Annotated in this window: 51 protein-coding genes (1 of these 51 running past the window's edge); 19 read left to right on the forward strand and 32 right to left on the reverse strand. The window is 70.5% G+C overall.

Going from position 1 to position 55,253, the window contains the following annotated elements; genetic code table 11:
• From sucC to gloB, 4 genes are all read right to left on the reverse strand, one after another.
• Positions 1-920 (reverse strand): ADP-forming succinate--CoA ligase subunit beta (sucC, locus tag ACP56T_RS14725; RefSeq protein WP_430912884.1); only part of this gene is annotated, 920 nt, incomplete at its 3' end.
• 85 nt (positions 921-1,005) lie between these two features.
• Positions 1,006-1,968, reverse strand: a complete 963-nt coding sequence (gene mdh / locus ACP56T_RS14730; RefSeq protein ID WP_430912885.1) for a malate dehydrogenase — start codon at positions 1,966-1,968, stop codon at positions 1,006-1,008.
• Positions 1,969-2,354: 386 nt separating this feature from the next.
• On the reverse strand, positions 2,355-2,969 hold the full coding sequence (locus ACP56T_RS14735) for a TetR family transcriptional regulator (RefSeq protein WP_430912886.1): 615 nt from the start codon (positions 2,967-2,969) through the stop codon (positions 2,355-2,357).
• A 320-nt stretch (positions 2,970-3,289) separates the two neighbouring features.
• The gene (gene gloB / locus ACP56T_RS14740; protein WP_430912887.1) at positions 3,290-4,069 is read right to left on the reverse strand and encodes a hydroxyacylglutathione hydrolase; all 780 of its coding nucleotides are present in this window, start codon (positions 4,067-4,069) and stop codon (positions 3,290-3,292) included.
• A 221-nt stretch (positions 4,070-4,290) separates the two neighbouring features.
• Between gloB and ACP56T_RS14745 the strand changes: the two genes are divergently transcribed.
• The gene (locus ACP56T_RS14745) at positions 4,291-5,019 is read left to right on the forward strand and encodes a class I SAM-dependent methyltransferase (RefSeq protein WP_430912888.1); all 729 of its coding nucleotides are present in this window, start codon (positions 4,291-4,293) and stop codon (positions 5,017-5,019) included.
• A 50-nt stretch (positions 5,020-5,069) separates the two neighbouring features.
• Here ACP56T_RS14745 and ACP56T_RS14750 read toward each other — a convergent pair whose 3' ends face one another.
• Entirely contained in the window at positions 5,070-7,964 is a 2,895-nt protein-coding gene (locus ACP56T_RS14750; RefSeq protein ID WP_430912889.1) for an Rne/Rng family ribonuclease, read from the reverse strand.
• Between the two features lie 631 nt (positions 7,965-8,595).
• Positions 8,596-9,966 (reverse strand): magnesium transporter, encoded by a 1,371-nt coding sequence (gene mgtE, locus ACP56T_RS14755; protein WP_430912890.1) that lies wholly within the window; start codon positions 9,964-9,966, stop codon positions 8,596-8,598.
• A gap of 457 nt (positions 9,967-10,423) precedes the next feature.
• Here mgtE and pqqA (ACP56T_RS14760) point away from each other — a divergent pair, with 457 nt between their 5' ends.
• The 3 genes from pqqA (ACP56T_RS14760) to ACP56T_RS14770 all read left to right on the forward strand — a co-directional run bounded on the left by pqqA (ACP56T_RS14760) (position 10,424) and on the right by ACP56T_RS14770 (position 11,281).
• Complete coding sequence (pqqA, locus tag ACP56T_RS14760; protein ID WP_430912891.1) at positions 10,424-10,513, forward strand: pyrroloquinoline quinone precursor peptide PqqA; 90 nt, start codon at positions 10,424-10,426, stop codon at positions 10,511-10,513.
• 61 nt (positions 10,514-10,574) lie between these two features.
• Entirely contained in the window at positions 10,575-10,664 is a 90-nt protein-coding gene (pqqA, locus tag ACP56T_RS14765; RefSeq protein ID WP_430912891.1) for a pyrroloquinoline quinone precursor peptide PqqA, read from the forward strand.
• A gap of 290 nt (positions 10,665-10,954) precedes the next feature.
• Positions 10,955-11,281: a hypothetical protein gene (locus ACP56T_RS14770; RefSeq protein WP_430912892.1), complete on the forward strand. Its 327-nt coding sequence runs from the start codon at positions 10,955-10,957 to the stop codon at positions 11,279-11,281.
• Between the two features lie 144 nt (positions 11,282-11,425).
• Here ACP56T_RS14770 and ACP56T_RS14775 read toward each other — a convergent pair whose 3' ends face one another.
• The 3 genes from ACP56T_RS14775 to ACP56T_RS14785 form a co-directional block, all read right to left on the reverse strand.
• Complete coding sequence (locus tag ACP56T_RS14775; protein WP_430912893.1) at positions 11,426-11,926, reverse strand: hypothetical protein; 501 nt, start codon at positions 11,924-11,926, stop codon at positions 11,426-11,428.
• A gap of 192 nt (positions 11,927-12,118) precedes the next feature.
• Positions 12,119-14,164, reverse strand: a complete 2,046-nt coding sequence (pbpC, locus tag ACP56T_RS14780) for a penicillin-binding protein 1C (protein WP_430912894.1) — start codon at positions 14,162-14,164, stop codon at positions 12,119-12,121.
• A 175-nt stretch (positions 14,165-14,339) separates the two neighbouring features.
• A complete protein-coding gene (locus ACP56T_RS14785) occupies positions 14,340-19,667 on the reverse strand; it encodes an MG2 domain-containing protein (protein ID WP_430912895.1) in 5,328 nt (1,775 codons plus the stop codon).
• Positions 19,668-19,900: 233 nt separating this feature from the next.
• On the opposite strand from ACP56T_RS14785, the gene ACP56T_RS14790 reads away from it, so the two are divergent.
• Positions 19,901-21,352 carry a serine protease family protein gene (locus ACP56T_RS14790; RefSeq protein WP_430912896.1) on the forward strand — a complete coding sequence of 484 codons (1,452 nt, stop codon included), beginning with the start codon at positions 19,901-19,903 and terminating at the stop codon, positions 21,350-21,352.
• A gap of 6 nt (positions 21,353-21,358) precedes the next feature.
• On the opposite strand, the gene ACP56T_RS14795 is transcribed toward ACP56T_RS14790, so the two are convergent.
• The 7 genes from ACP56T_RS14795 to ACP56T_RS14825 all read right to left on the reverse strand — a co-directional run bounded on the left by ACP56T_RS14795 (position 21,359) and on the right by ACP56T_RS14825 (position 27,301).
• A complete protein-coding gene (locus tag ACP56T_RS14795) occupies positions 21,359-21,514 on the reverse strand; it encodes a DUF3309 domain-containing protein (protein WP_430912897.1) in 156 nt (51 codons plus the stop codon).
• Between the two features lie 116 nt (positions 21,515-21,630).
• Complete coding sequence (locus ACP56T_RS14800) at positions 21,631-22,674, reverse strand: cysteine synthase A (RefSeq protein ID WP_430912898.1); 1,044 nt, start codon at positions 22,672-22,674, stop codon at positions 21,631-21,633.
• Between the two features lie 68 nt (positions 22,675-22,742).
• Positions 22,743-23,726: a sulfate/molybdate ABC transporter ATP-binding protein gene (locus ACP56T_RS14805; protein ID WP_430912899.1), complete on the reverse strand. Its 984-nt coding sequence runs from the start codon at positions 23,724-23,726 to the stop codon at positions 22,743-22,745.
• Between the two features lie 58 nt (positions 23,727-23,784).
• Positions 23,785-24,678, reverse strand: coding sequence for a sulfate ABC transporter permease subunit CysW (gene cysW / locus ACP56T_RS14810; protein ID WP_430912900.1), 894 nt, complete (start codon positions 24,676-24,678; stop codon positions 23,785-23,787).
• Positions 24,671-25,525 (reverse strand): sulfate ABC transporter permease subunit CysT, encoded by an 855-nt coding sequence (gene cysT / locus ACP56T_RS14815; protein WP_430912901.1) that lies wholly within the window; start codon positions 25,523-25,525, stop codon positions 24,671-24,673. Before cysT ends, cysW begins: the two co-directional genes overlap by 8 nt.
• A gap of 207 nt (positions 25,526-25,732) precedes the next feature.
• The gene (locus tag ACP56T_RS14820) at positions 25,733-26,764 is read right to left on the reverse strand and encodes a sulfate ABC transporter substrate-binding protein (protein ID WP_430912902.1); all 1,032 of its coding nucleotides are present in this window, start codon (positions 26,762-26,764) and stop codon (positions 25,733-25,735) included.
• Positions 26,765-27,100: 336 nt separating this feature from the next.
• Entirely contained in the window at positions 27,101-27,301 is a 201-nt protein-coding gene (locus ACP56T_RS14825) for a hypothetical protein (RefSeq protein ID WP_430912903.1), read from the reverse strand.
• 208 nt (positions 27,302-27,509) lie between these two features.
• Here ACP56T_RS14825 and ACP56T_RS14830 point away from each other — a divergent pair, with 208 nt between their 5' ends.
• From ACP56T_RS14830 to ACP56T_RS14840, 3 genes are all read left to right on the forward strand, one after another.
• On the forward strand, positions 27,510-27,893 hold the full coding sequence (locus ACP56T_RS14830; protein WP_430912904.1) for a DUF3307 domain-containing protein: 384 nt from the start codon (positions 27,510-27,512) through the stop codon (positions 27,891-27,893).
• 129 nt (positions 27,894-28,022) lie between these two features.
• Entirely contained in the window at positions 28,023-29,618 is a 1,596-nt protein-coding gene (tsaE, locus tag ACP56T_RS14835) for a tRNA (adenosine(37)-N6)-threonylcarbamoyltransferase complex ATPase subunit type 1 TsaE (RefSeq protein ID WP_430913019.1), read from the forward strand.
• Positions 29,619-29,627: 9 nt separating this feature from the next.
• Entirely contained in the window at positions 29,628-30,053 is a 426-nt protein-coding gene (locus tag ACP56T_RS14840) for a VOC family protein (protein WP_430912905.1), read from the forward strand.
• Positions 30,054-30,078: 25 nt separating this feature from the next.
• Here the strand turns inward: ACP56T_RS14840 and ACP56T_RS14845 are convergent, their stop codons facing one another.
• The 4 genes from ACP56T_RS14845 to ACP56T_RS14860 form a co-directional block, all read right to left on the reverse strand.
• A complete protein-coding gene (locus tag ACP56T_RS14845; RefSeq protein WP_430912906.1) occupies positions 30,079-30,483 on the reverse strand; it encodes a hypothetical protein in 405 nt (134 codons plus the stop codon).
• A gap of 84 nt (positions 30,484-30,567) precedes the next feature.
• On the reverse strand, positions 30,568-31,500 hold the full coding sequence (locus tag ACP56T_RS14850) for an alpha/beta hydrolase (protein WP_430912907.1): 933 nt from the start codon (positions 31,498-31,500) through the stop codon (positions 30,568-30,570).
• Between the two features lie 9 nt (positions 31,501-31,509).
• Positions 31,510-32,442, reverse strand: a complete 933-nt coding sequence (locus ACP56T_RS14855) for an amino acid--[acyl-carrier-protein] ligase (RefSeq protein WP_430912908.1) — start codon at positions 32,440-32,442, stop codon at positions 31,510-31,512.
• Positions 32,443-32,471: 29 nt separating this feature from the next.
• The gene (locus ACP56T_RS14860; RefSeq protein WP_430912909.1) at positions 32,472-33,674 is read right to left on the reverse strand and encodes an acyl-CoA dehydrogenase family protein; all 1,203 of its coding nucleotides are present in this window, start codon (positions 33,672-33,674) and stop codon (positions 32,472-32,474) included.
• A gap of 293 nt (positions 33,675-33,967) precedes the next feature.
• Between ACP56T_RS14860 and ACP56T_RS14865 the strand changes: the two genes are divergently transcribed.
• Positions 33,968-34,240, forward strand: a complete 273-nt coding sequence (locus tag ACP56T_RS14865) for a phosphopantetheine-binding protein (RefSeq protein ID WP_430912910.1) — start codon at positions 33,968-33,970, stop codon at positions 34,238-34,240.
• Positions 34,241-34,347: 107 nt separating this feature from the next.
• Here ACP56T_RS14865 and ACP56T_RS14870 read toward each other — a convergent pair whose 3' ends face one another.
• Genes ACP56T_RS14870 through ACP56T_RS14880 form a run of 3 tightly spaced genes read right to left on the reverse strand, consistent with a single transcriptional unit; the run spans position 34,348 to position 38,481 of the window.
• Complete coding sequence (locus ACP56T_RS14870; RefSeq protein ID WP_430912911.1) at positions 34,348-36,132, reverse strand: long-chain-acyl-CoA synthetase; 1,785 nt, start codon at positions 36,130-36,132, stop codon at positions 34,348-34,350.
• Positions 36,133-36,139: 7 nt separating this feature from the next.
• Positions 36,140-37,153 (reverse strand): homoserine O-succinyltransferase MetA, encoded by a 1,014-nt coding sequence (metA, locus tag ACP56T_RS14875; RefSeq protein ID WP_430912912.1) that lies wholly within the window; start codon positions 37,151-37,153, stop codon positions 36,140-36,142.
• Between the two features lie 23 nt (positions 37,154-37,176).
• Complete coding sequence (locus ACP56T_RS14880; protein WP_430912913.1) at positions 37,177-38,481, reverse strand: O-acetylhomoserine aminocarboxypropyltransferase/cysteine synthase family protein; 1,305 nt, start codon at positions 38,479-38,481, stop codon at positions 37,177-37,179.
• Positions 38,482-38,884: 403 nt separating this feature from the next.
• Between ACP56T_RS14880 and ACP56T_RS14885 the strand changes: the two genes are divergently transcribed.
• Together ACP56T_RS14885 and ACP56T_RS14890 are read left to right on the forward strand one after the other, a co-directional pair.
• Entirely contained in the window at positions 38,885-39,337 is a 453-nt protein-coding gene (locus ACP56T_RS14885; RefSeq protein WP_430912914.1) for a cupin domain-containing protein, read from the forward strand.
• Between the two features lie 79 nt (positions 39,338-39,416).
• Positions 39,417-40,277: a branched-chain amino acid aminotransferase gene (locus ACP56T_RS14890; protein WP_430912915.1), complete on the forward strand. Its 861-nt coding sequence runs from the start codon at positions 39,417-39,419 to the stop codon at positions 40,275-40,277.
• A gap of 18 nt (positions 40,278-40,295) precedes the next feature.
• Here ACP56T_RS14890 and ACP56T_RS14895 read toward each other — a convergent pair whose 3' ends face one another.
• The 4 genes from ACP56T_RS14895 to fliL all read right to left on the reverse strand — a co-directional run bounded on the left by ACP56T_RS14895 (position 40,296) and on the right by fliL (position 43,530).
• On the reverse strand, positions 40,296-41,141 hold the full coding sequence (locus ACP56T_RS14895; protein ID WP_430912916.1) for a MotE family protein: 846 nt from the start codon (positions 41,139-41,141) through the stop codon (positions 40,296-40,298).
• Positions 41,138-41,650, reverse strand: coding sequence for a DUF6468 domain-containing protein (locus ACP56T_RS14900; RefSeq protein ID WP_430912917.1), 513 nt, complete (start codon positions 41,648-41,650; stop codon positions 41,138-41,140). The genes ACP56T_RS14895 and ACP56T_RS14900 overlap by 4 nt, the downstream gene beginning before the upstream one ends.
• Positions 41,651-41,655: 5 nt before the next feature.
• Positions 41,656-42,870 carry a flagellar motor switch protein FliM gene (gene fliM / locus ACP56T_RS14905; RefSeq protein WP_430912918.1) on the reverse strand — a complete coding sequence of 405 codons (1,215 nt, stop codon included), beginning with the start codon at positions 42,868-42,870 and terminating at the stop codon, positions 41,656-41,658.
• Positions 42,871-42,987: 117 nt separating this feature from the next.
• On the reverse strand, positions 42,988-43,530 hold the full coding sequence (gene fliL / locus ACP56T_RS14910) for a flagellar basal body-associated protein FliL (RefSeq protein WP_430912919.1): 543 nt from the start codon (positions 43,528-43,530) through the stop codon (positions 42,988-42,990).
• Between the two features lie 274 nt (positions 43,531-43,804).
• Here fliL and flgF point away from each other — a divergent pair, with 274 nt between their 5' ends.
• Genes flgF through flgH form a run of 4 tightly spaced genes read left to right on the forward strand, consistent with a single transcriptional unit; the run spans position 43,805 to position 47,224 of the window.
• Positions 43,805-44,545 carry a flagellar basal-body rod protein FlgF gene (gene flgF, locus ACP56T_RS14915; RefSeq protein ID WP_430912920.1) on the forward strand — a complete coding sequence of 247 codons (741 nt, stop codon included), beginning with the start codon at positions 43,805-43,807 and terminating at the stop codon, positions 44,543-44,545.
• A 16-nt stretch (positions 44,546-44,561) separates the two neighbouring features.
• Positions 44,562-45,353 carry a flagellar basal-body rod protein FlgG gene (flgG, locus tag ACP56T_RS14920; RefSeq protein WP_430912921.1) on the forward strand — a complete coding sequence of 264 codons (792 nt, stop codon included), beginning with the start codon at positions 44,562-44,564 and terminating at the stop codon, positions 45,351-45,353.
• 14 nt (positions 45,354-45,367) lie between these two features.
• Positions 45,368-46,447 (forward strand): flagellar basal body P-ring formation chaperone FlgA, encoded by a 1,080-nt coding sequence (gene flgA / locus ACP56T_RS14925; RefSeq protein ID WP_430912922.1) that lies wholly within the window; start codon positions 45,368-45,370, stop codon positions 46,445-46,447.
• Between the two features lie 24 nt (positions 46,448-46,471).
• Positions 46,472-47,224 carry a flagellar basal body L-ring protein FlgH gene (gene flgH, locus ACP56T_RS14930; protein WP_430912923.1) on the forward strand — a complete coding sequence of 251 codons (753 nt, stop codon included), beginning with the start codon at positions 46,472-46,474 and terminating at the stop codon, positions 47,222-47,224.
• 13 nt (positions 47,225-47,237) lie between these two features.
• Here flgH and ACP56T_RS14935 read toward each other — a convergent pair whose 3' ends face one another.
• From ACP56T_RS14935 to ACP56T_RS14955, 5 genes are all read right to left on the reverse strand, one after another.
• Positions 47,238-47,414 carry a hypothetical protein gene (locus ACP56T_RS14935; RefSeq protein ID WP_430912924.1) on the reverse strand — a complete coding sequence of 59 codons (177 nt, stop codon included), beginning with the start codon at positions 47,412-47,414 and terminating at the stop codon, positions 47,238-47,240.
• Between the two features lie 131 nt (positions 47,415-47,545).
• Complete coding sequence (dksA, locus tag ACP56T_RS14940) at positions 47,546-47,965, reverse strand: RNA polymerase-binding protein DksA (protein WP_430912925.1); 420 nt, start codon at positions 47,963-47,965, stop codon at positions 47,546-47,548.
• Between the two features lie 150 nt (positions 47,966-48,115).
• Complete coding sequence (locus ACP56T_RS14945; RefSeq protein WP_430912926.1) at positions 48,116-49,147, reverse strand: hypothetical protein; 1,032 nt, start codon at positions 49,145-49,147, stop codon at positions 48,116-48,118.
• A 2-nt stretch (positions 49,148-49,149) separates the two neighbouring features.
• Positions 49,150-50,523, reverse strand: a complete 1,374-nt coding sequence (locus tag ACP56T_RS14950; RefSeq protein ID WP_430912927.1) for an MBOAT family O-acyltransferase — start codon at positions 50,521-50,523, stop codon at positions 49,150-49,152.
• Positions 50,524-50,637: 114 nt separating this feature from the next.
• Positions 50,638-51,063 carry a flagellar assembly protein FliX gene (locus ACP56T_RS14955; protein ID WP_430912928.1) on the reverse strand — a complete coding sequence of 142 codons (426 nt, stop codon included), beginning with the start codon at positions 51,061-51,063 and terminating at the stop codon, positions 50,638-50,640.
• Between the two features lie 244 nt (positions 51,064-51,307).
• On the opposite strand from ACP56T_RS14955, the gene ACP56T_RS14960 reads away from it, so the two are divergent.
• The 4 genes from ACP56T_RS14960 to ACP56T_RS14975 all read left to right on the forward strand — a co-directional run.
• Complete coding sequence (locus ACP56T_RS14960) at positions 51,308-52,441, forward strand: flagellar basal body P-ring protein FlgI (protein ID WP_430912929.1); 1,134 nt, start codon at positions 51,308-51,310, stop codon at positions 52,439-52,441.
• A gap of 36 nt (positions 52,442-52,477) precedes the next feature.
• Positions 52,478-52,861: a rod-binding protein gene (locus tag ACP56T_RS14965; RefSeq protein WP_430912930.1), complete on the forward strand. Its 384-nt coding sequence runs from the start codon at positions 52,478-52,480 to the stop codon at positions 52,859-52,861.
• Entirely contained in the window at positions 52,845-53,330 is a 486-nt protein-coding gene (locus ACP56T_RS14970) for a hypothetical protein (protein ID WP_430912931.1), read from the forward strand. The genes ACP56T_RS14965 and ACP56T_RS14970 overlap by 17 nt, the downstream gene beginning before the upstream one ends.
• A gap of 194 nt (positions 53,331-53,524) precedes the next feature.
• Positions 53,525-55,253, forward strand: partial view of an FIST N-terminal domain-containing protein gene (locus ACP56T_RS14975; protein WP_430912932.1) — the 5' portion only. Its footprint extends 332 nt past the window's final position; the window shows 1,729 of its 2,061 coding nt (coding positions 1-1,729); the start codon lies at positions 53,525-53,527; its stop codon lies beyond the right edge, outside the window.

The raw sequence follows: 55,253 nt of genomic DNA on the forward strand, positions 1-55,253 counted from the left end.
TTCTCCTCGCTGGCGCCGCCGCCGACATCCAGGAAGTTCGCCGGCTCCTCGCCGTAGAGCTTGATGATGTCCAGCGTCGCCATGGCGAGCCCGGCGCCGTTGACCATGCAGCCGATGGTGCCGTCCAGCGCGATATAGGCGAGGTCGTGCTTGGAGGCCTCGATCTCCTTGGCGTCCTCCTCGGTCTCGTCGCGCAGTTCCATCACGTCGGGATGGCGGTAGAGCGCGTTCGAATCGAAGGCCATCTTGGCGTCGAGGCAGACGAGCCGCCCGTCGCCGGTGAGCACCAGCGGGTTGATCTCGAGGAGGCTCATGTCCTTGGAAACGAACGCCGCGTAGAGCTTCTCCGTCAGCGCGCCCGCTTCCTTGGCCTGCGCGCCCGAGAGCCCGAGGGCCTTGGCCACCGCGCGCCCGTGATGGGGCATCACGCCGGTGGCCGGATCGACGGGAATCGTGTGGATCTTCTCCGGCGTCTCGTGGGCCACCGTCTCGATGTCCATGCCGCCTTCCGTCGAGACCACGAAGGCGACGCCCCCGGTGGCGCGGTCGACCAGCATCGACAGGTAGAACTCCGCCGCGATCTGCGCGCCTTCCTCGATATACAGACGGTTGACCTGCTTGCCGGCGGGCCCGGTCTGCACCGTCACCAGCGTCGCGCCGAGCATCTCGGCGGCGTTCTTCGCCACCTCCTCCACGGACTTGACCACCCGCACGCCGCCCTTGGCATCCGGCGCCGCTCCCACGAAGGTCCCCTTGCCGCGACCGCCCGCATGGATCTGGCTCTTCACCACCCAGACCGGACCGCCAAGCTCCCGCGCCGCCGCTTCAGCCTCAGACGCATCCAGAATCGCGACACCCCGCGACACCGGAACGCCAAACCCACGCAAAACTCCCTTCGCCTGGTACTCGTGGATGTTCATGGCGACCTCGTCGAATGATCTGGCGGAGGGAGGCGGGTAGCGAGGAAGCGCGCCTTTCGACCGGCGCGCTCCCGAAGGGGTTTGGTCAGGCGAGCGCCGGGTTGACGGTCTTGCAGGCCGCGATCAGCCCCGTCACCGAGGCGATCGACTTGTCGAACATGGCCTTCTCGTCGACGTTGAACTCCACCTCGAGCACCCGCTCGACGCCGTTCGCGCCGATCACGATCGGCACGCCGATGAAGAGGCCGTCGATGCCGTACTGGCCGGAGAGATGCGCGGCGCAGGGCAGCACGCGCTTCTTGTCGCGCAGGTAGCTCTCGGCCATGGCGATGGCGGAGGCGGCGGGCGCGTAGAAGGCCGAGCCGGTCTTGAGCAGGTTGACGATCTCGCCGCCGCCCTTGCGGGTGCGCTCGACCATGGCGTCGAGCTTCTCCTGGGTGGTCCAGCCGAGCTTGACCAGATCGGGAAGCGGCACGCCGGCCACCGTCGAGTAGCGCACCAGCGGCACCATGTCGTCGCCGTGGCCGCCGAGCACGAAGGCGGTGACGTCCTCCACCGAGACGCCGAACTCCTCGGCGAGGAAGTGGCGGAAGCGGGCGGAGTCGAGCACGCCGGCCATGCCGACGATCTTCTGCGGCGGCAGGCCCGAGAACTTCTGAAGGGCCCAGACCATCGCGTCGAGCGGGTTGGTGATGCAGATCACGAAGGCGTTCGGCGCGTACTGCTTGATGCCGTTGCCGACCGCTTCCATCACCTTGAGGTTGATGCCGATGAGGTCGTCGCGGCTCATGCCGGGCTTGCGCGGCACGCCGGCGGTGACGATGACGACATCCGCGCCCTCGATGGCGGAATAGTCGCTGGCGCCGGAATACTTGGCGTCGAAGCCGTTCACGGGCGCGGATTCCGCGATGTCGAGGCCCTTGCCCTGCGGGATGCCGTCGGCGATGTCGAACAGGACGACGTCGCCCAGTTCCTTCAGGCCCGCCAGATGCGCGAGGGTTCCGCCGATCTGTCCGGCGCCGATGAGCGCGATCTTGCTGCGTGCCATGTGACGGGAACCTCCGTGACGATGTCGGGATCTTCGACGTTTCAGAATCTTGGACGTTTTCAGGATCTTGGAAGCTTCGGGATCTCGCCTCCGGCCTGCCGCAGTGTCGCGCCGCGCGGGCTCCGCTTCGCGACGCGCCCGCCGTATCGCCTCGCCGCTCTCGGCTCCGGTCGGATACGCCGTCACGCCCTTTTCGGTCGCGGCGTTGTGTGGCCGAAAAGCACCTCCGCTTCAACCCGATCGCGGAACCGCAAAGCACGCTTCGGGCCAGATCGCCGGGGTGCCGCTTCCGGGCGCCTTGAAGAAAGCGGCGTCCTGGTAAGGAGTTAGACGAAGAGCCGGCCGCCCGGAACGAAAATGACAGACCCGCAGGTCTGTCATTTCGCCTAGAGGATGCCGGAGCGCAGCACCCGTTGGATCGCGTGAATCACCGCCCCGAGTCGGACGTCGAGGAGGTCGCGCGGCACGTCGGCATCGTGCTGGATGGCCAGCGGATGGGTGAAGCGATAGCTCGCATCGAAGATGTAGGCGATGGCCCGCTCGCGGTCGCGCGCCGAGAAGGCGCCGGCGGCCATGCCCTCCTCGACCACCCGCTCCACCAGGCTGCGCAGCCGCACCCGGTGCCGGCGCGCGATGGGGCGGGCGGAGACCGTGGCGTCGAGATGGACGGCGAAGAGATGCGGCTCGTCGGCCAGCGCGTCGCGCTGCACGGCCGCGAGCGCGCTAAGCAGGCGCTCGATCTTGTCGTCGGCGGGGTCGGGCGCGTCGGCGATGCCAGCCAGCCGCGTCTCCACGTCGCGCAGCCAGCGCCCGGCCACGGCGTCGAGCAGGGCGTCCTTGGAGGGGAAGTAGCGGTAGACGTTGGCGTGCGTCATGCCCGCCTCCGCCGCCACCGCCACCACCGTCACCCGCTTGGGTCCGAGCCGCGCAAGATGCTCGGTGGCGATCGTCAGCAGGCGGACATCGGCCGCCGCAGGCGCCGTGCGGGGACGGACCGGCACGGGCTCGCCGGCGCGGCCTCTGCCGCCGGGCACCATGGATCCCACGCTCTTGGGCGGGGGACGGTCATTGATCGTCAGGGGCTGTACGCCTTCCTCTGCATCCTCCGGTTCCGGATGCACGAAGGGAAGGGGCAGGCGGGACGGTGAAAGGTGGTAAGGCGAGACGAGCCCCCATCTGACCGGGCGGAGCACACCGCTCCGCGTTTCCGTTTCACATCGACCTTCCCGAAGGAAGCGACCGTCGAAGCCGCTGACGGCCCTTTCGGTCGTATGTTCAAGTTTGTTTGAGAAGGCAACAAATTTTTCTTGATTGGTATAGCTCAGAACCGATTCTTCCACGCTCTTAACGCGACGAACACGTCGGCTTCGTCCGCGCCCGGCTGAAGGCCGGCCGCGCGCGCCAGCGCCGGTTCGCCTCCGCGCAGGAACGGGTTCGTCGCCCGCTCCGTGCCCAGGGAGGAGGGAATCAGGAAACGGCCCTCCGCCTTGGCGCGCTCGGCCTCGGCGGCGCGCTCCTTCAGCGCGGCGTTCTCGGGGTCGGCGGCCAGGGCGAAGCGCGCATTCGCGGCGACATAATCGTGGCCGCTGTAGATCTCGGTCTCGTCCGGCAGGGCGAGGAAGCGCGACAGGGAGCGCCACAGCACCTCCGGCGAATCCTCCATCACCCGGCCGCAGCCCAGGGTGAACAGGGTATCGCCCGCGAACACGATCCCGGCGTCGCGGAAGACGTAGCTGACATGGTCGGCGCAGTGCCCCGGCGTCTCCCAGACCTCGGCCTCCAGCGCGCCCACCGAAACGCGGTCGCCCTCCGAGACCGCCACGTCGACATCCGGCACCGCCGCCCCGGCCTTGGCGGGTGCCACCACCCGCGCGCCCGTGGCCCGCTTCACCTCGGGGATACCCTCGACATGGTCCGCATGCCGGTGGGTCACGAGGATGTCGGTGAGCCGCCAGCCGGTCTCCTTCAGCGCGGCGAGCACGGGGCCGGCCTCGGGCACGTCGATGGCGGCGCAGGCTCCAGTGGCGGGGTCGCGGATCAGCACGCCGATATTGTCCGACCGGCACAGGAAGGTCCGGATCCAGGGTGTCTGCCGCGCCATGCCGTCTCGCCTTCCCGCTGTCGTGCCTCACGCGGGAGCGCCGGATGACCGCGACCTCCCGCAGGCGTTAGGTGTGGTTTATCCGCCGTCCGTCGAGGGGCAGGAAGGCCGAGTCGCGCGCAAAAGCTTGCCGTCCCGGCCCTCGCTCCCCATTGACTCGGGACGGGGCCGAAGAAGAACTGCCGGAACGGGCCGGCCTCGACGGACCCGAGTGCCCCAAGATGCGTCTCGAAGTCACCGATCTGCGCGCCTTCTACGCCAGCCCGCTGGGCGCGGTGACGCATCGCATCGTCGGCCGGGCGATCCACGGGTTCCTCGGCTCGGTCTCGGGCCTGCGGGTCCTCGGGCTCGGCTACGCCACGCCCTATCTCGGCCCGGTGCAGTTCATTGCCGAGCGCACGCTGGCCTTCATGCCGGCCACGCAAGGGGTGGTGAACTGGCCCGGCAGCGGCCGCTCCTGCTCGGCGCTCGCCGATCCCCTGATGATGCCCCTGCCGGACGCGGCCGTGGACCGCGTCATCCTGGTGCATGCGCTCGAATCCGTGGAAAGCCCGACGGAACTCCTTCAGGAGGTCTGGCGCATCCTCACGCCCGGCGGCCGCATGGTCCTCGTGGTGCCGAACCGGCGCGGTGTCTGGTCGCGCCGCGAGGCCACGCCCTTCGGCCATGGCCAGCCCTACAGCCGCTCGCAGCTCGGCCGCCTGATGCGCGACACGCTGTTCTCGCCGGAAGGGTGGGCGGAGACGCTCTACATGCCGCCGGTGCGTAGCCGGCTCATTCTCCAGGCGGCGGGGGCCTGGGAGCGCTTTGGCACCGGCCTGTCGCTGCCTTTCGCGGGCCTGCACGTCGTCGATGCGACCAAGCAGCTCTACCGCCCGATAACGGTGCGGCAGGTGAAGCGCGCGGCGCGCCTTGCCCCCGCGCAGGTTCTGCTGCCGGCGCCGGGCTGAGCGGACGGCTCGGGACCGCGGGCGATCCCGAGCCGTCTCATCCGGCTTTCTCAGTCCCCGGTGAGGGCCGCCTTCGTGCGCGACCACCAGCCGGCCCGCTTCGGACGGTCGGGATCGTCGGAGGGCGGCGTCAGCACCACCGCGACGGGCTCGGGAGCCGGAACCGGGGCGGGTGCTGGCTCGGGAGCGGCGGCGGGCTCGGGTTCCGGCGCGGCGGCGGCCGGCGGGACTTCCTCGACCTCGGCGGGGACGGGGGCGGGCTCCGACGCCTCGAAACGGCCCTCGTCCTCCGGCGCGGGCGGCTCGACGGCGGCGGCGAAAGCCTCGGCGCTGACGGGCTCCTCGGCGGGCAGGGGCGAGTCGGCCTCGTTATCCTGCACGGACTCGTCGCCTTCGCGGACCCGGCCTTCGCTGCGTCCCCGGCCGCCACGGCGGCCGCGACGGCGCCGGCGTCCGGCCTCTCCCTCACGGCCGGAGGATTCGCCGGCCGTCTCGTCGCCGGCGGTTTCCTCGCCGGTCTTGGGGGCGGCGGAGGAAGCCTCCTCGGCCTCGCCGTCCCGCTCCGTCGCGGAGGCGGTCTCGGTGTCCGAATCCTCCTCGCCCTCGGCCTGGGATTCTTCGCCCCCCTCGGCGCGCCCGCCGCGACGGCGGCGGCGGCGGCGGCGACGGCGGCCCTCGCCGTCCTCACGGGCTTCCGCCGAACGCGCGGCGCGGCCCTCGCCGGCCTCCTCCTCGGGCTCGGCAGTCTCCTCGGAGCCGTCCGCCTCGATCTCGTCGTCCTCGATCTCGTCCTCGAACTCCATGTCCGGCGAGACGGCCACGGCGCGCACGCCCGTCACCGGGCCCTCGGGACGGGTCGCCGGCTCGCCGCGGTCGAGCTGGAAGGCGGTGGTCGGGGCGAGGCGCTCGTCGGCCGCGATCGTCACGGTGACGGAGAAGCGCAGCTCGATCTCGCGCAGATGCGCGCGCTTCTGGTTGAGGATGTAGAGGGCGACCTCGGTGCGCGTGCGCAGCACGAGGTTGTGGCTGGCGCTCTTGAGCAGCGCCTCCTCGATGGCGCGCAGCACATGCAGGGCGACCGAGGAGGTGGCCCGCACGTAGCCGGAGCCGCCGCAATGGGCGCAGGGCACGGAGGAGGATTCGAGCAGGCCCGTGCGGATGCGCTGGCGGCTCATCTCCATCAGGCCGAAGGGCGAGATGCGGCCGACCTGGATGCGGGCGCGGTCGTTCTTCAGGCAGTCGTTCAGCTTCTTCTCGACGGCGCGGTTGTTGCGCTTCTCCTCCATGTCGATGAAGTCGATGACGATCAGGCCGGCGAGATCGCGCAGGCGCAGCTGCCGGGCGACCTCCTCGGCCGCCTCCAGGTTGGTGCGCAGCGCCGTGTCCTCGATGTCGTGCTCGCGGGTGGAGCGGCCCGAGTTCACGTCGATGGAGACCAGCGCCTCGGTCGGGTTGATGACGAGGTAGCCGCCGGATTTCAGCGTCACATGCGTCGAGAACATCGCGTCGAGCTGCTGCTCGACCCCGTAGCGGGCGAAGACCGGCGTCGGGTCGCGATAGGGCTTCACGACCTTGGACTGCGCCGGCATCAGCATGCGCATGAAGTCGCGGGCCTCGCGGTAGGCGTCCTCGCCGGCGACGAGCACCTCCTCGAGGTCCTTGTTGTAGAGGTCGCGGATGGCGCGCTTGATGAGCGAGCCCTCCTCGTAGACGAGCGCCGGGGCGGTGGAGGCCAGCGTCAGCTCGCGCACGCTCTCCCAGAGCCGCATCAGGTACTCGAAGTCGCGCTTGATCTCGGGCTTGGTGCGCGAGGCGCCGGCCGTGCGCAGGATCACGCCCATGCCGTCGGGCACCTCCAGATCCTGGGCGACCTCCTTGAGGCGCTTGCGGTCGGCGGCGGAGGTGATCTTGCGGGAGATGCCGCCGCCACGGCCGGTATTGGGCATCAGCACCGAGTAGCGGCCGGCGAGCGACAGGTAGGTGGTGAGCGCCGCGCCCTTGGTGCCGCGCTCCTCCTTGACCACCTGCACGAGGATGATCTGGCGGCGCTTGATCACCTCCTGGATCTTGTAGTGGCGGCGCTGGCTGCGGGGACGCTCCGGCAGCTCGGCGAGGGCGTCGCCCTTGCCGCCGACCTGCTCGATGCGCGGCTCGCCGTCCTCGTCCGACTCGTCCTCGTCGGAGTCGTCGTCCGAATCCTCGTCGTCGGACTCGTCCTCGTCGTCGTCCTCATCGGAGTCGTCCTCGTCGGACGAATCCTCCTCGACCTCGGAAACCTCGATCTCGCGCTCGGCCACGGCCGCCTCGGCCTGGATCTCCCCGGCCTGCTCGTGAGCGGGCTCGGACGCCTCTTCGGGCGCGGCCGCCGTCTCCGCCGCGTGGCCTTCCTCGGCAGGAGCTTCGGAGGCGGGCTCCCCGCCGGTCTCGGCGGCATCGAGAACCGCCTCCGGCAGAGCGGCGGACGCATCGGCGCCCGGCTCGACGGCCGCCTCGTCCGAGACGAGCGCGTTGCCCATGTCGCCGCCCTCGGTCAGGGCGACATCCTCGCCCGTCACGGTCTCGTCGACGCGGGCGGAGGCCGCCTCGGCGCGGCGGCCGCGCGAGCGGCGCGACGAGCGGCGACGGTCCTCGCGTTCGCGATGCTCCTCGGCCTCGCGGGCCTCGTCCTCGAGCAGCGCCTGCCGGTCGGCGAGCGGGATCTGGTAGTAGTCGGGATGGATCTCGTTGAAGGCGAGGAAGCCGTGGCGGTTGCCGCCATATTCCACGAAGGCCGCCTGGAGCGAGGGCTCCACGCGCGTCACCTTGGCGAGGTAGATGTTGCCGCGAAGCTGGCGCCTGTTGGCGGCCTCGAAGTCGAATTCCTCGACCTTAGATCCGTGAATGGTGACGACCCGGGTCTCTTCCGGGTGCATCGCATCGATGAGCATCTTGTTGATGTTGGCCATGACGAACTTTCGACATGGCGGTCGACGTCGCTCTCCTTGAGCCGAGCCGTCCCGGAGGGGCGCTTCCCGGCCCGCGGGCCGTGATGGGAAAGGCCCGCACCGGCCGCGCAACCGCGGCCGTGGGGGGTGTTGGGAAGGGATTGCCGTCAACCGCCGACCGGCGCCGGCAATCGGCGCGCCAGGGGTTGAGGTGAAGATCGGGGTTGAGGTGAAGGACGGCCGGCGGACGGAGCGAGACGACGCGGCGCTCGACGCGCGCGCGTGCAGCAACAGCAGCGGAACCCGATGCCGTGCGTCTCCCCATTCCGACCCGACCTCGCGAAGACTTGCGGCCGGCGACGAGCCGGCCCTTAAACCGAGAGCGAGCGCGGCGACGAAGAATGGTCCGCCGCGTCCGCCGCCGCCCGTCCGGGCTCGAACACAGATCCGTCGATCACCGCGGGACGAAAATTCCGTGGGCGCCGGACGCCTCGGCGATCAGGCCGAAGGTTCGAGATCATCCGCCGAATCGCGCATCGCGCGGGACGGCGGACCGTAAAGGGCGCTTATCAATACAGATCGTCGCGGGGATTTGGCAAGAGAGCGATCGAGAGGCAGTCCCGATTCCGCCTCATCCGTGGGCAGGCCCCGCCTATAGAAGCGTGCCCTTGAGGATCAGCAGGGCCACGGAGAAGTAGATCACGAGCCCGGTCACGTCGACGAGGGTCGCCACGAAGGGCGCCGAGGCGGTGGCGGGATCGAACCCGATGCGCTGGAGCAGGAAGGGCAGCATCGATCCCGTCAGCGAGCCGAAGGTGACGATGCCGATGAGCGCGCAGCCCACCGTCGCGGCGACGAGCGGCCAGTGAGGGCCGTAGTCGTAGAGCCCGGTCTTCTGCCAGATGGCGATGCGCGCCACGCCGATGAGGCCGAGGATCGCGCCGAGCAGCAGGCCGCTCGGGATCTCGCGCAGCGCCACCCGCCACCAGTCCCTCAACCGCACCTGATGCAGCGCCAGCGCCCGAATCAGCAGCGACGTCGCCTGGCTGCCCGAGTTGCCCCCCGACGACATGATGAGCGGGATGAACAGGGTCAGCACGATGGCCTTCTCCAACTCGCCCTCGAAGCCCTGCATGGCGGAGGCGGTGAGCATCTCCGAGAGGAAGAGCGCGCAGAGCCAGCCGGCCCGTTTCCGGATCATGGTGAAGAAGCCGATATCCATGTAGGGCTCGGGCAGCGCCTCCATGCCGCCGAAGCGCTGCACGTCCTGGGTCTGCTTCTCGACCATGGCGTCGATGATGTCGTCCACGGTGACGATACCGATGACGTGGCCCACCGCATCGACCACCGGCAGCGCCAGCAGGTCGTATTTCGAGATCAGGCGCGCCGCCTCCTCGCGGCCGGCGGTCGGCGAGACGGCGAGCGGGCGCCGCCCCGGCGCGACGCTCAGCACGTTGTCGTCGGGGTTGCCCGAGATCAGGCGGCGCAGGGGGACCGCCTTGGTCAGCGCGCGGGTGCGCGCGTCGAGCACGAAGATGGCGTAGATCGTCTCGCGGGTGCGCTCGACGACGCGGATGTGGTCGAGGGTCTGGGCGACGGTCCAGGTGCTCGGCACCGTGACGAACTCGGTGGTCATCAGCGAGCCCACGGTCTCCTCGCCGTAGACGCTGAGCTTGTCGACGGCGCCGCGCGTCTCGGCGTCGAGGCGCGCGCGCAGGTCCGAGCGGCCCGGCTCCTCGATCTCGCGGAAGAGGTCGGTGACGCGGTCGGCCGACATGCCGGAGAGGTAGGAGGCGACCCTGTCGCGCGGCAGCATCTCGACGATGTCGGCGGCGCAGTCGAGCTCGGGCTGGTCGAGCACCTCCACGGCACGCTCGTGCGGAAGCCCGAGCAGGATCGCGGCGGCGACCTCCGGGGCCTCCTCGTTCAGGGCTTCCACGATGTCGGGCGCCCGCTCGTCCGACAGGCGCGCGGCCAGCACGGACGGGTCGATTCGCGCGTCGAGGTGAGCGATCTGGTTCATGGGCCGCCTTCCGCACCTTCGGGCTCGCCGCGCGTCGAGGCCGCCACCGGCGGCCCGCGCCGCCGGGCGAGCCCTCGGGGCTCAGGCGGAGGCGGCGGGCGCGGCCGGGCGCGGCTCGGGCGGTCGGTCTGGACTGTCGCTGGGCATCGTCGTCGGGCCTCGCGGGCCGCCCGGAGGGGCGGTCGCGGCGCGCGGGTGGTGCGCCCGGCCCCCGGCGCCGTCAAGCCCCTCGCCGGCCTCCGGCAGCCCGTCCGGGCTGCCGCCGCCCACGGTTTGAAAACCGGCGCCATCGGCACCATATCTCTGAAACGACGCGCAATTCCCCCGGAGGCGCGGGCCGAGCGCAGGATTTATCCCCCGAGCCGGCCTGTCTGTGAGAAATATAAGTGTAGGGCCCGCTTGTATTGCGCCCAACCCATCGCTTATCTTCCGGGCAGACAATCGAAGGAGAGACACCATGACCTGGTCCGCCCCCATCGTGTCCGAAGTCTGCGTCGGCATGGAAGTGACGAGCTACGAGTCCGCCGAGATCGACACCTTCCACTGAGCCGCCGGCCGGTCCGTCCGGCTGTCGTGTTCCTGAATTCGTGTTTCAGCAGGAGAGCATCATGACCTGGTCCGCCCCCATCGTGTCCGAAGTCTGCGTCGGCATGGAAGTCACCAGCTACGAGTCGGCCGAGATCGATACCTTCCACTAAGGTCTCGACCGCCGGCACGGCACAGGGCGTCGCTCCTCGAGGGGCGGCGCCCTTTTTTCATGTTCCGCTGGCCGCGTTTCGATGATCCGGGATGACGGCGGCGGTGCGGTCGGTTCCGCAGCCGCCAAGCGTTTCGGGAACGCCTCTGCCGCCGTCCGGCCGGAGGAACGCGCTTCGTCGTGCTGCCCTCGGGATTCGGGCGAGTCCAGCCTTGCGATAAATGGTAGAGGGCATCGCCGCATCGCGGTGCGGGCATGGCGTCGGGTCGCGCCCGGTGCGATATCACCGCCATGCTTCGCCTGCTCCTCACCGTCATGATCGCCCTGTCGGCCGGCGCGGCGGTCGCCGTGGCCGACGAGCTGCCGATGCTGGAGAAGCGGTGGCACAAATGCGTGCGGCAGGCCTTCTCTGGCCAGCCCATGAGCGTGCCGAAACGCGCGGCCGAACTGGCCGCCCTGGCGGAATGCAAGCCGGCCGAGGACGCCTATGTCGCGGCCATGCTCTCGGCCCAGCAGATGCAGGCGGAAGCGCGCCGGAGCGGCGGCGAGACCCTCGGCGCCCGCGCCAGGGCGTGGCTGGCCTATGTCCTCGATCCGCTCGCGGGCTGGTTCCGGTAGAGTCCGCCCAGGAAACCGGGATGCGATCGAGACGGGGGTAGGAGCCCCGCCTGCCGGTCTTCGAGGACGCGCCCCGCCGAACGAGAAAGCCGCGATCCCATCATGGAATCGCGGCTCTTCGGGGTCGTTATCAGCCGGTCGGGACTACTTCACCTGGCCCCGGCAGATCGCCACGGCGCCCATGGCCTGTCCGGCATTGGGGATCTTGAACCAGGCCTCGTTGTCCTTGTCGCCGTCGAAGCGCAGGCCGATGTCCTTGCCGCCGGCGATGGACTTCACCAGCCCCTCGGCGCCGGTGAAGGTGCCGAGCAGGACGACCTTGTCCGTGGCCTCCCACTTGGCGGCCCGGTGCTCGACGGTGTCGTCGACGATCAGGTCGGCGGTGGCCTTCTCGCCCTTGTCCCACTCCCACTTGCCGTAGCCGAACACCATGACGATCACGGTATCGCCGTCCTTGCCCTTGGCGAAGGTGAAGTTGACGGCGTTCTTGGCGTTGCCGTCGTCCTTGTCGACGTAGTTGTACTGCGCCGAGCAGATGCCGTCCGCATCGGGCTTCGGGGTGACGTCCCAGCCCGCGACCATATCGGCGCGGGCGCTGGTGCAGAGGGCGAGCGCAGCCGCGCCCGCGAGCAGATACCGGATCATTGCGAAGTCTCTTCCCCCAGGAGAACGACGTGGCGCCCGCGCCATGCATGAGCGCTGTTCGCGCGCGCATCCTCGCACGCTTGCGCGGGCGCCGGCCGGGGCGGGAGATAGATTGGACGCAAACCGTTGATTCGGCACTAAGGCCGGTCCGCCGACTTCGGGATCGCTTAAAAAAAACGTCTCGGGGCGCGCTCACTCGATGCGCACCACCACGCTGTCGCTGGCGCCCGAGGCGTCCATCACAGAGAGGCGGGCGAAACCGGCACCGTCCGGCCGCCATTCCGACTGACGGCGCGCGCCCTGCGCCACCGGCAGGCCGTCGACCATCCAGGTCAGCGGTGGCACCCCGCCGAGCGCCTTGAGCGCGAGGCTCGACGCGCCGGGATCGGACAGGCCGAGATCGATGCGGGCGCCGTCCGGCGGGTAGGCGATCTTCAGCGGCGTGGTCCCGGCCGTGGCGGCGGGGGCGTCCTTGCGCAGGTGGCGCATCGGCGGCGGCAGGCCCGCATTCGTGGCGACGAGCGCGTCGCGGGCCTGCGGCACGGGCACCGGCTCGCCGCCGTAGCGGGCGAAGGCGTCGAACAGGACCGGCGCGGCCACCGCCCGCCCGACGAGCCCCGGCACGGCGGCGCCGTCCGCCCGCCCGACCCAGACGGCGATGGTCGCGCGCCGGTCGAAACCCACGGCCCAGGCGTCGCGGTAGCCGTAGGAGGTGCCGGTCTTGTAGGCGATGCGGTTCGGCAGGGCGTTCTCGGGGGGCGGCGCGCCGCGCAGGATGTCGGCGACGTACCAGGCCGCCACCGGCTCGGCGACGCGGGCGCCGGACGACGCCGGTGCCGGCCGGTCCGCGCGCCGGGCGATGTCCGGCATGACGCCGCCGCGCGCGAGGCCGGAGAACAGCCTCGCCACGTCGGTGAGGGTGATGCCGAGCCCGCCGAGGGCCACGGGCAGGCCGGGGGCGGTGTCGCGCGGCAGGACGACATCGGCGCCGGCCGAGCGCAGCCGCGCGACGAAGCGGGCCGGCCCCACTGCCTCCAGCAGGTCCACGGCGGGCACGTTGAGGGACAGTTGGAGGGCGCGCCGGGCGCTCACCGTGCCCTGGTAGGTGAGGTCGAAATTCTCCGGCGCGTAGGTCGCCGCGAAACGGGCCGGGCGGTCCTCCACCAGCGTCTCGGGATGGGCGATCCCGGCCTCGAAGGCGAGCGCGTAGATGAAGGGCTTCAGCGCCGAGCCGGGGGAGCGCACGGCCTGCGTCATGTCGATGGCGCCGCGCCGGCCCGCGTCGAGATAGCCGGCGCTGCCGACCTGCGCGAGCACCGCGCCGCTGGCGTTGTCGAGGACGAGGATCGCCGCCGACAGGTCCGGCCCGGCGGCGGTGGCGCGCTCCGCCGCTAGCGATTCGAGGCTCGCCTGGAGGCGCCCGTCGAGGGTCAGGCGCTGGGTCCGGGCACCGGGATCGGCGGCGACGGCCTCCTCCGCCGCGTGCGCCGCCAGCATCGGGAACGGCTTCCTCGCGGTCGGCACCGGCTCGGCCTTGGCGGCGGCAGCTTCCGCCGCCGTGACCACCCCTTGCGCAGCGGCGATGTCGAGCACCCGGTCGCGGGCGCGCCGGGCCGTTGCCGGGAAACGGTCCGGCCGGCGCGCCTCGGGCGCCTGCGGCAGCGCCACGAGCAGGGCCGCCTCCGCGAAGGACAGGCGCGCCGGCTCGCGGCCGAAATACGCGAGGCTTGCCGCGCGCAGGCCCTCCACCGGACCGCCATAGGGGGCGAGCGCGAGGTAGAGCTCGAGCACGCCGGCCTTGCCGAGGCGGCGCTCCAGCTCCACGGCGCGGACCATCTGGCGCAGCTTCTGCGCCAGCGAGCGCTCGGGTCTCGGCTCGACCAGACGGGCGACCTGCATGGACAGCGTCGAGCCGCCGGAGACGATGCGGCCGTGCCGCAGCCACTGCCACGCCGCCCGCGCGGCCGCCGCCGGATCGATGCCGGGATGGCTCTCGAAATGCCGGTCCTCGTAGGCGCGCAGCATCGCCAGCATGCGCGGATCGACCCTGTCCACGCTCAAGGGAAGCCGCCAGCGCCCGCCCGCCGTCGCGAAGGGGCGCAGCAGGTCGCCCTGCCGGTCGAGCACCACGGTGGAGCGCAGCTCGGCCTGGGTCAGGTCGAGGGGTGGGAGGGAGGCCGCGAAGCGCCACAGGGCGATGCCCGACGACAGCGCGGCCAGCGCGCCGAGACAGAGCATGGCGAGCGCGACCCGCCGCAGCCCTCCCCCCTTCGCGGGGGAGGGTGGGCCTCGCGTCAGCGAGGGTCGGGAGAGGGGAGCGCCCTTTCCGGATAAGTCGCTTCCCTCTCCCGACCCGCTTCGCGGGCCACCCTCTCCCGCAGAGGGGAGAGGGAAGGGCGGCGGAGCCCTCATCCTACTTCGCCGCCGTCACCTCGACCGAGCCGAAACCGGTGCGGCCGAAGCGTTCGGGGCGGTACATGTCCTCGATCACCGCGCCGGGATGCACGTAGGTGCCGGGGGAGACCGCGCGCACCGTGTAGGCTGCCGTGAAGAAGGCCGATTGCGAGGCGTTGCGGTCGTAGGCCGCGATGAAGCGGTCGTCGCGGAACTCGGAATGGACCGGCTGCACGTCGCTCTTGGCGAAGGCGAGGCCCGTCAGCGTATCGGCGTCGAGCAGCTTCGGGTTGTCGATCTCGAAGCCGGCCGGCAGGCGGTCGACCAGCAGCAGGCGCCCGTCGCTGGCCTTGGCCTCCGTCACCTTGAGCACCACCACGAGCCGGTCGTTCTGGCGCACGCCGTTGGCGAGATCGACGAGGGTGCCGTCGATGCGGTGGTAGCTCCGCTCGATGCTGTAGCCGCGCGATTCCGCCGGCTCGGGCGCGATCGGGTTACCGGTGACGCTGAGCGCCGCCTGCACGCTCGCCCTGCCGTCGTTGACGATGGTGACGGGCCGCGCCTCGAGGGCGGACGCCCTGTAGCTGCGCGCCAGCAGCCCCTTCTGAGGCGCGCCATCGACGGTGAAGGAGAGCGCCTCAGCTTCCTTGGTCAGGCCCTCGGCGGCGAGCACCATCCAGGCGTTCTCCTGGGTGCTGGTGGTGCGCCCGCTCGCGCGCTCGTCGGTGATGACGGCGGCGACGGGCTGGAGCGCGGCGCCCGAGAAGCCGGTCTCGGCGGCGAGCGCCAGGATGCCGGCGCCGTCGCGCAGGCGCGAGCCGTAATCGGCGCGGTAGCTCTGCTTGTCGCGCTCGCCCTTGAGCGATTGCAGCGCCGAGTCGAAGGCTTTCGCCGCGCGGCCCCGGTCCCCGAGCAGCGCCAGCGCCGCCGCGATCTGCCCGCGCCCGAGGGGCGTGGAGAAGTCGGCGAGCTTGGTGTCGGAGAGGTAGCGCAGGTCGCCCATCACGGGCCTGCCGTTGCGGGCGAGCACATAGGCCGCGTAGGCGAGGTCCATGCCGCCATCGCGCACCTCCGTGGTGTTGGCCACCGCGTTGCGCAGCCGGTCGAGGGCGAGGCCGAAGGCCTTCGGCGGCACCGCGAAGCCGCGCTCGCGGGCCCGCGTCAGGAAGTCGGTGACATAGGCGTCGAGCCAGAGGTCGTTCGAGCCGGAGGCCGACCAGAGGCCGAAATCGCCGCTCGAATCCTGGCGCGACAGCACCCGCTCGATGGCCTCGCGGACGCGGGCGTCGACCTGATCGTCGAGGGCCAGCTTGTCCATGGCCGCGAGCTTGTTGACGTAGAGGAGCGGCATCGCCCGGCTCACCACCTGCTCCGAGCAGCCATAGGGGTAGCGGTCGAGGGCATGCAGCAGGGCTGGCACGTCGAGGCCTGGGATCGGCGAGGCGGCGATGGAGACCGCCCCCGTGCCGGGCAGGATGTCGGCGAGCAACTCGTTGCTGAGTTGCAGGCTGGCGCCGGGTTCGAGCGGCCGCACGGTCCGGCGCACGAGCGCGCCGGTGCCGGGCGAGACGGCGAGCGAGAAGCTCTGGCCGACGCCGCCGGGCAGGCCGGGGCCGGAGAGGTTCACGTCGAGCCGGGCGAGGCCGGGGCCGGCGGCGGTGATCGGGATCGCCACCTGCGCCTTGCCGCCCGCGTCGAGGCGGATGGTCTTGTGAACCGCCTCCGCGCCGACGAGCACTGGGCCCGAGAGATCGAGATCGACCACGTAGTCGCCGGCCGCCCCCTCCACGTTGTCGAGGGCCACGAAGAAGCGCGAGCGGTCGCCGACATTGAGGAAGCGCGGCAGCGTGCCCGTGAGCACCACCGGATCGCGGACAATCACGTCGGCCTGCGCCTGGCCCACCCGGCCCTTGCTCCAGGCCGTCACCATCACCCGGCCGGTGCCGTTGAAGGCGGGCAGCGGGAAGGTGACGGTGGCGGTGCCGTCCGCGCCGACCTTGACGACGCCGGAATAGAGCGCGAGCGGCGCCTGGGTCGGCGGGGATTCTGTCATCTCGGACGCGCCGCCGTCGCCGCCGGAGCGGATGGCGCCGAGCGTGCCTTGCATGCCGTCGATCAGGTAGCCGTAGACGTCGCGGATCTCGGAGCCGAGGGCCTTCTGGCCGAAGAAGTATTTCGAGGGGTTCGGCGCCTCGTAGCGGGTGAGGTTGAGGATGCCGATATCGACCATCGCCACCGTCACCCGCGCCTCCTCGCCGGAGCCGAGGCCCGCGACCTTGATCGGCAGCGTGAGGTCCTGGCGCGGCCGGGTTTTTTCGGGCGCGGCGACGGAGACCGACAGGTTGCGCTTGTCGCGGTCGACCGCGAACCAGGCGACCCCGAGCGCACGGCCCGGCAGGCGCTTGGCCGCCTGGTCGAGGGGCCGGTAGGCGGAGGCCACGAGATAGGCGCCCGCCCCCCACTCGGCCTTGACGGGGATCGTGACCGTGGTGCCGCCCTCGGGCGCCGTCACGTCGAGCACCTCGCGCAGGCCGTCGCCGATGACGGCAAGCGTCGCGGTGCCCTTGAACTTCGGCGCGATGCGCGCGCGCAAGGTCTCGCCGGCGGCGTAGGACGCCTTGTCGAGGGTGAGGTCGAGGAGATCGGGCACGTCCGCCGTCTCGCCGCCGGACCAGCCCACCGAGAAGGTCACGCTGGCCGAGGCGCCCGGCTTGCCGGGCACGCTCGCCTCCAGCCGGTACTTGCCGAAACTCGCCGGCACGGTGATGCGGGCCGGCGCGTCGGCCGGGAGGTCGGCGCTGCCGTCGGCCATGCGGCGGACGGATTTCACCGGCTCGAAGGACCAGCGCCCGTCGGCGCGATACCACTGGTAGCTCTGCTCCAGCTTGGACAGCGTCCAGGTCACGCCCTTCTGGGCGAGGCGCTGGCCCTCGGGGGAGGCCATCACGAGATCGAAGGCGGCGGGCGCCCCTTCGGGCAGGTCGCCGGAGAACCCCTTTCGGATCGCCAGCACGGGGGCGTCCGGCAGGATCGGCAGGGTGAGGCTGCGCGAGAGCGCCCGGCCGCCGGGCTCGCCCACCGCCAGCGTGATCTTCGCCTCCATGGCGCGGGGGGCGGCGGAGGCGTCCACCGGCACGCTCACCAGGGCGGCGCCCTTGGCGTCGGTGGTGGCGTGCTCCTCGATCTCCTTCGTCACCGCCTCGACGCTCTCGTCGTCCAGGCCGATGGAGAAGCCGTCGAGCCCCTTGATGCCGGAGCTCGCGGCGGGCTGAACCGTCACGCTGCCCGACACGTCGAGGCCCGAGCCCGGCGCGCCGTAGAGATAGCGGGCCAAAAGGTCGATCCGGGCCGGCTCGCCCTTGCGCAGGGCCGGTGTCTTCGGCGTCAGCGTCAGTTCCAGCCGCTCGGGGACGTAATCCTCGACCAGGAAACTCGCCTCGCCGATGGCGGGCGCCTTCGGATCGGTGAAGGCCGAGATGCGCCACGTCCCGTGCATGGCGCCCGAGAGCAGCGGCAGCGGCAGGGCGCGCCCGCCGAGGCCCTCGTCGGCGACCTGGGCGCGGCGGTACTCGACCCCGTCCGGGCGCTTCACCACGAGGGTCAGCGGCAGGCCGGTGACGGCGGCACCCTTGGCGTCGCGCAGGAGCGCGGTGATCTGCACGGTCTCGCCGGAGCGGTAGACGCCCCGCTCGGGGAAGACATAGGCCTCGATGGCGCCGGCATCGGGGCGCCCCTTCACGCCGCGGTCGGTGAGGTCGAAGGCCGTCTGCGAGAAGTCGAGGAAGCCGTAATCGTCGCCGATCTGCGCCACCACGAGGCCCGGCGCGATGCCGCCCTCGCCCTTGGCGAGCCCCGGATCGAAGGCAGCGTGGCCCTGCGCATCCGTCTTGCGGGTGGCGAGCACCTCGTTGTTCCTGGCCACCAGCCGGATCTCGGCACCGGACACCACCTGTGCGCTGGCGAGCGAGCGCAGGAAGACATGCACCCCGTCGCGGCCCTTGAAGGCGGTGAGCCCGAGGTCCGAGACCACGAACCACTGCGTCGCCTTCTGCTCGTAGCCGCCATCCTCCTCCTCGGAGGCCGAGGCGGTGCCGCTCGCCTGCGCCACCATCACGTAGATGCCGGGCTCGAGCTTGCCGACCGCCTGGAGCACGGGGAAGGCCGTCACCGCGTCCTGGTTGGGCTCGGCCTTGGCGGTGTCGAGGGTGCCCTTCCAGACGCTCACGCCCTTCTGGTCGGCGATGCCCTTGGCGGACGAGCCGGAGAGCTGGTTCAGGAACTCCTCCGAGCGCAGCGACGGGAGCAGGTTGCGGTCGCCGATGCGCAGCACCTCGACATCGACCTTGGGCGCGTTCACGGAGACGATCGGTACGCCGGCCTGTCCGGTGCGCGGAAGGACGTAGTTGCGGCCGGTGAAGCGGACCTGGGGCTGCCGGTCGCGGACATAGATCTCGTAATCGGCCGATTTCAGCAGCTTCTCCTCGGGGATCGCCGAGGGCAGGCCCTCGCGCACCACGAAGGCGTAGCGGCTGCCGTGCTTGAGCCCGTCGACGCAGACCTGCATCCCCTCCGTGGTGACGGCGGCGTTGGTCGCGCCCGAGACGGCGACGAAGGGGGAGAAGTCGGTCTTCGGCGCGAGCGCGTCGGAGAAGGTGAAGCACACGCGCGGCGAGGCGGCGTCCGAATCGACCTTGTAGTCGGTGATGCGAAAGCCGTGCTCGGCGCGGGCCTCCTCGTAGTCCTTGCGGACATCGGCGTCCTCGTCCGCCGCGAGGCTGGCGCGGTAGGCGTCGAGCGCGTCGCGCCACTGGTCCTTCTCGCCGTAGGTCTGGGCCAGGAAATAGAGTGCGTCGCCCTCGTCGAAACCGGTCTTCGCCCGCTGGTAGGCCATGTAGGCGGCGGCCAGCGCGCGCCGCCCGAGCATGTTGCGGGCGGCGTAGTCCTTCTTCTCCTCGTCGCCGCTCGCCGTGTCGGCGGCGCGGGCATAGGCGAGCCAGTTCCTGGCATCGGACGGGTCGGCGGCCACCGCCGCCGTCAGGGGCTTGAGAGCCTCGTCCACCTTCTCCGCCGCGACCAGCGCCTCGCCGGCCTGACGGGCCGCGTCGGCGCTTTTCGGGGCGGGGCCGGCGGCGGCTGCCTCGCTCCTGAGCGACGTCTCGAGGCGCACGCCCTCGCTGGCCAGCCCGTCGCGCAGGAAGGTCTTCTTGGCCGGGCTCTGCACGGCCGCCTTCGGGGCGGGGCGGGGCGCGGGAGCCTGGGCCGATGCCGGCGAGATGAGCATCGTCGCCGCCAGCGCCGCAGCGGCGAACAGCCCGGTCCGGTGCCCGGCCCAACGCAATCCCGTCATGGTCCGCCCCGTCTTCCGGAAGCCGCATCCTCCCGCCGGCCCGCGTCGCTCGGCGGGTCCGGTGGCACGGCGCAATCGGGCCGGACGGTATCACTTGCCGCCGAGGCCGCAATGGCGTCCCTCGCGCCCGGTGCGCTTCCTCACGGAGCGGGAGAGGCCGGCCCCGCCGCTCTGGCCAAGCCGAGGGAGGTCTGACACGCTCCCGCATCCGCTACGAGCGAGGGGGGAAATGCATGGCGCGTCGCGGTCGCAGGAGAGCCGTCGCCGGATGGGCGGCAGCCGTCGTGATGGCGCTCCCCGCGACATGGGCGGCCGCCCAGGAGCCCGGCCCGCCGAGCCCTCGGCCACCGGCTGCCGCCGGACAGCTCGCCACCCCTGCGGCGAAGCCGAAGCCGCCCGCGGCGGCCCCCGTCGCCGATCCCGCCTTCGAGGCGGCCCGGTCCGTCTACGAGGGGCTACCGGAGGCCGAGCGCAAGGCGATCCAGGACGCCCTGGTCTGGACGGGGGATTACAACAGCGTCGTCAACGGCGGCTTCGGGCGCCGCACCTTCGAGGCCCTCGCCGCCTACAAGGCCCGCACCCGCCAGCCGGGCGACCTCCTCGACCCCCGCGCGCGCGCCGCGATCCTCGCGGCCGGGGAGAGCGCGCGCAAGGCGGCGAAGTTCTCGGTGCGCCCCGATCCGGCGAGCGGCGTCATCGTCGGCGTGCCGGAGGCGCTGCTGCCGAAGCGCACTCCCATCCCCGGCGGCACCCGCTGGCAGAGCGCGGATGGCCGCGTGACCCTGGAGAGCCGCTCATCCAAGCCCGGCGAGTCGGGGCTCGACGCGCTGTTCGAGCGCGCGACCGCCCCCGCCGCCGGCCGCATGGTGACGTACAAGCTGAAGAAGCCGGATTTCATCGTCGTCACCGGCGAGACGGCGACGGGCAAGTTCTACGTCCGGCACGCCGCCGGCCGGGAGGGGGTGCGCGGCTTCACCCTCGCCTACGACAAGCCCCTCTCCGGGGAAGTGGACAGGCTCGTCATCGCGGTCGCCAACAGCTTCGTGCCGTTCCCCGAGGCGGGACCGCCCACCCCCGACATCATCGTGGCCAAGCTGAAGCCGCCGGCCGGGTTCGCACCGGGCGCGCCTGCGGGAACCGGGCTCGCGGTCGCTCCGGGGCGGGTGCTGACCGTCGCGTCGGTGCTGGAGGGCTGCGCGGCGCCGGAGGTTCGCGGCGCCCCCGCCCGGCTGGTGAAATCGGACCCGGCCTCGGGCCTGGCGCTGCTCGATGCGGGCGGCGTCGCGGCGGGAGCGGCGCTTGCCGTCTCCCAGCAGGCAATCGCCTCCGGGGACATGCTCGTGACCGTGGCGGCGGATGCGTCCGGCCTGTCGGTTGCGCCGGGGTCGGGGAGCGCGTCGGGGGGCTTGTTCGCGCCGCTTCAACCGGGCGCCTCCGGCGCCCCGGTGCTCGACCGGAGCGGCGCGCTGGGGGGGCTGGTCTCCCGCTTTCCCGCCGCGCCGCGCCTCGTCGCCGGGGTGATGCCGCCGACGAGCCACGCGGTCGTCGGCGGGAGCGCGGTAGCGGGTTTCCTCGCCGCCAACGGCGTGGCGACCGGCGCCCCGGCCCATGCCGGGGATGCCTCGCTCGGCACGATCGCGTCGCGGGTGAGCGGGGCGGTGGTCCCGATCACCTGCCGGAAATGACCGCGCTCAGATCCGTCCCGTCACGAGCAGCACGATCAGGATGATGAGCAGGATGCCGCCGATGCCGAAACCCGGCCCGCGATAGGCGCCCCCGCCGAGGAAGTTGCCGCCGCCGAGCGCGACGAGGATCAGGATGATGAGGAGGATGGTGACGAGCGACATCGATGATCCTTGAAGGTCGGCCGCACGGGACGCGGCGGCTTGGCGGGGATCAAACGTCGCGGGCGGCGGACCGTTCACATGTCGGGCGGCGAAATACTTTTTCCTGACGTGGGAACTCAGGCGCGCCAGTCCGGCAGCGGTCCCGCGGAAGCCTCCAGCCAGCCCGGCACCGGCAGGCCGCGCTCACGCAGGAAGGCCGGGTTGAACAGCTTCGAGGCGTAGCGTGCCGCGCCGTCGCAGAGGATTGTCACCACGGTGTGGCCGGGCCCCAGCGCCCTCGCCAGCCGGATCGCGCCGGCGACGTTGATGCCCGACGAGCCGCCGAGCGAGAGCCCCTCCTCGCGCATCAGCCCGAAGACGATGTCGAGCGCCTCCGCGTCGGGGATGCGGAAGGCGTGGTCGGGGGTGAAGCCCTCGAGGTTCCGCGTGATGCGGCCCTGGCCGATCCCTTCGGTGATCGAGGAGCCTTCGGCCTTCAGCGCCCCGGTGGTGTAATGCGCGTAGAGCGCCGAGCCCTCGGGATCGGACAGCGCGACGGCGACCTTCGGGTTCCTGGCGCGCAACGCTTCCGCCGTGCCGGCGAGCGTGCCTCCGGTGCCGGCCGCGCAGACGAAGCCGTCGACCCTGCCCCCCGTCGCCTCCCAGATCTCCGGGCCGGTGCCCTCCACATGGGCTCGGCGGTTCGCCACGTTGTCGAACTGATCGGCGAAGAAGGCGCCTGCGGCTTCCGTCGCCGCGAGCTTCTCCGCGAGCCGCCGGGCGACGTGGACGTAGTTGTTCGGGTTGGAGAAGGGCACCGCCGGCACCTCGACGAGCCGGGCGCCGGCGAGCTTGAGGGTCTCCTTCTTCTCGGCCGACTGGGTCTCGGGGATGACGATGAGGGTGCGGTAGCCGCGCACGCTCGCCACCAGCGCCAGCCCGATGCCGGTATTGCCGGCCGTGCCCTCGACGATGGTGCCGCCCGGCCGGATCAGCCCGCGCGCCTCGGCGTCCTTCACGATGGAGAGCGCGGCGCGGTCCTTCACGGAGAGGCCGGGGTTCAGGAACTCCGCCTTGCCGAGGATGGTGCAGCCGGTCTCCTCGGAGGCCCGCTTCAGCCGGATCAGCGGCGTGCCGCCGATGGCGGCGAGGACGTCGGGACGGGGGGCGGAAGCGGTCATCGGACTACCCATCGGGAGGGACACGGCCGAGGCCATAGCCCGGCCGGTGCCGTCCCGCGAGACAAGTCTCAGGCGAAGACGTAGCCGCCGTTGATGCGCAGGCCCACGGCACGGCCGGGCTCGTAGCGGTCGCCATCGAAATCCTCGACGATGAGGCTCTTGCCCTCCGGCCGGTCGACCTCGATGCGCTGGCGGCCCTGGCTGCGATAGGACGAGCGCACGGTGCCGGAGAGATGCGCCTGGGCCGGCTCCACGAACTGGAGCTGCCAGGGCCTCACATGCAGCGCCACCGGCCCGATCAGCCCGGCGGGGGCCGCGACCGGGGTCGGACGCCCGGCGACGAGCACGCGCCCGCCCTCGGCGATGGCCTCGACCTCGATGGAATCGCCGAGGAAGCGCAGCACGGTGGCGGAGGCCGGCCGGTCCTGCACTTCGTCCGGGGTGCCCACCTGTTCGAGGCGGCCCTTGTCGAGCACGGCGACGCGGTCGGAGAGCTCCAGCGCCTCGTCCTGGTCGTGGGTGACGAAGATCGTGGTCTGGCCGGTGCGGTCGTGGATCTCGCGCAGCCAGCGGCGCAGGTCTTTTCGGACCTGGGCGTCGAGCGCGCCGAAGGGCTCGTCGAGGAGCAGCACGCGCGGCTCGACGGCGAGCGCGCGGGCGAGCGCGATGCGCTGGCGCTGGCCGCCGGAGAGTTGCGAGGGGTAGCGGTCGGCGAAGCCCGAGAGCTTGATGAGGTCGAGGAGGTTGCCGACCCGGCGCCTGATCTCGGCCGGCGCCGGCCGTTCCGAGCGCTTCCGGGCGTTGAGCCCATAGGCGATGTTGTCGGCCACGCTCATGTGCTTGAAGAGCGCGTAGTGCTGGAACACGAAGCCCACGGCGCGCTGCTGCACCGGCAGGCCGGTGGCGTCGTCGCCCCCGAACAGGATGCGGCCGCGATCGGGGAAATCGAGCCCGGCGATGATGCGCAGCAGCGTCGTCTTGCCCGAGCCGGAGGGGCCGAGCAGGCCGATCAACTCGCCCGCGCGCACGTCGAGGGAGAGGTCGTGCAGCACGGCGGCCGTGTCGAAGGTCTTCGACAGGCCCTCGACGCGGATGGCGGTGGGCGTGCCGCTAATGCCGGCCGCCGGCCGCGAGCTCGCCGGCGTAGCGCCACTCGAGGAAGGATTTGATGGCGAGCGTGACAAGGGCGAGGCCGGCAAGGAGGGTTGCGACGGCGAAAGCGGCAACGAAGTTGTACTCATTGTAGAGGATCTCCACGTGGAGTGGGATGGTGTTGGTCAATCCGCGGATATGGCCGGACACGACCGAGACCGCGCCGAATTCGCCCATGGCCCGTGCGTTGCAGAGCAGCACCGAATAGAGCAGGCCCCAGCGGATGTTGGGCAGCGTCACGGTGCGGAAGGTATGGAAACCGGAGGCGCCCAGCGTCAGCGCGGCCTCCTCTTCGGCGGTGCCCTGCTCCTGCATCAGCGGGATCAGCTCGCGGGCGACGAAGGGGAAGGTCACGAAGACCGTGGCGAGCACGATGCCCGGCAGCGCGAACAGCACCTGGATGCCGTGCTCGATGAGAAAGGTCCCGAACAGGCCCTGCGAGCCGAAGAGCAGCACGTAGATCAGCCCCGAGACCACCGGCGAGACCGAGAAGGGCAGGTCGATGAGCGTCACGAGCAGGCTCTTGCCGGTGAACTCGAACTTGGCGATGGCCCAGGCCGCCACCACCCCGAAGACGAGGTTGAACGGCACGGCGATGGCCGCGACGGTGAGCGTCAGGCGGATGGCGCTCCAGGCGTCCGGCTCGCGGAAGGCGGCGAGATAGGCGTCGAACCCCTTCGCCAGCGCCTGCGCGAATACCGTGAACAGCGGCAGCACCAGGAACAGCGCCAGGAAGAGGATCGCGACGCCCGTCAGCAACCAGCGGACGGCCCCCCCTTCCGTGACGACGCTCGCGGCGGCCTCGCCGTCGTGCCCGGCGGCGAAGGTGGACGGTGCGATACCCTCAGACATAGCCGAATCTCCGCCGGCTCCAGGCCTGGATGAGGTTGATGGCGAGCAGCGTCAGGAACGAGATCGCGAGCATGATGGTCGCGATCGCCGCCGCCCCGCCGTAGTCGAACTCGGAGAGCTTGATGATGATGAGCAGCGGCGCGATCTCCGACACGTAGGGCAGGTTGCCGGCGATGAAGATGATCGAGCCGTATTCCCCCACGCCCCGCGCGAAGGCGAGGGCGAAGCCGGTGAGCACCGCCGGGATCAGCGGCGGCAGGATCACCCGCGTTAGCGTCCGCCAGCGGTTCGCCCCGAGGGTGGCGGACGCCTCCTCGATCTCCTTGTCGATCTCCGCGATCAGCGGCTGCACCGTGCGCACGGCAAACGGCAGGCCGATGAAGACCATGGCGATGAAGATGCCGACCGGCGTGTAGGCCGCCTTGATCCCGAGCTTCTCCAGTTGCCCGCCGACGAGCCCGTTCGGGGCGTAGAGCGAGGCCAGCGCGATGCCGGCCACGGCGGTGGGCAGGGCGAAGGGCAGATCGACCACCGCGTCCACGATCCGGCGGCCGGGGAAGCGGTAGCGGGTCAGCACCCAGGCCACCAGGAACCCGAAGACGGAGGCCGTCAGCGCCGCCAGCAACGAGACGCCGAAACTGACCCTCAGCGCGCTCGCCACCCGCGGGTCGCGGGCGATCTCGACGATCCCCGAGAGCCCGAGCCCGGAGGCCTTCGCCACCAGCGCCGCGAGCGGCAGCAGCACCACGAGGCCGAGGCAGGTGAGGGTATAGCCGAAGGTGATCCCGAAGCCCGGTATCACGCTCTGCCGGCGGAACCGGCGTCTCGGCCGAAAGGTCTCGACCATCGTGTCTCTTTCAGGTGTGTCGAGGAATAACGGCGGCAAACTCAGGTTTGTTCTTCCCTCTCCCCTTTGCGGGAGAGGGTGGCCCGCGAAGCGGGTCGGGTGAGGGAGGCACCCTCTCCGGATACGGCTCTCCCCTCTCCCGACCCTCGCTCACGCGAGGCCCACCCTCCCCCGCAGAAGGGGGGAGGGGAGAGGCGGTTCACAGGCTCAGCGCCCGGCCTTGCTGATCTGGTCGAACAGCCCGCCGGTGTCGAAGTTCTTCTTCTGGATGTCGTCCCAGTTGCCCTGGAAGTCCTCGATCTTGAAGAGCTTGATGTCGGGCAGGAGGGCGAGGTCCTCCTTCTTGGCGGCCTCGCGCTTCAGCGGCCGGTAGTGGTGCTTGGCGAAGAGCGCCTGGGCCTCGTCCGAGTAGAGGAAGGCGAGGTAGGCTTCCGCCTGCTTGCGGCTACCCTTGCGGTCGACATTGGCCTCGACGAGCGCCACCGGCGGCTCGGCGTAGATCGAGACCGGCGGCACCACCACGTCGAACTTGTCGCGGCCGAACTCGTCGAACACGAGATAGGCCTCGTTCTCCCAGGTCGGCAGCACGTCGCCCAAGCCCCGCTGGGCGAAGGTCACGGTGGAGCCGCGCGCGCCGGTGTCGAGCACGGGCACGTTCTTGTAGATTTGCCCGACGAAGGCGTTGGCCTTCTCCACGTCCTTGTTCTTCGCGTATTCGTAGCCCCAGGCCGCGAGGAAGTTCCAGCGCCCGCCGGCCGAGGTCTTCGGGTTCGGAGTGATGACCTTGACGTCGGGCTTCACGAGGTCGTCCCAGTCCTTGACGCCCTTCGGGTTGCCCTTGCGCACCAGGAACACCACCGTGGAGGTGTAGGGCAGGCCCTCGTTCGGCTGCTTGCCGCGCCAGTCCGCCGGGATCTTCTTGGTCAGCCTCGCGATGGCGTCGATGTCGGAGGGGATGCCGAGCGTCACGACATCCGCGTCGACCCCGTCGATCACCGTCCGCGCCTGCGCGCCCGAGCCGCCATGCGAGGCGCGCACCGTCACCGTCTCCCCGGTCGTGGCCTTCCAGTATGCGGCGAAGGCGGCGTTGATGTCGCGATAGAGTTCGCGCGTCGGGTCGTAGGAGACGTTCAGGAGCGCCGTCTCGGCGGCCCGCGCCGGGGGAGCGATGCCGAGGCAGGCGGCCACGGCCAGCCCCGCCAACCCGCCGCGCCACGCGCTCCGCTTTGCCTGCGCCATGCTCACATCGTCCTCCGAACGCGTCGATCCCGTGACGGCCGCACCACGCGGCGGCGGCCTCACGGGCGTCGTTTTCGTTCGTTTTACAGAACGATGTCAAGACGCCATGGCGATCCGCGTCAGGGCGCGAGGGAGCCAGAGGGTCCTATAAGACACTCTCCGATAAGTTTCGCAAAAGCTTTGTCTTGCGGCGGGGCGGTCCGGGAGAAGGGCTTCATCGTCGGCCTCGTGTTCTATAGAAAGAACATGCTTCCGATAGTGCCGATGCATCGAAGACCGGCGCGGGAGCTCCGCGCCGGATAAGGATCGTCCAGGGTGCCGTCGTTTCCGCGGCGCTCACCCGTCGAGGTAGCCGGCCTCGCGCAGCGCGTCCTCCACGGCGAGGAACAGGGTGTCGGGCTCGTCCGCCCCGCCGTCGTCCGGCGATTCGCCGTCGCCGGTCGTGCTGTCGAAAGCCGCCGGCAATCCGGGCCGGAAGCCGAAGCGGAACAAGCCGGAGGCCGCCGCGACGGCCTCGCCGATCGAACCCACCGTCATCGTCGTCTCCGGATCCCAGGGCCCGGCCCGGCGCGCGGGCGCGAGGTCTTAACGAACCGTTAACCGAGGATGGACGCGTTCGGCTCCCGCGACAAGCCGGGTTCCGCAACCGCAGAAAGGCCGGAGGGGTCCGTCGCTTCATGGCTTGCGGACGCACCCGGTTTAACGCCAAGGTTCGCCAAAGCGACGCCTGCCGACCGGGGGGAGGATGGTACTGGTCCCTGTCTGGACGATGCTGGTGCTCGCCTGCACCATGATCGTGAAGCATTACGTCGCCGATTTCGTGCTCCAGACCGACTGGATGGCGCGCGGCAAGGAGCAGGAGCGGGGCTGGCTGGCGCCGCTCGCGGCCCATGTCGGCTGCCACATGGGCGCGACGCTGCTCGTGGCGCTGGCGGTGGCGCCCCGCCTATGGTGGCTCTGCCTCGTCGATGGGGCGATCCATTTCAGCGTGGACCGAAGCAAGGCCTTGATCGGACGGCGCGGGCACTGGACGCCGGCGAACGTGCAGTTCTGGTGGCTGCTCGGCTTCGACCAGATGCTGCACGGCCTCACCGATATCGGCCTGGTGGCGGCCTTCCTGAGCCTGTGAGCCGTCCGGCGCCCCCTTCGACGGGGCGCCCCGTTTTGGTTAAGACTCCTTCGCTATGACGGCCTGGCCCGGCCGCGCCGTGGCGCGCAGGAGGGATCGGCGGTGAACGGGGACGGTCGCGACACCTCGATGCGGGACGAGCCGGAGCAGCGGCCGGGACCGCCGGCCTGGGAGATCGTGCTGCCCGAGGAGGGCGCCACCGAGGATCTCGGGCGCTTCCTCGCCGAATTCCTGATGCCGGGCGACCTCGTGGCGCTCTCGGGCGGGCTCGGCGGCGGCAAGACCACCCTCGCCCGCGCCCTGGTGCGCGAATTGACCGGCGACCCCGATCTCGAGGTCCCGAGCCCGACCTTCACCCTGATGCAGCCCTACGAGGGGCGCGGCGGGCTCGCCGTGCTGCATGCCGACCTCTACCGCCTGCGCTCCGCCGACGAGCTGGTCGAGCTCGGCTTCGACGAGCTGAGCGAGAACGCCGTGACCCTGGTCGAATGGCCCGAGAAGCTGCCGCCGCGCCACGGCCCGGTGCTCTCGGTGGAGCTCTCGCTGAGGGCGGAGTTCGGCGAGGGCGCGCGCTTCGCCCGCATCGACGGGACCGGAGGCGCGGGCACCGGGGGCATGCGCGCCCGGCTCGACCGGGCGCGGGCGATCCGGGTGCTGCTGGCCAAATCCGGCTGGGACGAGGCCGAGCGCGTCAGGATGCAGGGCGACGCCTCCTCGCGCGCCTACGAGCGCCTGAGGAAGCCCGACGGCGGCACCGCCATCCTGATGATCTCCCCCGAGCGTGCCGACGGCCCGCCGGTGCGCGACGGCAAGCCCTACAGCGCCATCGTCAAGCTCGCCGAGCGGATCGACGCCTTCGTCGCCATGGACCGGGGCCTGCGGGCGCTGGGGCTCTCGGCGCCCCGCATCTACGGCGAGGATCTGGCGAACGGCCTGCTCGTCATCGAGGATCTCGGCAGCGAGCCGGTGGTCGACGCCTCCGGCCCGCGCTCCGAGCGCTATTCGGAGGCGACGCGGCTGCTCGCCAAGCTGCATGCCACCGAGCTACCGACCGTCCTGCCCGTGGCGGACGGGATCGACCACGTCCTGCCCGCCTACGACGCGGAGGCGCTGCTCTTCGAGGTGGAGCTGCTGCCCGAATGGTACGCACCCTTCGCGGGCCACACGCTGTCGCGGGCCGAGCGGGCGGAGTTCCTCGCGCTCTGGGCCGAGGCGATCGAAGGCGTCATGCCCGCCCGCCCGACCTGGACGCTGCGCGACTACCACTCCCCCAACCTGATCTGGCTCCCCGAGCGCGAGGGGCTGGAGCGGGTCGGCGTCATCGATTTCCAGGACGCCGTGCTCGGGCACTCGGCCTACGACGTCGCCTCGCTCCTCCAGGACGCGCGGGTCGATTGCAGCGCCGAGTTCGAGCTGCGCCTGCTCGGCCTCTACGCCCGCGAGCGCCGTGGCCGCGAGCCGGAGTTCGACGTGCAGGACTTCGCCCGCGCCTACGCGGTGCTGGCGGCCCAGCGCGCCACCAAGATCCTCGGCATCTTCGCCCGGCTCGACCGCCGCGACGGAAAGCCGGGCTATCTCGCCCATCTGCCGCGCATCGAGGGCTATCTGAGGCGCAACCTCGCCCATCCGGCGCTGGAACGCCTGCGCCTCTGGCACGAGCGGCACCTGCCCGCTCTTGCGCCGGAGCCGGCGGACCCCGCCGAGGACGCGGCGGCCGAGTCCTGAGAGAGTCCCATGCAGCCGCGCCTGACCCTCGTCACCCTCGCCACCGCCGATCTCGCCCGCGCGGTCGCCTTCTACGAGGCGCTCGGCTGGGCGCGCTCGCTGAAGGAGCTCGACGGCGTCGCCTTCTTCCAGGTCGGCGGTATGGCGCTGTCGCTCTATCCCCGCGGGGCGCTCGCGGCCGATGCCGGCGTCCCGGCGGAGGGCAACGGATTTCGCGGCTTCAGCCTCGCCTACAACACCGCGAGCCGCGAGGAGACGGATGCCGTCCTCGCCCAGGCGGTGGAGGCCGGCGCCACGCTGGTGAAGCCGGCCCAGGACGTCTTCTGGGGCGGCTATTCCGGCTATTTCGCCGATCCGGATGGCACGCTCTGGGAGGTCGCCTGGAACCCCGGCTTCGCGCTCCTGCCGGACGGCACCATGAGCCTGCCCGACTGAGCCGGCGGGTTCGGGGGCGATCGGTTCAGGGGCGGGCGGCCGATCCCGGCTCGCGGTCCCGACCGCGCACGACCATGGGGGGCAGGCGCACGCGCCTCTCGCCTTCGCGCTTCCTGTCGGGCAGCGTCGGCAGGGCCGACAGGAGCCGCGTGTCCGGCCCGCAGCGCTCCGGGCCCGCCCCGGCGGCAAGGGACGTGGATGCATTCCCCCCGCCGAGATGGCCCCTGAGCCAGGCCGGGCTCAGGATCAGGCCGGAATCGGTGATGATCCACGGGCTCGCCGAGTCCGCGCTCATGGCGATGCCGGCCTCGCGCAGCGCCTCCCGCAGGGTCGGGTAGTCGCGCGGCACGACGGCCTTGGGCGCGTCGGGCTCGCTCGACCACAGCGTCAGGGACGCGGGCCGCGCGAGGTCGTCGGGTTGGAATGTCATGGGCGAAACCGGAGGGCGATGGCTGCTGTATCTGGGGTTTCCAGGGGCAGCTTTCGTGCCAACTCCATTGTCGGAGGCGCGCGTTTACTCGCCGAGCGCGGCCGACAATTCCTGTCCCATCGTCCGCAGAGCGGCGGAAGAGGCGGGGATCAAGCTGCCGAGACCATAAAAATAATGAATCATGCCGGCGTGGCAGGTGTGGCGCACCGGAACCCCCGCCTGGGCGAGGCGCGCGGCATAGGCGGTGCCGTCGTCGCGGACGATGTCGAACTCGGCGGTGTGCAGGATCGCGGGAGGCAATCCGCTCAGATCGGCGGCACGCAGCGGCGACAGGCGCGGGTCGGCGAGGTCGTGACCGGAGAGGCCGAGGGCCTCGATGTCGCGCGCGATGGTCGCCGCGTCGAGGAAGTAGCCCTCCGCGAAATCCCGTCGCGAGGGTTCCTCTCCGGCGGCGTCGAGGACGGGGCAGAGCAGGAGCTGGGCGGCGACGGGCATCCCCGCCATGCCGCGCGCCTCCTGGCAGACGAGGGCCGCCAACCCGGCGCCGGCCGAGTCGCCGCCGACGGCGAGCCTGTTCGGATCGATGCCGAGCGCGGGCGCCTGCGCGAAGGTCCAGCGGACCGCCGCGAGCGCGTCCTCCACCGCCGCCGGGAAGGGATGCTCGGGGGCGAGCCGGTAGGCGACGGACAGGAGCCTGACCCCGCCGGCCTCGCAGAGCGCCCGGCAGATCGCGTCATGGGTGTCGAGATCGCCCGCGACGAAGCCGCCGCCGTGGAAGAACACCAGGCCGGCGCGCGGAGCGTCGTCGGCGCCCGGCGGATCGTAGAGCCGCGCCGGCAGGTCGCCGCCGGGGCCCGGCAGCACGAGGTCGCGGCTCGCCGCGGGGGAGGGGACACGCGGCTTCGAGAGCCGCGCGAGATTGGCGAGCGAGTTCCTGCGCCCCGCGACGCTCGGTTCCGCCACGCCGCCCATGGCGATGATGTCGAGGAAGCGGCGGGCGTGAGGGTCGAGGGGCATGTTTTCGGATTAGAGCCGCAGGGCCGAACGCACGGACTCGGGCCAGTCGGCGATCTCGGCTCCGTGGGTGGCGAAGAGCGCCACCGCGAGGCGGTCCATGCCGAAGGCGACGCAGCCCGTATGCGCGGGTTCGCCGTCCTCGTGGCGCAGGTCCCAGGTCGTGCCGAAATGCTCGCGGTGGTAGTTGAAGCTCATGCAGGCGGTGCCGGCGGCCGCGCCACGCAGCGGCACCAGCAGCTCGAACTTCAGCGCCGCCTCGAGTTGGCTGAAGGCCATGATCTGGCCGACGCGGCCGAAGAACGGATCGCTCGCGGTCTCGACGGTGTAGGTCAGCCCGAGCTCGTCGGCGAGGGCGGTGGCCTTGACGATCCAGCGCTCGCGGAAGGCGCTGACCTGCTCCGGCGTGCCGATGCAGACATATTCCCGCATGCGGAAGGATTGCAGCCGGTCGAGGTTGCGCGAGGGCTCGCGGCGGAAGCAGTCGCAGGCGACGTCGAAGCGATACCCTTCCCCCGGCACCGCGCCGCGCGCGGCGGCGATGGGGTAGACCGGGTAGCAGGCGGCCGGCGTCAGCACGAGGTCGGCGGTCTGGAGGTCGGCCGTCCAGTCGCCGCCGCCGAGATGCTTGTCGGCGGAGGCCCGGATCTCGGCCTCGCCGCCGTCGAGGCAGGATACGCAGCCGAGCAGGTTCGGGAAGCTCTTGAGGTAGCCGTGGCGCTCCAGATGCGCGCGGCTCATCACCGGCGGGAAGCGGAACACCTCCGTGCCCGTCTCGCGCTTGGAGGAGATCAGGGCGGCCAGCGCCTCGACCACGGATTCGTAAGCTCCGGTGCGGCCGTAGACGCCGAGCGCGTTCATGGGCCGGAACAGCGTGTCGAACAGTGTGTCGAGCGGGTCGGCAGCCGGCGGCGAGGCCGGCACGTTCATGACCTTCATGTTCATGGGAGCGGCTCCTTGAGGTGCGGTGATGATCAGGCGCGCAGGCTGGCGGCGACGGGCGCCAGCAGCGTCGCGGTGGAAAGATTTGCGAGGATGCGGTCGTTGTGGATCATGATCGGCGCCGAGAGCAGGTCGCGGAGCTGGCGGCCCACGCTGAAGTCGCCGTCCTGCCGGTAGCCGGCTAATCCGTTGGCGCGCATGGCGCTGTTGGCGGCGGCGAGCGCCAGTTCCGAGACGTCGACCTTGAGCATCGTGATCGTGGTCTGGAAATCGAGCGCGTCGAGGGCGGCGGGGTCCTGGGCGAGGGCCTCGTAGCGGTCGAGGGCCGCCGCGATCAGCGCGCGCGCCTGCTTCAGGCTCGACACGGCGCGGGCGTAGTGGACGGCGCCGGGGGGCGTCTGGCCGCCGGCCTGCCGGGCGGCGGTGCGGGTGAAGGCCTGCGCCTTCTCCACCGCCGAGGCGGCGATGCCGGCCCAGGCGCTCGACCACAGGATATGCGAGACCGGCGTCATGGTGCGGCCGTGGATCTCCTGATAGCGCGCGGCGAGGACGTGCTCGGGGGCGGCGCGCACGCGCAGCTTGAAGCCGGCGGAGCAGGTGCCGCGCATGCCCAGCGTCTCCCAGCCGCTCAGGCGCTCCAGGGTGTAGTCCTCCTTGAGGAAGACGCAGAGCACCTGATCGGAGGCGCCGGCATCGGCGGCGCGGCGGGCGGTGGTGACGACGCCGTCGGCCTCCGCTCCGTAGGAGATGACGGTGGCGGCGCGCTCCAGGATGACGTGGTCGCCGTCCCGCTCGATGGCCGCGGCGCTGGAGCGGACATTGCCGCCGTTGTTGCCCTCCGTGGTGGAGGAAGCCATCAGCAGCTGCTCGGCGGCGATGCGGCGCATCACGCCGTCGATGGTCGGGTCGCCGTCCGCGTGGCGCACGAGGCAGGCGATCTTGGTGTGGTGCATGGCGAAGATCATCGCCGTGGAGGCGCAGGCCCGGCCGAGCGCGTAGCAGGCATCGGCGAGCGCGCCGAGGGAGGCGCCTTCGCCGCCGAGCGCGATCGGGATCGCGGCGCCGAGGAGGCGCTGCGTGCGCAGGGCCTCGAGGGCCTCCGCCGGGAAGCGGCCCTCGCGGTCGACGCTCTCGGCATGCGCGGCGGCGATGGCGGCGGCGGCGGCCGCCCGCGCGCCGAAATCGCCCGCATCGGCGAGGCTCTGGGTCGTTCCGGTGGTGTAGTGGATGCTCATGGAACTCCTCGGCGGCGTCGAGGCCGGCGGTTCGGCGGCGCCGCGGCGGGAGGCTGCGGGAAGGCCGACGACATGGCGCAAGTATAGGGTCGGACGATGCTAAGATCGAGTTATCCGAATGCTCGAAAACTACGTAATCTGGCTCTTTAGCAATTTAACCAAATTCATCGTTAAATTTGCTCTCTCGTTGACCGCAGGCAAAGCGGGATCTAATCCATGGGCATCGACGTCATCGCAGCCCGTCGCGCGCGCGAAAACGTTCATCGATGTTTCCGAATTCTTGCGAGAGTGCCATGCCGCAGCCCGACATCCAGTCCGTCACCACGAGGGCCATGGCCCTCGCCCATGAGATCGCCGCGCGTCACGCCATCACCGCCGAGTTCCGGTCGGCCGATGCGCTGGTCGATGTCGGGCTGACCTCCCTCGACCTGGTGAACCTGATGCTCGCCATCGAGGCCGAGTTCGACATCATGATCCCGCCGTCCTGCCTCAACCCGAAGAACTTCCACTCGATCGACGCGATCTCGAAGATGGTCGAGGCGGTCCGCAGCGGAACCTTCCAGTAATCGACACCCCCTCGACGGGTCCGACGAAGGGCCGCCCCGGTTCGAAGCCGGGGCGGCCTTCGTGATTCCGGGGCCGGTACAGGCCGGGGCGCGCCTCGAGCGCGCGCCTACAGGCGCACGGCCCCCGTCGCGATCCCGGCGAACAGCGCGGCATCGAGCGGCCGGTAGGCGCCCGAGGCGGCATCGTCCATGTACAGCGCGTCCGCGACCCGCGACGGGTCGAACCCCTCGGCGGCGAGCGCGGCCTTCTTCTGCTTGAAGGTCTCGGTCAGGCCGATCTCGGCGCCGACGCGCAGGAAGACCGGCCGCGCATAGGCCGGAAGCCGCGTCGCCGCCGCCTCGCGCAGGGCGGCGAGGTCGAAGCCGGAGCCGGCGGTGATCGCGGCCATGCCCGCCCGCCCGTCCGTGCCCGGAACCGAGACGCCGTAGACCGCCACGTCGAGCACGCCGGGGCAGCTGGAGAGAGCCTCGGCCACCTCGGTGGTGGCGACGTTCTCGCCCTTCCAGCGGAAGGTGTCGCCGATGCGGTCGACGAAATGGAAGAACCCTTGCGCGTCCTGGCGCATGAGATCGCCGGTGCGCATCCACGCGTCGCCCGCTTTCAGCACGTCGGTGAGCACCTTTCGGGCGCTCTCGTCGCTGCTGGTATAGCCCTCGAAGCGGTGCTCGGCCTTCGAGGAGAGCCGGCCGAGCAGCTCGCCCGGCTCGCCCTTCGCCGCCGGGACGCAGAGCCCGTCCGGCCCGCGCCAGGGCAGGCCGGTCTCGACGTCGTGGCGCACCAGCAGCGCCGGCGAGCGATGCGCCATGAAGCTCGGCACGCGCCCCACGGCGCCGACCTTGCCCTCGACATTGTAGAGCGAGACCGTGCCCTCGGTGGCCGCGTAGAATTCGAGGATGCGCGGCACCGCGAAGCGCTCGGCGAACCGCTCCCAGACATCGGGACGCAGGCCGTTTCCGGCGCAGAGCCGCAAGCCGTGCGCGCGCTCCAGCGGATGCGGTGGCGCCGAGGCCAGGTATCGGCAGAGCTCGCCGATGTATTGGAACAGCGTGCAGCCGTTCTCGACGACATCGTCCCAGAAACGGCTGGCGGAAAACTTCTCGCGGATCACCACCGAACCGCCGCCGACGAGGACGCTGCCCACCGCCACCACGCCGCCGACGCTGTGGTAGAGGGGCAGGCAGTCGTACATCCGGTCGGAGGGTTTGGGGTCGATCAGCCCGGCGAACCAGTGCGTCCACATCATGATGCGGTGGTGGCTCACCCGCGCGGCCTTGGGCAGGCCGGTGGTGCCGGAGGTGTAGATCAGCAGCGCCTCGTCGGAGAGCACGACCTCGCGCTCCTCCTCCGCCGAGAGCGGGGCGCCGTCGAAACCGTCGAGCAGCGTCTCGATGCCGTCCGGGCCGGCGCCGTGCCGCCAAAGCCTCGGCGCGCTCGCGAGATGCTCCCGCGCGCCCTCGAAGGCGTCCGCGAGCCCGCTCTCCACGATGATGTGCGCGGGCCGGGCGACATCGATGCAGTGGGCGAGGCCGCGTCCGCGCAGGTTGGTGTTGAGCAGCGCGACGCGCACGCCGACGCGGGTCAGCCCGAGCCAGAGCGCGACGAATTCGGGCCGGTTGCGCATGAGCAGCGCCACCGTCTCGCCCTTGGCGATCTCTTGCGACAGGGCCCAGCGGGCAACCCGGTTCTGGCGGGCGGCGAGGCCCGCATGGCTGAAGCGCTCGTCCTCGCCGATCAGGGCCGGCGCCTCGCCGTGCAGGGCGGCGAGCGCGTCGATCACGACGGGAAAGGTCCGCGACGGGCTCGCATCGATGCGGCCGGTGCGCTGGAGCGCTCCGATCCAGCCGAAGGTGGAGGACTTCCTGTCGAGGCTGTCCGGGGAGACGTGCAGCATGGCGGCCTCAGGCGGTCACGGCGGGGGAATCGGCGCGGACCTCGCGGCGTTCCGCGACGAGGGCGAGCCAGTTGCGGAAGAGGGCGGCCGCGCCCGCCTGCCAGGCGTCTTGCAGGGGCGGCCGGGCGTCGATCGAGGGGAAGTGCTGGAACCGCTCCGGCGAGCGGTCCCGTTTGGCCGCCTCGGCGAAGGCGGAAAGCCGGCGCGCGGTGGCGGCGGGGAAGTAATGGGCCGGCAGCGCCGGGCAGTCCTCGCGCTCGCCGGCGAGGAAGCGGCCGACATCGCGGCGATACTCGCGGGCGAGGCTGTCGCCGTCGTATTCGGGATGGCCTTGCAGGAACACGAACAGGCTTTCGCCGGTCTCGCGGGCGAAGAGATCGACGCCGACATCCTCCGAGCGGCGCAGGACCGCGTAGCCGGCGGCGGCGAGCTCGGTCTCGGCGAGGTCGTTCCAGCGCGAATGCGGAACCGGCACGCTCGCCGGGCCGCCGGCCACCAACGGATGCGCCGAGACCACCGCGCTCTCGTAGATTCCGGAATGCTTCGCCGGCAAAGGTCGCCGCTCGATTCCGTCGAGATGCAGCACGGCGGCATGGGCGGCGAGGCAGGAGAACAGGGTCGAGGCGGTGTTGCGGCTCGCCCAATCCACGAGGCCGGCGAACTCCGGGAAATACGGCTCGTCACGGAGGCGGCCGGCGCGCGGCTCGCAGCCGGTGACGATCAGGGCATCGAGCCGGGCCGAGGGCAGGGCCCGGTGGGAGGCGTAGGCCGCCTCGAGATGGGCGCGGGCCTGGGCGCCGCGCGGGAGGCCGTCGAGGGAGAACAGCAACAGTTCGGCGCCGCTCCCGACGAGGTGCCGGAACTGCCGCTCGGTCTGCGCGAGCGCGGCGTCGGGCATGTTGTTGAGGAGGCCGATCCGCAGCGGCCGGCCGGGCAGGGCGGGGGATGCCGGATAGGCGCGCGCGCCTTCCGGGATCCGCTCGGAGAGCGCGTCCGCCTCGGTGCTCCTCGCCTCGAACATGCCGCGTGCTCCGTCCATGGCAATCAGGCCGCCTGTGCGTCGGTGCCGGCGGCCGGGTGAGCGGCCGCGAGCGCCTGGGCGAGGTCGGCGACGATGTCGTCGGCATGCTCGATGCCGACGCTGACGCGGATCATCTCGGGAAAGACGCCCGCCTTGCGCTGCTCGTCCGGCGTCATCTGGCGATGCGTGGTGGAGGCCGGGTGGCAGGCGAGCGACTTGGCATCGCCGATATTGACCAGCCGCTTCACCAGCTTCAGCGCGTCGTAGAAGGTCTTGCCCGCCTCGAAGCCGCCGCGCACGCCGAAGGTCAGCAGCGAGGAGCCCTGACCGTTCAGGTACTTGCGGGCCATGGCGTGGTTCGGGCTGTCGGGAAACCCGGCATAGTTCACCCAGGCGACGCTCGGATGCGCGCGCAGGTACTCGGCGACCTTGCGGCCGTTCTCGACATGGCGCTCGACCCGGAGCGCCACCGTCTCGATGCCCTGGAGCAGCAGGAAGGCGCTCATCGCCGGCAGCACCGCGCCGGTGGTGCGCTGGTAGACGCTGCGGGCCCGCGCGATGAAGGCGCCCGGCCCGAAATGCTCGGCATAGACGAGCCCGTGATAGGACACGTCCGGCTCGCAGAACATCGGGAAGCGCTTCGCATGCGCCATCCAGGGGAAGCGCCCGGAATCCACCAGGATGCCGCCGAGCGTGGTGCCGTGGCCGCCCATGAACTTGGTGAGCGAGCCGATGACGATGTCGGCGCCGTGCTCGATGGGGCGCAGCAGGATCGGCGTCGCCACCGTGTTGTCGACGACCAGCGGCACGCCGTGGGCATGCGCGACCTCGGCGAGCGCGGCGATGTCGCAGATGTTGCCGGCCGGGTTGCCGATGGATTCGCAGTAGACGGCGCGGGTGTCGCCGTCGATCAGCTTGGCGATGTCCTCGGGGCTGTCGCTGGCGGCGAAGCGCGTGGTGATGCCCTGGCGCGGCAGCACATGCGCCAGAAGCGTGTGGGTGGTGCCGTAGAGCTGGGGCACGCTGACGATGTTGCCGCCGTGGTCGGCGAGCGTCGCGATGGCGTAGTGGAGCGCCGCCTGCCCCGTGGCGACGGCGAGCGCCGAATGGCCGCCCTCCAGCTCGGCGACGCGCTTCTCCAGCACCGCCACCGTCGGATTGGCGATGCGGCTGTAGCGAAACCCTTCCTCCTCGAGGTTGAAGAGGGCGGCGCCGTGGTCGGCGCTGTCGAAGGAATAGGCGACGGACTGGTAGATCGGCACGGCGACGGCATGCGTCGTCGGATCGTGCTCGAAGCCGGCATGGACCGCGATGGTTTCGGCTCGCATCGATGATGTCCCGTTTCGGGCCGTCTCGCCCGATCTCGGGATCGATCGCGCAAGGGCCGAACCAACCTCTCGCCGATGGCCTTCCGGGATCGCGTGAAGATCGTCGGTAAACGGGGTCTCTCCTTCGCCGGGTGGTGAACGGAGACCGAAAACCGTCGCGACAATCGTCCCGGCTGCGCCACGTCGCGACGCGTCCGGTCGTCCCGCAACAGGACATCGGGACGGAACTGTTTCAATACTGTACTTGTGCGCAATCGTGATCTGCGTCGATTTGCGAGCGTCGAATTAACTACGCTCGAATGCTTTTCTTGAGGAATCGCGATCTGTGGCGTTTGTTGTTTCCCGCGACGGGAACGCGGCATCGCGCGCCGGTCCGCCGCGATCTCAGGGAGCACTGAAACCCATGTCGACGACCCCGATGATACCCTCGGTCACCTCGGTGGACCTTCGTTCGGCTCCGATCGAGCCGAGCTGGATCAAGGAGGGCACGCCCCAGGCCCGCAACGCCGTGCTCTCGAAGAGCGCCGACGGCCTCGCCAGCACCCTGGTCTGGGACTGCACGGCCGGCAAGTTCGACTGGCACTACGACATCGACGAGACGATCTACTTCCTCGAAGGCTCGGCGACCATCGACGACGGCCGCGGCACCGTGAAGACCTTCGGGGCCGGCGACGTGCTGTTCCTGCCGCGCGGCGCGGTCTGCCACTGGCATGTCGAGAGCTACGTGCGGAAGGTCGCCTTCTGCCGCCGGACTCAGCCGAAGATGGTCGGCCTCGCCATGCGCGCCATCGGCCGCATCCAGCGCACCTTCAAGGGCGGCTCGACCCCGTCCATCGGCTTCGCCGAAGCCGCCTGACGCGACCCGCCGGCCCGTTCGGGGGAACGGGCCGGCACGTCTCCTTCCATCCGTCACCCGGACAACTCAGGCGCACCCCATGAGCTCGGCCCCCGCGGACCAGACCTGGACCTATTTCGAGGGGGCCTGGCACCCCGGAAACGTGCGCATGATGGGTCCGCGCACCCATGGCGCCTGGCTCGGCTCGACGGTGTTCGACGGCGCCCGCGCCTTCGAGGGCGTGACGCCCGACCTCGACCGCCACCTTGCCCGCGTCAACCGCTCGGCGCTGGCGCTGGGGCTGAAGCCGCAGGTGAGCGAGGGCCTCTGGGCCGAGCTCGTCGCCGACGGGCTCAAGCACTTCCCGCACGATGCCGAGCTCTACATCCGGCCGATGTACTGGGCCGAGGACGGTTTCGCCGGGGGCGTGCGCTTCGATCCCGAGAGCACCAACTGGTGCCTCAGCCTCTACGTGGCGCCGATGCCGCTGCCGACCGGCGTGCGCGCGACGCTCTCGCCCTATCGCCGGCCGACCATCGAGACCATGCCGGTGGATGCCAAGGCCGGCTGCCTCTACCCGAACGGCGCCCGCGCGCTGATCGAGGCGGCCAACCGGGGATTCGCCAACTGCATGATGCGCGACGCCCTCGGCAACGTCGCCGAGTTCGCCAACGCCAACGCCTTCCTCGCCAAGGACGACGTGGTCTACACGCCCGTCGCCAATGGCAGCTTCCTCGCCGGCATCACCCGCGCGCGGGTGATCGCGCTGCTGCGCGGTGCCGGGGTGAACGTGGTCGAGACGACGCTCTCCTACGCGGACTTCCTCGCCGCCGACGAGGTCTTCACCGCCGGCAACTTCGCCAAGCTCGCGCCCATCACCGGCCTCGACGACCGCAAGTTCGAGCCCGGCCCGATGTTCCGCCGCGCCCGCCAGCTCTACTGGGAGTTCGCGCATGGCTGAGGCGGGGCATCCCGCGCCCTAACGCGCGGGCGCGGCCGGATCGATCGCCTGCAACTCGCTCGGCGGCAGGGCCGGCGCGGCGCTGGCCTGCTTGTCGCCGACGCCGCGCGCCCTGTTGGCCAGCGCGACGGTGAGCCGCTCGGCGGTCTCGGGCTGCATCGCCGACAGCACCTCGGCCATCTTGCGCGGGTTCATGGCGAGCACGATCGGCACCAGCACCTCGTGGTTCAGCCTGTCGAAGACGCGCGCGGCGTCCTTCGGCTTCATCGTCTCGTACATGGTGACGATGTTCCGCAAGGCCGCCTTCTCCGCCTCGGCCTTCTTGCCCGCGCCGCCCTCGGCCCTGTCCTCGCCCTGCTTGAGATCGGTGACGCCGCCCTCGAGCTTGCGTTCGGCCTCGCCGAGCATCTTCTCGCGCAGGTCGAGGTCGTCGCTGCGGGCCTTGAGCGCGTCGCGGCGGGCGCCGAGCTTCTCGTAGAGCGCCTTCTCCGTCGCCGAGACCGGCTCGGGCATCGCCGGCTGCGGCAGGGGCGGCGGCTCGGCCTTCTTCTCCTCCGGCGGCTTCGACACCGAGCCGGTGGTGGCGGGATCGGGGATCTCGTAGCCGGTGCGCGCCTGGGCCAGCACGCCGGCGAAGGAGGGCGGCGGCGCGGCGGGCTCCGGTGTCTCGACGGCGAGCCCCACGAGCTTGAGCACGAGGAGCCCGCCGGCGGCGAGGGTCACGGCGTCGATCAGGCGCAGGCGGAACGGGCGCGGCTGCTTCAGGCGCGGGAGGGCGAGCGGCGAGTTGCGCCGCGCCTCGCCCTTGGCGCGCGCGGCGGCGACCTGCTTCGTCGCGGAGGACGGCCCGGCCGGTGCGCTCATGCGGCCCTGCTCCGGATCCGCCCGAGGGCCCGCTCGGACATGGCGAGCGCGGCGGCGGCGGCGGCGCCGAGCCGTTCGCCGTTGGGCGAGGCCGGCACTGCGGGAGGGGGCGCCGGACGCGAGGCCGGCTCGACCGTCACCACGGAGGCGGGGGCCGGCGCGGGCACGGGCGCGGGGCGGCCCTGCGCCTGGGCGACGATGGCGCCGATGCGGGCGAGCACGCTCTCCCCGGCCTGGACCTGCACGGCGATGTCGGCGGCGTAGCGCTCGGCGGTGCCGAGCCGCTCGGCCAGCGTCCGGTCGGTCTCGGCGAGCGCCGCGCGCAGGCCGCCGATGGCCCGCTCGGCCGCGCCGCTGGCGCTCATCAGGTCGGCGATGGTCTGGCGCAGCGCCGCCTCGTCGCCCTTGAGCTGGGCGATGCGGCGCGACAGCCGCATCGAGGTGACGATGGTGGCCACCAAAAGGATGGCGACGAGGATGTCGGCGGCGAGGGTGATGAGGAGGCTCATGGTCCCTACCCGTCGGAGCGGTTGTTCATGGAGGCCTCGAAGGCCTGGAGCGTGGTGCGCGAGCGGCGCAGCGGCCGCGTCACCTGCACGGCGATGGAATCGTCGACCCGCCCGATCCGCCCCTGCGTCAGGGCCCAGTCGCCGCAGCGGATCGTGATCGGGTCCGAGGGCTTGGCGTCGAACATCAGGGTGTCGCCGACCTTCAGCGCCATCACTTTCTTCAGGGGCAGCGTCATCTCGTGCAGCACCGCCTCCATGGCGACGTCGGCCTGCCAGATCTCGGTGGCGAGATGGCTTTCCCAGACCTGATCGCGGCCGAGCTTCTCGCCCATGAAGCTCTGCATGAGCAGTTCACGGATCGGCTCGATGGTGGCGTAGGGGAAGATGATCTGTAGCAGGCCGCCGCGCCCGTCCATGTCGAGGCGAAGCCCGATCAGGATGGCGGCGTTGGCGGGCCGGGTGATGGTGGCGAAGCGCGGGTTGGTCTCGATGCGGTCGATGGAGAAGCGCACCGGCGAGATCGGCTGGAACGACATCTCGAGGTCGCCCAGGATCAGCTCCACGAGGCGGCGCACGAGCTGCATCTCGATGGTGGTGAACGGCCGTCCGTCGAGCCGGCTCGACGAGCCCCCGCGCTTGCCGCCGAGCAGCAGGTCGAGGGTCGAGTAGGCGAGGTTCGACTCCACCGTGACGAGCCCCGAGTTCTCCCAGGCCTCGGCCCGGAAGACCCCGAGCAGGGTCGGCAGCGGAATGGCGTTGAGGTAGTCGCCGAAGCGCACCGAGGTAATGTTGTCGAGGGTCACCTCGACGTTGTCCTGGAAGAAGTTGCGCAGGGAGGTCGACAGCAACCGCGTCATGCGGTCGAAGACGATTTCCAGCATCGGCAGGCGTTCGTACTGGACGACGCCCGAATCGACGATGGCGCGCACACCCCCCGCGCCCGAGGCGGAGAGCTCGCGCAGGGAGAAGCCCAGGACGCCGTCGATCTCGTCCTGGTTGAGGATGCGGTCGTTGCCGGCCAGCTCGGGGAGGTTCTCGCTCTCCCCGTCCTCGATCATCGTCGCCCATTCGGCGGCGACGTCGCTGGCGTTGCGCGTGGTTCCCTGCTCGGCGAGCGCCGCGCCCCATTCCTCGGCGAGCGACGCGTCGCCACCCTCCGCGTTCTGCTCCAGCAGCGCGGCCGACCAGTCGTCCTCGGTATTCGGGTCGTCGGGTTCCATGCTCGCCTCTGGTCAGAGCGATCTGTTTGAATTCAAGCAAACCGCCCCGGATGTTCCTGCCGGCGGATGTTCGTCACGCGAGCCGGTGCCCCCGCGCTCGAACATTCGTCCCGAGCGCTACTGGACGATCACGTCCTTGAAGAGCACCGCCTCCACCTTGGCGGGATAGAGCGCGACGTTGACGCGCCGGAGCAGCTCCTCGCGGAGCCGATAGAGCCCGACCGAGCCGGAGAAATCGGTGGTGCGCAGGTCGCGCAGATAGACCTGCACCGTGTCCTCGACGCGCGGCAGCAGCGGCTTCACCTCGCTCTCGACCTTGGCGTCCTTCAGCTCCAGCGTGATCCGCAGCTTGGCGAAGCGGGCCTTGTCCTGGCCGATATCCGGGGTCAGGTTCAGCACCATCTCGCGCACGTCGAGGAAGACCGCGCCCTTCTTCTCGGCCGACGCTCCGTGGCCTCCGCCATGGCCGCCCTCGGAGGCTTCCGCATGGGCGCCGTCGGCCGCGGCGGCCTTCTTCTTCATGAAGAAGAAGTATCCGCCCCCGCCGCCGCCGGCCAGGAGCAGCACTGCGGCGGCGACGATGATGATGAGCTTCTTCTTGCTCTTCGGGGCCTCGGCGCCCCCTTCGCCCTCGCCTTCGGGCGCCTTCTTCTTGGCCATCGCCGGTCTTCCGCGTCGTCGGAGCAGCGGCGCGCGGAAGAGAGCCCGCGCGACCTCGGCCTCAGGTATCGGGTGTCGTGGTTAATGCGCCGTTAAGGCGGCAAATCCTGCCGGGCCGGTCTTGCCGCCCGGCCGCCGCGTTCCGGGCGCGAAGAGACACGCCATTTCTATCAATGCAATGATATCGCTGCGCTATTTCAATCGGCCCGGCATGGCACGCCCGATGCGCCAGGGTTAACGACGCCGCCGTCTCGCGTCGCCGGGCCAGGGTCCAATGCAGAACGCCCTCTTCGTCGGAACATCGAGCCAGGTCGCGCTCCAGCGCGAGCTCGACGTGATCGCCAACAACATGGCCAACGTCTCCACGACGGGCTTCAAGGCGCGCAACGTCCGCTTCCAGGAATACCTGATGCCGGTGGCGAGCGCGGAGTCGTTCCAGACCCCCGACCGGCGCGTCTCCTACGTGGTCGACAAGGGCACCACGCTGGATCTCGCCCAGGGCTCCATCGAGCAGACCGGCAACCCGCTCCACGTCGCGGTGCGCGGCGAGGCGTTCCTGTCGGTGCAGACGCCCGCCGGCCCGCGCTACACCCGCAACGGCGCCTTCGAGACGGACGCGCAGGGCAACCTCGTCACCAGCGACGGCTACCAGGTGCAGGGCGAGGCCGGCCCGATCACCATCGGCCCGCAGGAGACCGGCGTCTCGATCGGGCCGGACGGCACCGTGTCGACCAATCTCGGCATTCGCGGCCGCGTCCGCCTCGTCACCTTCGCGAGCCCGCAGAAGCTCGTGAACGAGGGCGCCAATCTCTACTCCTCCCCCGACCAGCCGCAGCCGGCGGGTCTGGCCGGGCGCCTCGAATCCGGGGCGCTGGAGAAGTCGAACGTGCGGCCGGTGGTCGAGATGACCCGGCTCATGGACGTGAACCGCACCTACGCGATGGTCTCCAGCGTGATCTCGCGGCTCGACGATCTGCGGGGCACGGCGATCCGCCGCCTCGCCGACGTCGCCTGACCCCTAGGAGGCACCGATGCGCGCCCTCTACGCCGCCGCCACAGGCATGGCGGCCCAGGAACTCAACGTCCAGGTCATCTCCAACAACATCGCCAACCTTCGCACCACAGGCTACAAGCGCCAGCAGCCGCATTTCCAGGATCTGCTCTACCAGAACCTGCGCCGCTCCGGCTCCTCGACCTCGGACCAGAACACGCAGCTTCCCGCCGGCCTCGCGGTCGGCTCCGGCGTGAAGACGACCTCGACCGCCCGCGTGATGTCGCAGGGCACGCTGTCCTCCACCGAGAAGGACTACGACGTCGCCATCCGGGGCGAGGGCTTCTTCCGCGTCACCATGCCGGACGGCCGCACCGCCTACAGCCGCGACGGCTCCTTCGACCTCTCGGCGCAAGGGCAGCTCGTCACCCGCGACGGCTATCTCGTCGATCCCGGCATCACGGTGCCCAACACCGCGACCTCGGTGCAGATCAGCGCCACCGGCGCGGTTCAGGCGACGCTTCCGGGCCAGACGGCGCCGCAGGCGCTCGGCCAGTTCCAGCTCGCCCGCTTCGTCAACAAGGTCGGCCTCGAATCCATCGGCGACAACCTGTTCGTCGAGACGGCGGCCTCCGGCCCGGCGATCGCCGGCCTGCCGGGCGCGGAGGGCTTCGGCAACCTCCAGCAATCCTATCTCGAGGAGGCGAACGTGAACGCAGTCACCGAGATCTCGTCCCTGATCGCCGCGCAGCGCGCCTACGAGATGAACTCGAAGGTCGTCACCGCCGCCGATCAGATGCTCTCCACCACCTCGCAGATGTTCCGCGGCTGAGGACCGGACCCGTGATGTCGCATTCCTACCTGGCCGACGACGATGCCGGCGACGATCTCGAGCCGATCGGCACGCAGGCCCCCGTCCGCGTGGAGACCCTGGGCACCGGGGCGATCCTGCGCATGGTGCTGACGCTCTGCGCCTTCCTGGCGCTCGGCTTCCTCACGCTGCCGGCGCTCGCCGATCCCCTGCGGCTGCGCGGCGATGTCGTCGCGCGCGGCGACGTGCTGACGCTGGGCGAGCTCGTGGACGGCGCCTCCGTCGAGATGGCGGCAAGGCCCCTGTTCCGCGCGCCCGCCTTGGGGGCGACGGGCACCATCCAGGCGCGGCGCATCGCCGACGCGATCTCCGCGCTCGGGCTCGGCGCGGTCGAGAGCGGCGGCCGGGTCCAGGTCGCCGTGCAGCGCGCCGCGCGCCGGGTCGGCGCTACCGAGATCGAGGCCGCGCTGAAGCGCTCGCTCGAATCCGCCTACGGGCTCGACCCGCGGACGCTGAGCGTGCGCCTCGACGGCGAGGGCCCGGTGCTGCTCGCCCCCGTCGATCTCAACGGGCAGGCGACCGCCCTCGACGTGACCTTCGATCCGCGCTCGCGGCGGGTCGCCGGTCTCATCAGCCTCGGGGAGCGTCAGGCATCGCTGCGGGTCTCGGGGCTGGCGGTGGAGATGCGGGAGGTCGCCGTGCTGGTGCGGACCCTCAACAAGGGCGAGGCGGTCGCCGCCGCCGATGTCGCGGTCGAGCGCCGCCCGAGGGACGGCGCCCCGCCGGACGCGCAGGCGAGCGCGGCGGGCGCCGCCGGCGAGGTCGCCCAGCGCACCCTCGCGGCAGGCTCGGTATTGCGGATCGGCGACACCGCGCCGCCCGATCTGGTCGCGCGGGGGGAGCCCGTCACCATCGTCTACGAGACCCCCGGCGTCAGCCTGTCCATGCGCGGACAGGCGAGCGAGAGCGGCCGGCTCGGCGCCACGGTGTCGGTGGTCAACGTCGCCTCCAAGAAATCCCTCCAGGCCGTCGTCGTCGGGCCGGGCCGCGTCTCGGTGGGTCCCGCCGCGCCGATTCGCCAGGCCAGCGCCTCCCTCGACGCGCCCGCCCGCTGACACCCTCATCGCCGGACACCCGCCATGACCCTCCGCGCCGCCGTCTCCCGCTCCGCCGCCCTCGTGGCGCTCTGTGCCGCGCTCGGTGCCTGCAACACCGCCGACCGGCTCTCGCAGGTCGGCTCGCAGCCGGCCCTCGCGGCGATCCAGGACCCCACGTCCCAGCCCGGCTACAAGCCGGTGCGGATGCCGATGCCGGAAACGCAGCCGGTCTCCTACGCGCCGAACTCCCTGTGGCGCACGGGATCGCGGGCCTTCTTCAAAGACCAGCGCGCCGCCCGCGTCGGCGATCTCGTGACCGTGAAGGTCAACGTCACCGACAAGGCGAACCTCAACAACGAGACCAAGCGCTCGCGTTCGAACGCGGAGGGCTTCGGCCTGCCCAACGCCTTCGGCCTGGAAAGCAATGCGGCGGTGAAGGCCGCCGGCATCAGCGCCGACAAGCTGCTGAACGCCACCTCCACGAGCAGCAACGACGGCGCCGGCTCGGTGCAGCGCGCCGAGACCGTGACGACCAACGTCGCGGCTATCGTCACCCAGGTGCTCCCGAACGGGAACATGGTGATCGAGGGCAAGCAGGAGATCCGCGTGAACTTCGAGATCCGCGAGCTGATCGTGGCCGGCGTGCTGCGGCCCGAGGACATCGAATCCGACAACACCGTCGATTCGACCAAGATCGCCGAGGCCCGCATCGCTTATGGCGGCCGGGGACAGATCACCGACGTGCAGCAGCCGCGCTACGGCCAGCAGCTCGTCGACATCCTGCTGCCGTTCTGACGCGGCGCGGCGCTCAATGCTCGGTGCCGGGGCGGTTCGGCCTCGGCGCCTCGCCGTGATCCCGCGTGAAGGCGGACCGGCGCGGATCGCCCTTCGCCGCCGCGACCCGGCCGCGCTGCCACAGGGCGAAGGCGGCCACAGCGACGAAGGTCGCGAGCGCCAGCACCAGGATGAGGACTTCGTTGTTCATCGGCAGGATTCCTTTCGGCGTCTCCCTTGAAGACGCGCCGGAATCTGCCGGAGTTCCGAATTATTATGCCTCGTTAACACAGGTTAACGAGGCATAATTGCAATATAGCTCTTGTCGCTGCTCCCGGCGGCTCAATCGTCGCGGTAGACCCGCTCGCGGCGCTCGTGGCGCTCCTGCGCCTCGAGGGACAGGGTGGCGATGGGGCGAGCGTCGAGGCGTTTCAGGGAGATCGGCTCGCCGGTCTCCTCGCAATAGCCGTAGGAGCCGTCCTCCAGCCGGGCGAGCGCCGCGTCGATCTTTCCGGTGAGCTTGCGCTGGCGGTCGCGGGCGCGCAGCTCGATCGAGCGGTCGGTCTCCGACGAGGCGCGGTCGGCGAGGTCGGGGTGGTTCTCGTTCTCGCTCTGGAGAGCGACCAGGGTGTCCTGCGCCTCGCGCAGGAGCTCGCTCTTCCAGCCGAGCAGCTTGCGCCGGAAGTATTCACGCTGCCGGTCGTTCATGAAGGGTTCGGTGTCGGTCGGCGTATAGCCGTCTTCGAGCGTCACCTTCGCCATTCGTCGCCCTCACAAGTCCAGTCCGGCCGGTCCGCGGCGATAATGCCGTGCCGTATAGTCGAGGCCGCGAGCCGCGACAACGAGGGCCTGCGGCGGGGAAACGCGGCGGTGGACGGATGCGGCAATCCCGCAACGCCCGCAGGCGGTTGACTAATCTCGCGCTGGGCCAAGCGGGTTTGCCCGAAGTCGCGCCAGCGCCGCCGCGATATCGCGCAGGACCTCTGCGGCGAGGGGATGGCGGTAGTGGGTCTGATCGAAAAACAGGCGCGCGTCCGCGACCTCCGGCCGGTCCACGCGCCAGTCGAGAACGGTGTGGAGCGGGTGCCCGGCCAGCGCCTCGGCGATCCGGGCCTTGCAGGCGCGCTCGGCCGTCTCGCGCGCGCTGCCGGGGGCCGGAAGCCCGGCGGCGTAGACGGGCGGGAAGACCAGCACCACCGGGGTCGCGGCGGGCACGCCATTCAGCGCCCGCGCGAAGGCCGCCGCCGCCGGGAACGGGCCGGCGCGATGCGGATCGGGCACCAGGGGAGGGCGCGTCTCGCGGTCGGCCACGAGACGCGGGTCGTCGGCATAGCCGAGGCGCAGGTAGTCGGGCTCGTAGTCCCACCAGCCGTCCGCCGGGGCGGTCTTGCGGTGGCGCCGCATCAGCCAGCCGATGCGGCCGACCACCTCCTGCGCCACGGAGAAGCGCATCAGCCCGCGCAGGTAGTCGCTCGTCCGCTCGGCGAGCAGCCAGAACGGGAAGGGCTTGGCGTTCGGCAGCGCCGGATCGTCGGTGCACCAGTACTCGTCGGCCGCGATCACCAGCGCCGTGGGGGCCGGGTGATGGCGCAGGAACCAGCCGAGCACCAGCAGCTGCTCGCCGGGGCCCGTGGCCGGCACCGAGAGATTGACGAAGGGCAAGCCCGTCGACGCCGAGAGTTTCGCCGGCTCGATGAGCTGGACATGCGAGTTGCCGACGATCGCCGCCGTGAAGGCCGGGTCGCGGCCTCTGATCGCGAGCGCCGTGCGCGGCCCCTGCGGGCGGACCGCGCCGGCCGAGAACAGGCCCGAGCGGCCGCTGTCGTAGGGGTCGAGGGCATAGGCGAGCGCCAGATAGGCCGCGAGCAGGGCCAGGGCGGCGCCGAGCGCGGTTCCGGCGAAGCGTCGCCAGGCGTCGGCGGGCTTGAGGCGCGCGTCCGACACCGTCAGAACTGGAAGTAGATGAAGTCGTAGTTCGCATCGTCCCCGATCTTGAGGACGAGCACCACGAACAGCACGGCGAAGCCGGCCGCAAGCCACCGGCTCGGCGGCAGCCGGTGCACGGCGGCCCAGGCGGTGGGGCCGAGCATGGCCACCAGGGCCGCGACCAGGATGGTCTTCCACTTGAAGCCCGAGCCCATAGGCGCGAGCCCGAAAAGGCCCTTGAACACGGCGAGCGCCGCCTCGAAGCTGGTGGCGCGGAAGAGCACCCAGGTCATCACCACGAACAGCGCGGTGAGCGCCCAGCCGAGCAGGCGCGGCATGCGGATGCCGGCGCGGCGCGTCAGCACCCCGGCCCCGAGCCCGAGCCCGTGCGCGGCGCCCCAGGCGACGAAGGTCAGCCCCGCCCCGTGCCAGAGGCCGCCCAGCGTCATGGTGGCGAGGAGGGCGCCGAGCTGGACCGGCAATCCATGCCGGTTCCCGCCCATGGGGATGTAGAGATAGTCGCGCAGGAAGCGCGACAGGGTCATGTGCCAGCGCCGCCAGAAGTCGCTTAGCGAGGCGGCGCGGTAGGGCACGTCGAAATTCTGCGGCAGCACGATGCCGAAGAGCAGCGCGATGCCGAGCGCCATGTCGGTGTAGCCGGAGAAGTCGAAATAGATCTGGAAGGTGAAGCCTAGCGTCGCCTGCCAGGCTTCCGCCACCGTCACGACCTTGCCGGCGGCGGCGGCCTGGAAGACCGGATTCACGTAGCCCGCCAGCGGATCGCCGAAGAAGACCTTCTTGGCGAGGCCGACGCAGAGCAGCATCAGCCCGCGCCCGAACCGCTCGGCGGCGTCGGGGCGTGCATAGGGGCGCTCGTCGAACTGGTGCATGACCTCGCTCCAGCGCACGAGCGGGCCGGCGAGAACCTGCGGGAAGAAGGCGATGTAGAGGGCGTATTTGGTGAGCCCGTAGGCGGGCGCCCGGCCGGCCCGCAGGTCGGTCAGGTACATGACGTGATGGAAGGTGAAGAACGAGATGCCGAGCGGCAGCACCCAGTCGGGATGCGCGAGCGCCGCGCCCGGCACCATATTGGCGAGATCGGCGAAGAAGTTGAGGTACTTGAACAGCCCGAGCGTGGCGAGGTTTCCGGCGATCGCCGCCGGGATCAGCCAGCGCCGCCCGCTCGCCAGGAAGGCGCGGGCGACGAGCCAGTTGACCAGGATCGAGACCGCCAGCAGCGGCACGAAGCGCGCGTCCCACCAGCCGTAGAACACGAAGGACAGCGCCAGGAGGACCGGCAGCCGCCAGTCCGGCCGGAACCGCTCGGCCAGCCCGTGCAGGACGAGGGCGGCGGGCAGGAAGCCCAGCAGGAAGACGAAGGAGTTGAACAGCATCGGCGCCGGCGGGAGGGCGCGACGGGGGCTCCCGGCCGCGCCAGCGTGTCGTGAAGGCGCGCGGTTGTCGGGGATCGGGGCGGCGCGGTCAATCCGCCCGCGCGGCTTGGCGCGTCAGGCGCTGGCGCCGCTGCGCAGCTTGGCGAGCTCCACGGCGGCGCGCAGCTCGATATCGGCGACGATGGCGTCGAGGCGGGGATCGCCGCTGATGCCGGAGCGCTCGGAGAGGCGGCCGGCGATGGAGCGCAGCTCGCTCGTCGGCACGCGGCCCGTCAGCAGCGCGGCCTTCAGCCGGTCGAGCCCGTCGAGGAGATCGTTGCCGCGCTTGGCCTGCCGGCGGCGGCGCTCGTGCGGGGTCTCCTGCGCGCCTTGCAGGGTGAGCACCGCGTCGAGTCCGGCGAGCGTCGCGGCGGCGGCCGGTCCCTGGGCGGAGGCGGTCTCCGGCGCGGTGCCGAGGGAGAAGCCGCGCGGCGCGTCCGCGCGCCGTCCCGCCGCGACCGAGGTCGCGCCTTGCGCGGGGGAGCGGGAATCGACGCGCATGGGAGCCCGATGACCTCTTGCCGGGCGCCGCGCCCGAGCCGCGACCCTCGCGCCGGCATGGTTAACGGCCCGTAAACCGCCCGGCAAAACTTGCCTGGCCGGCACGAAGCGGCAGGGCCGGGATCGATCCGACGCGCCGGACAATTCGAGAAAATGGTCTGCTTTTCAAGAGCTTGTCGTTTTCGCGAGCGTGGCATGGCCCTGGCGTGGAGAGGACCGAACCCGCAGAGCCACGAAGCCCGGCATGGTCACGCGCAGAAACGGCCTCCCTCGCATCCTCGGCGTCGTCCTGGCGCTGGCCGCCTGCCTGATCGGGCAGGGCCGGCCGGCCATGGCGCTGTCGCGGGTGAAGGACCTCGCCTCCATCGAGGGCGTGCGCCAGAACCATCTCGTCGGCTACGGCATCGTCGTCGGCCTCAACGGCACCGGCGATACGCTGAACAACATCCCCTTCACCAAGCAGTCCTTGCAGGCGATGCTGGAGCGGCTGGGCGTCAACACGCGCGGTGCCACCATGCGCACGCAGAACCTGGCGGCGGTGATGGTGACGGCGAGCCTGCCGCCCTTCGCGGCGCAGGGCACGCGCATCGACGTCACGGTCTCCTCGCTCGGCGACGCCAAGTCGCTCCAGGGCGGTACGCTGCTCGTGACGCCGCTGCTCGGCGCCGATGGCGAGGTCTACGCGCTGGCGCAGGGCTCGGTGGCCATCGCCGGTTTCGCTGCCGAGGGCGAGGCCGCCAAGATCACCCGCGGCGTGCCCACCAACGGGCGCATCTCCAACGGCGCCAATATCGAGCGCGAGATCGCGTTCAAGCTGAACGACGCGCGCACGCTGCGGCTGTCGCTGCGCAACCCCGACTTCACCACCTCGAAGCGCGTCGCCTCCGCGATCAACGACTTCATGGGCGCCGACACCGCCGAGCCCACCGATCCGGCGACCGTCACGCTCCAGATCCCGGCGAAGTATCACGGCAACATGATCCGCCTCGTCACCGAGGTGGAGCAGCTCAAGGTCGAGCCGGACCAGACCGCGAAGGTCGTCGTCGACGAGCGCTCCGGCATCATCGTCATGGGCCGCGACGTGCGCGTCTCCACGGTGGCGATCGCTCAAGGGAACCTCACCGTCACCATCACCGAGCAGCCGCAGGTGAGCCAGCCGGCCCCGCTCTCGAACGGGCAGACGGTCGTGGTCCCGCGCAGCAGCGTGAAGGTCGATACCGGCGACGGCAACAAGCTGGCGCTGGTCAAGGAGGGCGTGACCCTGCGCGAGCTCGTCGACGGCCTCAACGCGCTCGGCGTCGGCCCGCGCGACCTGATCTCGATCCTCCAGGCCATCAAGGCGGCCGGCGCCCTGCAAGCCGACATCGAGCTGATGTGAGCCGTCATCCGAACCGCATGTGAAGGGAGCCACCTCATGATCCAGTTCGCAGCCATGGCGGCCTCGGCGGCCGTCGGCGTCGGCAAGGCCATCGCCGGCGAGATCGCCGCGTCCGCCAGCAAGACCGCCGGCGCGACCCAGACGGGCGCCACCACCGGCACCGCCGCCTCGCTGAAGGCCAGGAAGACCTCCACCGAGTTCGAGAAGATGTTCCTGGAGCAGAGCCTCGACCGGCTGACCAAGTCCGAGGGCACTGACGGCCCGATGGGCGAGAACGGCACCGGCGGCGACGTCTACCGCTCGATGCTCACCAAGGAATACGCCGGCCAGATCGTGAAGAGCGGCGGCGTCGGCATCGCCGATCAGGTCTACAAGGAGATGATGAGGATGCAGGAGGCCGGCGGTGCAGCCAAAGCCTGAGACGAGGACGCCGCCGCGCGTCGCCGACAAGGCCGGGGCCGAGGCCCTCGTCGGGCATGTGCTCGGCGCCATGCAGGCGCTGGAGGCCGTGCTGGAGGCCGAAAGCGGGCATGTGCGGGGAGGGCGCCTGCGCGAGGGGCTCGCCGGCTCCGAGGGCAAGGCGGCGCTCGCCGCCACCTACATGCAGGGACTGGAGGTCGTGAAGGCCAACGCCGTCGCGCTCGCCCGCTTCGCGCCCCAGGGCGTCGAGGCGCTGAAAAGCGCCCACCGCCGCTTCACGGTGGCCGTCGAGACCAACCAGGCCGTGCTCGCCACGGCGCGGACCGTCTCGGAGGGGCTCATCAAGACGCTCGCCGAGGAGATCGGCCGTTCGCGCGGGCCGACCGTCTACGGAAAGCCCTCATACGCGCCCTCGCCCTACGGACGCGGCGCCCAGAGCGGCCCGCTGGTGCTGTCGCGCAACCTTTAGCGGTGGACGTCCGACGCCCGGTGTCGGCTGCTCACCCCTCTGATCCGGTCGCTCGATATTGCCGACTTTGTCTACAAACGGACATCAATCGTTTTCTCGCTGCTGCTGAACAAAGTAGAGCTTTTGACGGGCTGCGCGTCGGGATATAGTAAATTAATAACTCGTTCATTGATTTACCATACGATTTTCGGCGGATGGATTTCTGGTTCGTCTCGGGGGAGATCGACTTTATGTTCTACCGGCGCAAGCAGGCTATTATCTCAGAGTCCAAGCCGATCTCGCAGCCTGATGTGTTGGAAATGAAGCTCCAAGAGGCATCGATTCCCTCCGAGTTCATGCGTGTTTGCGATACCGACGAAAGTCTGCATGGCATCACGAAAGACACGTTTTACCTGGACGGCAAGCCTGCCGCAGTTGCGATTGTCTATATCTCGCCGAATGTCAGCTTTCAGACGGTAACGTCGAAGCTCGCTGCCTTGGCGGGCGCCATCCCCGTGATCGGGGTCTCGACTGCCGGCGAACTTTCCAACGCGCGTGGAAACCAGCTCTATCATCCCGCGCATGATGGATGGAACACGGTCGTGGTCCAGGCGCTGTCGTCGAGCCTCATCGAGGCCGTCAGCATCCATGCCGTGCCACTCGCCAGCCAGGACATCCGCTCGGGCCAACCTGTTCTGACACGGGAGCAGCGTGTCGAGCGTATCGCCACTGCCCTCAATGAGATACGGCTTCCTTTCCCGGTTGGTCATGTCGATACGCTGGCGCTGACGTATATCGATGGTCTTGCCGTCAGCGAAGATTATGTCATGGAGGCGATTTATCGAGTCGGTCGCTTCCCTTGCCCGTTCGTCGGTGGTTCGGCGGGCGGAAAGCTGGATTTCAAGCAAACCTTGATCTTCGACGGTCGGCAGGTTCTCGAAAATCACGCGCTGTTCTGCTTCCTCAAGCTCAGCTCGGGAAAGCGTTACAGCATCTTCAAAACGCAAAATTTTCGGAAGACGAACGTATCATTTACGATCGTGGATGCGGTCGCCGAAACGCGCACCGTTCGGGCGGTCATCGACCCGCAATCGGGCAACGTGGTCCCGTTCGCCGAAGCACTCGGCAGAGCCCTGAAGGCCAAGCCCGGCGATCTGATGGCGGCTCTGGGCAAGAGAACGTTTGGCATCGACATCGAAGGTGAATTGTTCGTGCGCTCTGTCGCCACCATCGATGCCAAAAGCGGGTCCGCAACTTTCTATTGCGATATCAATACGGGCGATAAGCTGTTTCTGCTCGATGCGAGCGACTTCGCCGGCGAGACTCGGCGCGCCATCCAAGCGTTCCTGAGCGACAAGCCTAATCCAGTCGGAGCCATCCTCAACGATTGCATCCTTCGCCGTCTCAACAATCCGGAGCAGTTGAGTGGGCTCGCCGATGCCTGGCAGGTCCCGGCCGCCGGCTTCTCGACTTTCGGCGAGCTTTTCGGAATCAACATCAACCAGACGCTATCTGCAATTGTATTTTTCGATCCGGGCGCGAATACGATAAAAGATCCGATGATGGATCTGTTTCCGGTGCACTACGCGCGTTATCAGAATTACTTTACGCTTTGCCGCCTGAACCGAGTCGAGGTCTTGAACCGCCTGCGCTCCGATATCATTCAGAACATCACGAGCTATCTCGATTTCATTGGCACGATCGAAAATTCGCTCCAGGAAATCGGCGGCATAAGCGGTGTCATGGAGGGGATCCGTCGTACCATTCTGGGCTACAGCGATCAGAACGGTCAGCAAGGCGGTGGCGGTGCTCTGTTGGCGGAGGAGTTTCGGACCCTCAATCAGACCGTGACCGGCTTGCGCACGGTGCTCAAAGTGATCGATGGGATCACTAGCCAAACCAACCTGTTGGCCTTGAACGCGACAATCGAGGCGGCGCGTGCAG

Source organism: Methylobacterium endophyticum, assembly GCF_050591105.1.
In the GTDB taxonomy this organism is placed as follows: Bacteria; Pseudomonadota; Alphaproteobacteria; order Rhizobiales; family Beijerinckiaceae; genus Methylobacterium.

What these genes read in the sequence shown, in the direction of transcription:
- pbpC (WP_430912894.1), bottom strand. Translation starts at nt 14,164, where the DNA reads ATGCTCTGTCTCGGCGCGCTGGCCGCGCTGTCGTCGGGCATCGCCCTG.
- cysW (WP_430912900.1), bottom strand. Translation starts at nt 24,678, where the DNA reads ATGTCTGAGGGTATCGCACCGTCCACCTTCGCCGCCGGGCACGACGGC.
- ACP56T_RS14745 (WP_430912888.1), top strand. Translation starts at nt 4,291, where the DNA reads ATGCGTCTCGAAGTCACCGATCTGCGCGCCTTCTACGCCAGCCCGCTG.
- dksA (WP_430912925.1), bottom strand. Translation starts at nt 47,965, where the DNA reads ATGGCGAAGGTGACGCTCGAAGACGGCTATACGCCGACCGACACCGAA.
- ACP56T_RS14820 (WP_430912902.1), bottom strand. Translation starts at nt 26,764, where the DNA reads ATGGCGCAGGCAAAGCGGAGCGCGTGGCGCGGCGGGTTGGCGGGGCTG.
- flgF (WP_430912920.1), top strand. Translation starts at nt 43,805, where the DNA reads ATGCAGAACGCCCTCTTCGTCGGAACATCGAGCCAGGTCGCGCTCCAG.
- pqqA (WP_430912891.1), top strand. Translation starts at nt 10,424, where the DNA reads ATGACCTGGTCCGCCCCCATCGTGTCCGAAGTCTGCGTCGGCATGGAA.
- ACP56T_RS14865 (WP_430912910.1), top strand. Translation starts at nt 33,968, where the DNA reads ATGCCGCAGCCCGACATCCAGTCCGTCACCACGAGGGCCATGGCCCTC.
- ACP56T_RS14895 (WP_430912916.1), bottom strand. Translation starts at nt 41,141, where the DNA reads ATGAGCGCACCGGCCGGGCCGTCCTCCGCGACGAAGCAGGTCGCCGCC.
- ACP56T_RS14845 (WP_430912906.1), bottom strand. Translation starts at nt 30,483, where the DNA reads ATGACATTCCAACCCGACGACCTCGCGCGGCCCGCGTCCCTGACGCTG.
- ACP56T_RS14955 (WP_430912928.1), bottom strand. Translation starts at nt 51,063, where the DNA reads ATGCGCGTCGATTCCCGCTCCCCCGCGCAAGGCGCGACCTCGGTCGCG.
- ACP56T_RS14890 (WP_430912915.1), top strand. Translation starts at nt 39,417, where the DNA reads ATGAGCTCGGCCCCCGCGGACCAGACCTGGACCTATTTCGAGGGGGCC.
- ACP56T_RS14785 (WP_430912895.1), bottom strand. Translation starts at nt 19,667, where the DNA reads ATGACGGGATTGCGTTGGGCCGGGCACCGGACCGGGCTGTTCGCCGCT.
- ACP56T_RS14800 (WP_430912898.1), bottom strand. Translation starts at nt 22,674, where the DNA reads ATGACCGCTTCCGCCCCCCGTCCCGACGTCCTCGCCGCCATCGGCGGC.
- ACP56T_RS14960 (WP_430912929.1), top strand. Translation starts at nt 51,308, where the DNA reads ATGGTCACGCGCAGAAACGGCCTCCCTCGCATCCTCGGCGTCGTCCTG.
- ACP56T_RS14855 (WP_430912908.1), bottom strand. Translation starts at nt 32,442, where the DNA reads ATGAACATGAAGGTCATGAACGTGCCGGCCTCGCCGCCGGCTGCCGAC.
- ACP56T_RS14860 (WP_430912909.1), bottom strand. Translation starts at nt 33,674, where the DNA reads ATGAGCATCCACTACACCACCGGAACGACCCAGAGCCTCGCCGATGCG.
- fliL (WP_430912919.1), bottom strand. Translation starts at nt 43,530, where the DNA reads ATGGCCAAGAAGAAGGCGCCCGAAGGCGAGGGCGAAGGGGGCGCCGAG.
- ACP56T_RS14770 (WP_430912892.1), top strand. Translation starts at nt 10,955, where the DNA reads ATGCTTCGCCTGCTCCTCACCGTCATGATCGCCCTGTCGGCCGGCGCG.
- ACP56T_RS14825 (WP_430912903.1), bottom strand. Translation starts at nt 27,301, where the DNA reads ATGACGGTGGGTTCGATCGGCGAGGCCGTCGCGGCGGCCTCCGGCTTG.
- ACP56T_RS14950 (WP_430912927.1), bottom strand. Translation starts at nt 50,523, where the DNA reads ATGCTGTTCAACTCCTTCGTCTTCCTGCTGGGCTTCCTGCCCGCCGCC.
- cysT (WP_430912901.1), bottom strand. Translation starts at nt 25,525, where the DNA reads ATGGTCGAGACCTTTCGGCCGAGACGCCGGTTCCGCCGGCAGAGCGTG.
- ACP56T_RS14935 (WP_430912924.1), bottom strand. Translation starts at nt 47,414, where the DNA reads ATGAACAACGAAGTCCTCATCCTGGTGCTGGCGCTCGCGACCTTCGTC.
- ACP56T_RS14790 (WP_430912896.1), top strand. Translation starts at nt 19,901, where the DNA reads ATGGCGCGTCGCGGTCGCAGGAGAGCCGTCGCCGGATGGGCGGCAGCC.
- ACP56T_RS14775 (WP_430912893.1), bottom strand. Translation starts at nt 11,926, where the DNA reads ATGATCCGGTATCTGCTCGCGGGCGCGGCTGCGCTCGCCCTCTGCACC.
- flgH (WP_430912923.1), top strand. Translation starts at nt 46,472, where the DNA reads ATGACCCTCCGCGCCGCCGTCTCCCGCTCCGCCGCCCTCGTGGCGCTC.
- flgG (WP_430912921.1), top strand. Translation starts at nt 44,562, where the DNA reads ATGCGCGCCCTCTACGCCGCCGCCACAGGCATGGCGGCCCAGGAACTC.
- ACP56T_RS14870 (WP_430912911.1), bottom strand. Translation starts at nt 36,132, where the DNA reads ATGCTGCACGTCTCCCCGGACAGCCTCGACAGGAAGTCCTCCACCTTC.
- ACP56T_RS14750 (WP_430912889.1), bottom strand. Translation starts at nt 7,964, where the DNA reads ATGGCCAACATCAACAAGATGCTCATCGATGCGATGCACCCGGAAGAG.
- gloB (WP_430912887.1), bottom strand. Translation starts at nt 4,069, where the DNA reads ATGGCGCGGCAGACACCCTGGATCCGGACCTTCCTGTGCCGGTCGGAC.
- ACP56T_RS14885 (WP_430912914.1), top strand. Translation starts at nt 38,885, where the DNA reads ATGTCGACGACCCCGATGATACCCTCGGTCACCTCGGTGGACCTTCGT.
- ACP56T_RS14795 (WP_430912897.1), bottom strand. Translation starts at nt 21,514, where the DNA reads ATGTCGCTCGTCACCATCCTCCTCATCATCCTGATCCTCGTCGCGCTC.
- fliM (WP_430912918.1), bottom strand. Translation starts at nt 42,870, where the DNA reads ATGGAACCCGACGACCCGAATACCGAGGACGACTGGTCGGCCGCGCTG.
- ACP56T_RS14830 (WP_430912904.1), top strand. Translation starts at nt 27,510, where the DNA reads ATGGTACTGGTCCCTGTCTGGACGATGCTGGTGCTCGCCTGCACCATG.
- pqqA (WP_430912891.1), top strand. Translation starts at nt 10,575, where the DNA reads ATGACCTGGTCCGCCCCCATCGTGTCCGAAGTCTGCGTCGGCATGGAA.
- mdh (WP_430912885.1), bottom strand. Translation starts at nt 1,968, where the DNA reads ATGGCACGCAGCAAGATCGCGCTCATCGGCGCCGGACAGATCGGCGGA.
- ACP56T_RS14840 (WP_430912905.1), top strand. Translation starts at nt 29,628, where the DNA reads ATGCAGCCGCGCCTGACCCTCGTCACCCTCGCCACCGCCGATCTCGCC.
- ACP56T_RS14880 (WP_430912913.1), bottom strand. Translation starts at nt 38,481, where the DNA reads ATGCGAGCCGAAACCATCGCGGTCCATGCCGGCTTCGAGCACGATCCG.
- tsaE (WP_430913019.1), top strand. Translation starts at nt 28,023, where the DNA reads ATGCGGGACGAGCCGGAGCAGCGGCCGGGACCGCCGGCCTGGGAGATC.
- ACP56T_RS14900 (WP_430912917.1), bottom strand. Translation starts at nt 41,650, where the DNA reads ATGAGCCTCCTCATCACCCTCGCCGCCGACATCCTCGTCGCCATCCTT.
- mgtE (WP_430912890.1), bottom strand. Translation starts at nt 9,966, where the DNA reads ATGAACCAGATCGCTCACCTCGACGCGCGAATCGACCCGTCCGTGCTG.
- ACP56T_RS14965 (WP_430912930.1), top strand. Translation starts at nt 52,478, where the DNA reads ATGATCCAGTTCGCAGCCATGGCGGCCTCGGCGGCCGTCGGCGTCGGC.
- flgA (WP_430912922.1), top strand. Translation starts at nt 45,368, where the DNA reads ATGTCGCATTCCTACCTGGCCGACGACGATGCCGGCGACGATCTCGAG.
- ACP56T_RS14850 (WP_430912907.1), bottom strand. Translation starts at nt 31,500, where the DNA reads ATGCCCCTCGACCCTCACGCCCGCCGCTTCCTCGACATCATCGCCATG.
- metA (WP_430912912.1), bottom strand. Translation starts at nt 37,153, where the DNA reads ATGTTCGAGGCGAGGAGCACCGAGGCGGACGCGCTCTCCGAGCGGATC.